The sequence below is a fragment of the Aureisphaera sp. genome, assembly GCF_059726885.1.
In genome coordinates this window covers 1,017,917-1,075,587 of the sequence record NZ_AP041051.1, presented here as the reverse complement: position 1 = coordinate 1,075,587, position 57,671 = coordinate 1,017,917, and the positions used below count along the sequence as shown (strand labels likewise).

Annotated in this window: 48 protein-coding genes (2 of these 48 running past the window's edge); 18 read left to right on the top strand and 30 right to left on the bottom strand. The window is 40.7% G+C overall.

From position 1 onward, the window contains the following. Both AC6JAD_RS04930 and AC6JAD_RS04925 read right to left on the bottom strand, forming a co-directional pair. Positions 1–1,930, bottom strand: partial view of an NIDO-like domain-containing protein gene (locus AC6JAD_RS04930; RefSeq protein ID WP_461302250.1) — the 5' portion only. Its footprint begins 1,835 nt before the window's first position; the window shows 1,930 of its 3,765 coding nt (coding positions 1–1,930); the start codon lies at positions 1,928–1,930; its stop codon lies beyond the left edge, outside the window. Between the two features lie 123 nt (positions 1,931–2,053). Next, the gene (locus AC6JAD_RS04925) at positions 2,054–3,013 is read right to left on the bottom strand and encodes an endonuclease/exonuclease/phosphatase family protein (protein WP_461302251.1); all 960 of its coding nucleotides are present in this window, start codon (positions 3,011–3,013) and stop codon (positions 2,054–2,056) included. Between the two features lie 73 nt (positions 3,014–3,086). On the opposite strand from AC6JAD_RS04925, the gene hflX reads away from it, so the two are divergent. Beyond that, entirely contained in the window at positions 3,087–4,295 is a 1,209-nt protein-coding gene (gene hflX / locus AC6JAD_RS04920) for a GTPase HflX (RefSeq protein WP_461302252.1), read from the top strand. A gap of 90 nt (positions 4,296–4,385) precedes the next feature. On the opposite strand, the gene AC6JAD_RS04915 is transcribed toward hflX, so the two are convergent. From AC6JAD_RS04915 to AC6JAD_RS04830, 18 genes are all read right to left on the bottom strand, one after another. Continuing rightward, positions 4,386–5,309: a DUF3078 domain-containing protein gene (locus tag AC6JAD_RS04915; RefSeq protein WP_461302253.1), complete on the bottom strand. Its 924-nt coding sequence runs from the start codon at positions 5,307–5,309 to the stop codon at positions 4,386–4,388. 109 nt (positions 5,310–5,418) lie between these two features. Beyond that, the gene (locus AC6JAD_RS04910) at positions 5,419–5,928 is read right to left on the bottom strand and encodes a DUF2480 family protein (RefSeq protein WP_461302254.1); all 510 of its coding nucleotides are present in this window, start codon (positions 5,926–5,928) and stop codon (positions 5,419–5,421) included. Positions 5,929–6,349: 421 nt separating this feature from the next. Beyond that, the gene (locus AC6JAD_RS04905; protein WP_461302255.1) at positions 6,350–6,673 is read right to left on the bottom strand and encodes an SUF system Fe-S cluster assembly protein; all 324 of its coding nucleotides are present in this window, start codon (positions 6,671–6,673) and stop codon (positions 6,350–6,352) included. Positions 6,674–6,679: 6 nt separating this feature from the next. After that, positions 6,680–7,114, bottom strand: a complete 435-nt coding sequence (locus AC6JAD_RS04900) for a SufE family protein (protein WP_461302256.1) — start codon at positions 7,112–7,114, stop codon at positions 6,680–6,682. After that, a complete protein-coding gene (locus AC6JAD_RS04895; protein WP_461302257.1) occupies positions 7,101–7,535 on the bottom strand; it encodes an META domain-containing protein in 435 nt (144 codons plus the stop codon). Before AC6JAD_RS04895 ends, AC6JAD_RS04900 begins: the two co-directional genes overlap by 14 nt. Before the next feature lie 52 nt (positions 7,536–7,587). Next, on the bottom strand, positions 7,588–8,805 hold the full coding sequence (locus tag AC6JAD_RS04890; protein WP_461302258.1) for an aminotransferase class V-fold PLP-dependent enzyme: 1,218 nt from the start codon (positions 8,803–8,805) through the stop codon (positions 7,588–7,590). A gap of 13 nt (positions 8,806–8,818) precedes the next feature. Further along, complete coding sequence (gene sufD, locus AC6JAD_RS04885; RefSeq protein ID WP_461302259.1) at positions 8,819–10,132, bottom strand: Fe-S cluster assembly protein SufD; 1,314 nt, start codon at positions 10,130–10,132, stop codon at positions 8,819–8,821. An 18-nt stretch (positions 10,133–10,150) separates the two neighbouring features. Then, positions 10,151–10,900 carry a Fe-S cluster assembly ATPase SufC gene (gene sufC / locus AC6JAD_RS04880; protein WP_461302260.1) on the bottom strand — a complete coding sequence of 250 codons (750 nt, stop codon included), beginning with the start codon at positions 10,898–10,900 and terminating at the stop codon, positions 10,151–10,153. Position 10,901: 1 nt separating this feature from the next. Beyond that, complete coding sequence (locus AC6JAD_RS04875; RefSeq protein ID WP_461302261.1) at positions 10,902–11,309, bottom strand: hypothetical protein; 408 nt, start codon at positions 11,307–11,309, stop codon at positions 10,902–10,904. Positions 11,310–11,330: 21 nt separating this feature from the next. After that, the gene (sufB, locus tag AC6JAD_RS04870; protein WP_461302262.1) at positions 11,331–12,779 is read right to left on the bottom strand and encodes a Fe-S cluster assembly protein SufB; all 1,449 of its coding nucleotides are present in this window, start codon (positions 12,777–12,779) and stop codon (positions 11,331–11,333) included. Between the two features lie 15 nt (positions 12,780–12,794). Continuing rightward, positions 12,795–13,124: a HesB/IscA family protein gene (locus AC6JAD_RS04865; RefSeq protein WP_461302263.1), complete on the bottom strand. Its 330-nt coding sequence runs from the start codon at positions 13,122–13,124 to the stop codon at positions 12,795–12,797. Positions 13,125–13,274: 150 nt separating this feature from the next. Beyond that, positions 13,275–14,348, bottom strand: a complete 1,074-nt coding sequence (locus AC6JAD_RS04860; RefSeq protein WP_461302264.1) for a cytochrome-c peroxidase — start codon at positions 14,346–14,348, stop codon at positions 13,275–13,277. A 3-nt stretch (positions 14,349–14,351) separates the two neighbouring features. Then, positions 14,352–15,164, bottom strand: a complete 813-nt coding sequence (locus tag AC6JAD_RS04855; protein ID WP_461302265.1) for an MbnP family protein — start codon at positions 15,162–15,164, stop codon at positions 14,352–14,354. 56 nt (positions 15,165–15,220) lie between these two features. Continuing rightward, complete coding sequence (locus tag AC6JAD_RS04850) at positions 15,221–16,636, bottom strand: hypothetical protein (RefSeq protein ID WP_461302266.1); 1,416 nt, start codon at positions 16,634–16,636, stop codon at positions 15,221–15,223. A gap of 12 nt (positions 16,637–16,648) precedes the next feature. Beyond that, complete coding sequence (locus tag AC6JAD_RS04845; RefSeq protein ID WP_461302267.1) at positions 16,649–18,055, bottom strand: choice-of-anchor B family protein; 1,407 nt, start codon at positions 18,053–18,055, stop codon at positions 16,649–16,651. 118 nt (positions 18,056–18,173) lie between these two features. Continuing rightward, complete coding sequence (locus AC6JAD_RS04840; protein WP_461302268.1) at positions 18,174–20,093, bottom strand: choice-of-anchor B family protein; 1,920 nt, start codon at positions 20,091–20,093, stop codon at positions 18,174–18,176. 35 nt (positions 20,094–20,128) lie between these two features. After that, positions 20,129–21,565: a choice-of-anchor B family protein gene (locus AC6JAD_RS04835; RefSeq protein WP_461302269.1), complete on the bottom strand. Its 1,437-nt coding sequence runs from the start codon at positions 21,563–21,565 to the stop codon at positions 20,129–20,131. Positions 21,566–21,801: 236 nt separating this feature from the next. Then, positions 21,802–23,052, bottom strand: coding sequence for a choice-of-anchor B family protein (locus AC6JAD_RS04830; protein ID WP_461302270.1), 1,251 nt, complete (start codon positions 23,050–23,052; stop codon positions 21,802–21,804). Positions 23,053–23,222: 170 nt separating this feature from the next. Here AC6JAD_RS04830 and thiL point away from each other — a divergent pair, with 170 nt between their 5' ends. Beyond that, positions 23,223–24,278: a thiamine-phosphate kinase gene (thiL, locus tag AC6JAD_RS04825; RefSeq protein WP_461302271.1), complete on the top strand. Its 1,056-nt coding sequence runs from the start codon at positions 23,223–23,225 to the stop codon at positions 24,276–24,278. Here thiL and AC6JAD_RS04820 read toward each other — a convergent pair. The 3 genes from AC6JAD_RS04820 to AC6JAD_RS04810 form a co-directional block, all read right to left on the bottom strand. Then, positions 24,275–24,478: a DUF1660 family phage protein gene (locus AC6JAD_RS04820; RefSeq protein ID WP_461302272.1), complete on the bottom strand. Its 204-nt coding sequence runs from the start codon at positions 24,476–24,478 to the stop codon at positions 24,275–24,277. The two genes, thiL and AC6JAD_RS04820, sit on opposite strands and share 4 nt — an antisense overlap. Then, positions 24,459–24,728, bottom strand: coding sequence for a DUF1660 family phage protein (locus AC6JAD_RS04815; RefSeq protein ID WP_461302273.1), 270 nt, complete (start codon positions 24,726–24,728; stop codon positions 24,459–24,461). Before AC6JAD_RS04815 ends, AC6JAD_RS04820 begins: the two co-directional genes overlap by 20 nt. Positions 24,729–24,793: 65 nt before the next feature. Next, positions 24,794–25,564 carry an alpha/beta fold hydrolase gene (locus AC6JAD_RS04810; RefSeq protein ID WP_461302274.1) on the bottom strand — a complete coding sequence of 257 codons (771 nt, stop codon included), beginning with the start codon at positions 25,562–25,564 and terminating at the stop codon, positions 24,794–24,796. A 31-nt stretch (positions 25,565–25,595) separates the two neighbouring features. Between AC6JAD_RS04810 and AC6JAD_RS04805 the strand changes: the two genes are divergently transcribed. The 3 genes from AC6JAD_RS04805 to AC6JAD_RS04795 all read left to right on the top strand — a co-directional run bounded on the left by AC6JAD_RS04805 (position 25,596) and on the right by AC6JAD_RS04795 (position 28,647). After that, on the top strand, positions 25,596–26,873 hold the full coding sequence (locus AC6JAD_RS04805) for a branched-chain amino acid transport system II carrier protein (RefSeq protein ID WP_461302275.1): 1,278 nt from the start codon (positions 25,596–25,598) through the stop codon (positions 26,871–26,873). Then, positions 26,866–28,077: an AbiH family protein gene (locus AC6JAD_RS04800; protein ID WP_461302276.1), complete on the top strand. Its 1,212-nt coding sequence runs from the start codon at positions 26,866–26,868 to the stop codon at positions 28,075–28,077. The genes AC6JAD_RS04805 and AC6JAD_RS04800 overlap by 8 nt, the downstream gene beginning before the upstream one ends. Before the next feature lie 273 nt (positions 28,078–28,350). Next, a complete protein-coding gene (locus tag AC6JAD_RS04795; RefSeq protein WP_461302277.1) occupies positions 28,351–28,647 on the top strand; it encodes an isoamylase early set domain-containing protein in 297 nt (98 codons plus the stop codon). A gap of 40 nt (positions 28,648–28,687) precedes the next feature. Here the strand turns inward: AC6JAD_RS04795 and AC6JAD_RS04790 are convergent, their stop codons facing one another. Together AC6JAD_RS04790 and AC6JAD_RS04785 are read right to left on the bottom strand one after the other, a co-directional pair. After that, positions 28,688–29,980 (bottom strand): aminopeptidase P N-terminal domain-containing protein, encoded by a 1,293-nt coding sequence (locus AC6JAD_RS04790; protein WP_461302278.1) that lies wholly within the window; start codon positions 29,978–29,980, stop codon positions 28,688–28,690. A gap of 71 nt (positions 29,981–30,051) precedes the next feature. Next, on the bottom strand, positions 30,052–30,636 hold the full coding sequence (locus AC6JAD_RS04785; RefSeq protein ID WP_461302279.1) for a Crp/Fnr family transcriptional regulator: 585 nt from the start codon (positions 30,634–30,636) through the stop codon (positions 30,052–30,054). A 126-nt stretch (positions 30,637–30,762) separates the two neighbouring features. Here AC6JAD_RS04785 and AC6JAD_RS04780 point away from each other — a divergent pair, with 126 nt between their 5' ends. The 5 genes from AC6JAD_RS04780 (at position 30,763) to AC6JAD_RS04760 (ending at position 37,800) form a co-directional block, all read left to right on the top strand. Further along, positions 30,763–33,612, top strand: a complete 2,850-nt coding sequence (locus AC6JAD_RS04780) for a WD40/YVTN/BNR-like repeat-containing protein (RefSeq protein WP_461302280.1) — start codon at positions 30,763–30,765, stop codon at positions 33,610–33,612. Positions 33,613–33,773: 161 nt separating this feature from the next. Next, entirely contained in the window at positions 33,774–34,469 is a 696-nt protein-coding gene (locus AC6JAD_RS04775; protein ID WP_461302846.1) for a succinate dehydrogenase cytochrome b subunit, read from the top strand. 12 nt (positions 34,470–34,481) lie between these two features. After that, positions 34,482–36,482, top strand: a complete 2,001-nt coding sequence (locus AC6JAD_RS04770) for a fumarate reductase/succinate dehydrogenase flavoprotein subunit (RefSeq protein WP_461302281.1) — start codon at positions 34,482–34,484, stop codon at positions 36,480–36,482. Positions 36,483–36,492: 10 nt separating this feature from the next. After that, positions 36,493–37,239: a succinate dehydrogenase/fumarate reductase iron-sulfur subunit gene (locus tag AC6JAD_RS04765; protein WP_461302282.1), complete on the top strand. Its 747-nt coding sequence runs from the start codon at positions 36,493–36,495 to the stop codon at positions 37,237–37,239. Positions 37,240–37,323: 84 nt separating this feature from the next. Then, positions 37,324–37,800, top strand: a complete 477-nt coding sequence (locus AC6JAD_RS04760) for a very short patch repair endonuclease (protein WP_461302283.1) — start codon at positions 37,324–37,326, stop codon at positions 37,798–37,800. Here the strand turns inward: AC6JAD_RS04760 and AC6JAD_RS04755 are convergent. After that, positions 37,793–40,030: a response regulator gene (locus AC6JAD_RS04755; RefSeq protein ID WP_461302284.1), complete on the bottom strand. Its 2,238-nt coding sequence runs from the start codon at positions 40,028–40,030 to the stop codon at positions 37,793–37,795. The two genes, AC6JAD_RS04760 and AC6JAD_RS04755, sit on opposite strands and share 8 nt — an antisense overlap. Before the next feature lie 114 nt (positions 40,031–40,144). On the opposite strand from AC6JAD_RS04755, the gene AC6JAD_RS04750 reads away from it, so the two are divergent. The 3 genes from AC6JAD_RS04750 to AC6JAD_RS04740 all read left to right on the top strand — a co-directional run bounded on the left by AC6JAD_RS04750 (position 40,145) and on the right by AC6JAD_RS04740 (position 42,610). Further along, on the top strand, positions 40,145–41,284 hold the full coding sequence (locus AC6JAD_RS04750; protein WP_461302285.1) for a methionine aminotransferase: 1,140 nt from the start codon (positions 40,145–40,147) through the stop codon (positions 41,282–41,284). A gap of 76 nt (positions 41,285–41,360) precedes the next feature. Further along, on the top strand, positions 41,361–41,825 hold the full coding sequence (locus tag AC6JAD_RS04745; protein WP_461302286.1) for an ankyrin repeat domain-containing protein: 465 nt from the start codon (positions 41,361–41,363) through the stop codon (positions 41,823–41,825). 5 nt (positions 41,826–41,830) lie between these two features. Next, a complete protein-coding gene (locus AC6JAD_RS04740; RefSeq protein ID WP_461302287.1) occupies positions 41,831–42,610 on the top strand; it encodes an amidohydrolase in 780 nt (259 codons plus the stop codon). Here AC6JAD_RS04740 and AC6JAD_RS04735 read toward each other — a convergent pair. Next, positions 42,597–44,219 (bottom strand): Ig-like domain-containing domain, encoded by a 1,623-nt coding sequence (locus tag AC6JAD_RS04735; RefSeq protein ID WP_461302288.1) that lies wholly within the window; start codon positions 44,217–44,219, stop codon positions 42,597–42,599. The two genes, AC6JAD_RS04740 and AC6JAD_RS04735, sit on opposite strands and share 14 nt — an antisense overlap. 24 nt (positions 44,220–44,243) lie before the next feature. After that, positions 44,244–44,774 (bottom strand): ComF family protein, encoded by a 531-nt coding sequence (locus AC6JAD_RS04730; protein WP_461302289.1) that lies wholly within the window; start codon positions 44,772–44,774, stop codon positions 44,244–44,246. A gap of 217 nt (positions 44,775–44,991) precedes the next feature. Here AC6JAD_RS04730 and AC6JAD_RS04725 point away from each other — a divergent pair, with 217 nt between their 5' ends. Both AC6JAD_RS04725 and AC6JAD_RS04720 read left to right on the top strand, forming a co-directional pair. Further along, complete coding sequence (locus AC6JAD_RS04725; protein WP_461302290.1) at positions 44,992–45,873, top strand: DUF8428 domain-containing protein; 882 nt, start codon at positions 44,992–44,994, stop codon at positions 45,871–45,873. A gap of 63 nt (positions 45,874–45,936) precedes the next feature. Next, positions 45,937–47,472 carry a glycine--tRNA ligase gene (locus tag AC6JAD_RS04720; protein WP_461302291.1) on the top strand — a complete coding sequence of 512 codons (1,536 nt, stop codon included), beginning with the start codon at positions 45,937–45,939 and terminating at the stop codon, positions 47,470–47,472. A gap of 18 nt (positions 47,473–47,490) precedes the next feature. Here the strand turns inward: AC6JAD_RS04720 and AC6JAD_RS04715 are convergent, their stop codons facing one another. Further along, the gene (locus tag AC6JAD_RS04715; RefSeq protein ID WP_461302292.1) at positions 47,491–47,874 is read right to left on the bottom strand and encodes a hypothetical protein; all 384 of its coding nucleotides are present in this window, start codon (positions 47,872–47,874) and stop codon (positions 47,491–47,493) included. A gap of 277 nt (positions 47,875–48,151) precedes the next feature. Between AC6JAD_RS04715 and AC6JAD_RS04710 the strand changes: the two genes are divergently transcribed. Together AC6JAD_RS04710 and AC6JAD_RS04705 are read left to right on the top strand one after the other, a co-directional pair. After that, positions 48,152–50,848 carry a GEVED domain-containing protein gene (locus AC6JAD_RS04710; RefSeq protein ID WP_461302293.1) on the top strand — a complete coding sequence of 899 codons (2,697 nt, stop codon included), beginning with the start codon at positions 48,152–48,154 and terminating at the stop codon, positions 50,846–50,848. Positions 50,849–51,101: 253 nt separating this feature from the next. After that, positions 51,102–54,059: a CARDB domain-containing protein gene (locus tag AC6JAD_RS04705; RefSeq protein WP_461302294.1), complete on the top strand. Its 2,958-nt coding sequence runs from the start codon at positions 51,102–51,104 to the stop codon at positions 54,057–54,059. 58 nt (positions 54,060–54,117) lie between these two features. Here AC6JAD_RS04705 and AC6JAD_RS04700 read toward each other — a convergent pair whose 3' ends face one another. Further along, entirely contained in the window at positions 54,118–57,534 is a 3,417-nt protein-coding gene (locus AC6JAD_RS04700) for a DUF8818 domain-containing protein (protein ID WP_461302295.1), read from the bottom strand. A gap of 124 nt (positions 57,535–57,658) precedes the next feature. Between AC6JAD_RS04700 and AC6JAD_RS04695 the strand changes: the two genes are divergently transcribed. Then, a protein-coding gene (locus AC6JAD_RS04695; protein ID WP_461302296.1) for an exodeoxyribonuclease III crosses the window boundary here: on the top strand, positions 57,659–57,671 show its 5' end (the start). Its footprint extends 752 nt past the window's final position; only the first 13 of its 765 coding nucleotides appear in the window; it begins with the start codon at positions 57,659–57,661; its stop codon lies off the right edge, out of view.

Below are 57,671 nucleotides of genomic sequence, written 5' to 3'. Positions count from 1 at the left end.
AGTCCCTATTAAGGCCAGTACCAAAGTTTTCCTCGAAATCGATAACAGAACACACGGGATCTATAGTACAATCCGGACTCACTAAGAAGGTAATCGAAAGATTGTCGGATTGGGTACAATTACCCACAGTCACTTCTAATCCGTAGGTGTCAGTTGTACTTACGGTAATTGTTGGAGTGGTTTCACCTGTACTCCACAAGAAAGTGGCTCCTGTGGTATCGCCATCAAGTTCTGGAACAATTTCGAAAGATGCCGTATCACAAAAAGCGCGATCTTCCCCTAATTCCATAGTGAAGTTGGCGTCCGATGGTGTTATGGTTATGTCGTCTGTCGCTACTTGGGTCCCTGTTGGGGACTCATACGTTAATATAGCTGTATAGGTAGTTACCTCGGTCGGGCATACTTCCACTTCCAAAGTATTGGCAATGGTGGTACCCGTTTCATCTTGCCACTCAAAAGTGGCTGTTGTAGATGGATTGCCATTGGGCACAAAGCGCCAGCTTTCATTCTGAGCTTCCCACACACCCGTGTTTCTTGTTGGGGGAACACTAAACTGTGAAACATCTGTTCCCATTAGTCCAACCACTGCTAAGCCGTCATTCCAATCTGGACAGGAGGGTTTATCAATAAGGTTAACGTCAATAACATTTAGGGATTCGTAGAGAAGGATTTGCTGGGAGGTAAAAAAAGTATCCTGGCAAGCACCTCCAAAATGGGGTACAGCATTGTAATTAAGTACAAAGATTCTATACGGTGCTTCTCCTGTTACAAAATAGTTTATCCTTGTCGGATCTGGGTTTACAGCAGGATTCAAATCATGGAATGCCCCATAAATAGTATTCAGCGGAAAACTATCATCTATTACTGGAATAAGATCTTCCGGGTCTATACTCCAAGCATTGAAATCGTCTGCAAGACTGAGATCAAAAGATATTTGACCGTTCGCCCCAACCACTATTTGTGTATAGTCATTAGTGAAAAAGTTAAAATTGAATCCGATATCGATAGCTTGGCTCCAAGTATCATCGATTACGAGGTTTGTAGGGGTTCCGCCATCTATAGGAGGGAGATCACATAGAGGGCCATTTATATTGTATGATGAGGTGTCGACCTCCGGAATGGCTATGACCGAAGCTTCTAATGTAATGCATTCACCTCCGCATTCAACGGCGGTATCATCGCCGGCGTCCAGTATACTACAACCTCCTTCTGTTAAGCAGAAAGCTGAAATACTTTCACTACTAATAGAGCAGTCCGGATCGTCATCATTATCTATGGTAATAATTACATCGGTAAGTTGGGCATAGGGGCCCATAGTTACCAGCCCAGTAGTTGAGACTGACTGTGACGGGCTTCCCTGATCATCAGAAACTGTTACTGATGAAGCCGTACCTAGATCGGAGATATTAACATCAATGTTAAAGTCCGTACTGGTGTCACAATCCTGTACGGCAGTAAAAGAAGCCACTGGATTGGTACAATTAAGGCAGGCGACATCAAAATCGATGGTTGTTTCCGAACCACTTACACAACTTACGGATCCATCTGAAGTTATCGTAAATGAAATCGTATCTCCAGAAGACACAAAAGTGAGTCCTGCAAGATTTCCGTTGTTCCCGTATGGGGTATCTTCATTAAGATTGGTCACGCCATCTGAATCTAAGACAACAAGTTCGTCGAAAGAGTTTTCCACAGTTCCTGCATTAAAAGTAAGTTCTAGCGGGAAGCCAGTGTCACTCTGAAACTCTAACACAATGGTGTTGTTGCTATCGTAGCAAAAAGTATCATTCAAAGGCCCACTGGCGCAAACCACAGTTGTTTGGGCCTGAAGGGTAAATGAAGATATAAATAATAAGGGGATGATGGTTAGAATAGAAAGCCAATGCCTCCTATAGTTGCCGTGTCGGCAACTGGGTAGAAGTGTATTCATTTTTTGGTTTGGTTTTAGGTCTTGCTAAAATATGGAAATTTGAAGAGTCCTACCGCGATCAGGGCATTTTTAGACTAAAAGCAATAATTTTAAGACAAATAGCGGCAATAGTCAGCTTAAATGTTAATTTATCTTGAAAATGGTATACACAGGAAAATGATCACTATACCCTCCAAGATATTTCTTTCCTGCATACGTCCGGAACGGGAGTCCCTTATACTTGCCTTTATATTCCTTAATGTCCTCAGGATTGTAAATGGAAGCCTTGCGAAAGCGAAAAGGGTTTTCATGACCTTTCAGAAAGTTGTGCGATATGATGATCTGGTCGAACAGGTGCCAATTCTCCCGGTGCTTTAGGGTCCCTTCGTATTTGGTTAACAATACTTCCATCGGGTTGTATAAATCGCCAGTTACCAAGGTCTTCATGCTTTCACTATGGGGATCGTCGTTAAAGTCTCCCATAATAATGATACGCGCATCGGGGTTTTCCGTATAGATTTCTTCCACAATCTCTCGATTTCTTTTGGCGGCCTCAATTCGTTTATGTTGGGTTTCTTCAGTGCCCTTTCTCCTTGAGGGCCAATGGTTCACCAAAATATGGACTGTCTCACCTTCTAGCTCTCCTTTTACATATAGAATATCCCGGGTATAATCCCGCTGGCCGAATTCATTGGTAAGATACAGTGTGTATGTCCTGGAATCTATAACTTCGAACAATTCCTTTCGGTACAGCAAAGCGGTATCGATGCCACGTTCGTCCGAAGAATCGAAATGAACAAAATCATACCCCTTTTTCTTTAAAAATTTGGAATTGATAAGGTCCTCTAAAACCCTTGCATTTTCCATTTCAGCCAAACCCATCAGAGCAGGAGGGTATCCAATATCTTCGAAACCGATATCGGAGATAACACGCCCCATTTTTTTCAATTTTTTCTGATACCTTTTTTCATTCCACTCCTTTTCCGATTCCGGGGTGAAATCATCATCAAGGGTTTCTGGGTCATCAACAGTGTCGAAAAGATTTTCCAGATTGTAAAAGCCAATAGTGTAGTGGTTCTTTTTTTTGGCTGTGCTTTCTTTCATGCAAGAATTTTGAACCGAAAATACAAAATTCGGGAACAAACACTTTCGTACCTTTGTCCTATTGTAAGGAGTTATGTTAGAAAAACAGGAAATAGAATACGAAAGAACCGTTCTTATAGGTCTTATTACTAGACAACAGGACGAAGATAAGGCAACTGAGTACCTAGATGAATTGGAGTTCTTGGCGTACACGGCTGGTGGGGAGGTGCTCAAGCGTTTTACCCAAAAGATGGACATGCCCAACCCCAAAACTTTTATAGGTACTGGTAAGATGGAGGAAGTCCGCATTTTTGTGGAAGAGAACGATGTAGGGACAGCTATTTTTGATGATGAACTTTCTCCCGCCCAACAAAAGAATATTGAGAAAATCCTTCAATGTAAAATTATTGATAGGACGAACCTTATTCTGGACATTTTTGCACAACGGGCCAAAACGAGTTACGCGCGCACCCAAGTGGAATTGGCACAATATGAGTATTTATTACCACGATTGGCGGGAATGTGGACTCACTTAGAACGGCAACGAGGAGGTATTGGAATGCGCGGACCTGGGGAAACTGAAATTGAAACAGACCGTCGTATAGTGAGGGATCGTATTTCATTGTTGAAGAAAAAACTGGCGACCATCGATAAACAGATGGCCGTGCAAAGGGGAAATCGAGGAGCATTGGTTCGTGTAGCCCTGGTGGGATATACCAATGTAGGTAAATCGACCTTGATGAATGTAATTAGCAAGAGTGATGTTTTTGCAGAGAATAAGCTGTTTGCCACCTTGGATACTACAGTACGAAAAGTAGTCATTGGAAACCTACCGTTTTTATTGAGTGATACCGTAGGTTTTATTAGAAAGTTACCGACCCAGTTGGTGGAATCCTTTAAAAGCACGCTCGATGAGGTGCGGGAGGCCGATTTATTGCTACATGTGGTAGACATTTCCCACCCGTCCTTCGAGGATCATATTGCTTCGGTGAATGCTATCTTGGATGAAATTGATGGAGTGGACAAGCCCACTTTAATGGTTTTCAATAAAATTGATGCGTATGAGCCTGAAATAATTGAGGAGGACGATTTGGTAACGGAGCGTACCAAAGCGCATAATACCATCGAGGATTGGAGAAATACGTATATGAACAAGGAAAATGGCGACGCCATTTTTATCTCTGCTTTAAATAAGGAGAACTTGGATACGTTTAGGAAGATCGTATATGAAAAAGTAAGAAAGATCCATGTAACGAGGTTTCCGTACAATAACTTTCTCTATCCCGAATACATTCAAGAATAAAGAAACCCGATCTGAAGAGATCGGGTTTTTTACTGCAAGGTTGATTGAGTGATTTTCTGAAGAAAATCGTATCGAAATCACCTGTATTTCTTAAATCCCAAAAGTAACACCAATTCCTAGGGCTTCACGAATCTGGAAACCTTTAACCGCATTATCATCGTAAATGGCTTGGAAGGTAGCATTGGCTGTGATCCATTTGTTCACCTTCATCACCAAATTCATGGTATAATCCAAATCTACGTTTTGAGGGTCTTCCAGGTAATTACTGTATAGATTTAATGTGTTTTCCATGGAAATGTCTTCCATTAAATCAAATTTGGCATATGCTCCCAGAGCAGCACCAAATTCAAACCTAGTAGATTCGTTGGCTTCTACACCAAAGTATCCTCCAGCTGCGTTGAAGGCGTCAATTGCAGCCTGATCGTTACCTAAATCAGTAAAGTCGCTACTTACAAAAATTAAACGGGCAGTAGCCGGTGCAATATTTACCTTTAAATTATCATTCTTTTTCCATAGAAAACCAGGTCCTGCTTGCAAATACCCGGGAGAAAGGAATTTGGTAAACTCGGTACGGGTCTCATTCCCATTTTCATCGGTTCCAAAGTTGTATCCTGAGCTAAATTGCGTTCTGAAGTTTAAGAAGAAAGAATAGTACCAATTACTTTCTTTAATCTGACGACCCAAAATCGAGTTCAATTCCAAACGATCATTCGTCTTACGAGTAAATTCTTGGTCCCTTGTTTTGGTAATACCATAATCTGCCATGATACGGTTATCCCAATTCAATTTACCTTTTTTGTAATTGAAATCGTATGCTAAAGTTGCATTCACTGCATAGTTGGAAGTTCCACCTCCGGTCCATTCCGCATTAAATGCTGCTTGGCTAAAAAGCAGGGAAATATTTCCGGCTTTTGTCCATCCATCCTTCGGTCCTTCATCTTCTGGTGCGGCATCCTGTGCACTTATTGCGAAAGGAAGGATACCCATTATAAATACTAATAAAATCTTTTTCATGATATTAAGTTTAGTTCTAGCTGCAAAATTAGCATTTCTTTAATTGAAGGATAAAAAAGAAAGCTCGAAAAGCAGTACTTTCGATTAAAGACAGGGAAAAAACGACAATTTACTTTTTCTTCTTGTAGAGTGGAACAGAAGAACAAGCCTCACCGTACATGATACTTTTAACAATGGGCTGTAGTCGTTGTGCCAATTGTACATAGGCATTGTCAGGAATGTTCTTGTCCGAACACCCTTTAATAATGACAGGCTTCTCTTTGTATTCCTCAATGTTCAAATGGACAATTGCATCCATAAACAGGGCGCTTTCCAATTCTTCTGGAGTGCCGATATGAACTTTGCTGGCGATACCACCCAGTTGTAAAGAGGCTAATAGATATGCCCAACCCGGGATAATGGCATCGGTACCGCAATACAGGGCAACGAAGGTATTTTGGTATTGCTCCCAATCATGATTCTGAATATGCTCCCGATACTCTTTTTCGCGTAAAATAAGACCTTCATAAAGCCAAGCGCTAATGTCAAGACCCATACGCTTGCCGGCAGGGGATAACTCCTCCAGGTCTATAGTGACCAGAGGACTTTTGGCAACTCTATTTACAATTTCCTTTTCCATTGTCTTATTTGTCAAAAAATATTTTGGTCTCCGATATCCCGTCTGAATAGTTTGTAGAAATTACTGCTTTATAGAACCTTGAGGTAACGTTTGTAATTTCGACAGTTAACGTATCAGTTTTTCTTATTTCGTTAGGGTTTTCACCAGATAAAGTAACTTCATCAAATAATAAATAGGTACAATCATCTAACCATTTAATACTGTACCTAACTACACTATTATCCATTGATAGAATTTCTGATTGATATCTACCGGTGCGTTCAATGCGATAGAACTCTCCCTCCATCCCCTCAAAGTTGTCTAATGGAATTATATATGTACCATCCTTTACTTTAGAACAATCAACAGAAGTCATGCATGAGCTCAAGAGCGAGCATATAATTATAACTAAACAAGAAACTAACGGTTTCATTCAATAGCATTACAACATTCCAAGCTCTAATTTGGCTTCTTCGCTCATGAGATCCTGACTCCAGGGTGGGTCGAAGGTGATTTCTACCTCGGCATCCTTTACCAACTTTATGCTCTTTACCTTATCCTCCACTTCTACCGGGAGTGTTTCGGCCACGGGACAATTGGGAGTGGTTAATGTCATCAAGATTTTCACTTCTTGATCCTCGTTTACGAAAACATCATATATCAACCCTAATTCGTAGATGTCTACTGGTATTTCTGGATCGAATATGGTCTTAAGGACCTTTACTATTTTTTCACCTAATTCGGTGGTGTCAACTTCAGTACTCATAACTTTTTATTTTAGTTGCGCTTGGTAGGCAACTGCATATAATTTCATTTGTTTAATCATAGATACCAATCCATTTGCACGAGTAGGGGAAAGGTGCTCTTTTAAACCAATTTCATCAATAAAAGAGGTGTCCGCATGTACTATGCTATCTGGTGTTTGATTGGAAAACGCCCGAATAAGCACCGCAATAATGCCCTTAGTAATTATGGCATCGCTATCGGCGGTGAAAATAATTTTATCACCTTCCAATTCAGAGTGTAGCCATACCTTGCTTTGGCATCCTTTAATTAGTTTGTCTTCAGTTTTAAGATCGGGTTCAATCAAAGGAAGACTTTTTCCCAATTCGATGAGATGTTCGTATTTGTCCATCCAGTCATCGAATAAAGAAAACTCGTCAATCAGTTCTTCCTGTAAGGCTTCTATAGGCCTAGTTTCCTTCATTTCTTTCTTTTCTAGCAATTAACAATTCACTTCGGTCAGATTTCGAATAGAGTGTGAGCATACTATTCTCCAAATCATAGGAACCCGTATTTCTCAAAGCGCTAAGAAATGCATTTTCGACATCCATAATAGGTTGGTCGCATGCCATTTCCGTACTTCCAATATCACTGAATGACAGCGCATATAAATCCAATGTGTAGCTCCCAAAGAAACTGTTGCAGCCGGTATTGCCACGTATGGTCTTATCGAGTGCCACAAACGTAATGGTAGGGGCCTTTTCTGAAACTTCAGTACCACCTATACTGGTAATGGTATAATTCCCGGTGAGATGTACGTTTCCTGCCACGTCAATTACTTTTTTCGTTTCGTCGCAGCTACTTATTAATGCTGCACAGAATAGGATTGCTATTATTTTTTTCATTGCGTTGAAGTTTAGTGTTATGAAAGTCTAAGATACGTAAATATCGTACGCCTTAACTCAACATCATTTTTGCCTTTTTCACTGCATTTACCAGTCGATCAACTTCTTCTATGGTATTGTAAAAGGCAAAAGAAGCCCTAACCGTTCCGGGAATGTTGTAAAAATCCATAATGGGTTGAGCACAATGATGCCCCGTACGTACCGCAATTCCTAACTTATCAACGATAGTGCCAATATCGTAGGGGTGTATCCCGTCTATATTGAAGGAAATCACCGATGTCTTGTCTGGTCCCGTTCCATATATTTTTAAACCTTCAATATGTAGCAGCTCATTGGTGGCATAATCCAGCAGTTCGGCTTCATAGTTGGCAATGGCATCGAAGCCAATTGCATTCAAATAATCCAGGGCAGTTCCAAATCCAATCCCTCCAGCAATATTCGGTGTTCCCGCTTCAAACTTGTGTGGAAGATCGGCATAGGTGGTCTTTTCGAACGTTACCTCTTTAATCATTTCGCCACCGCCTTGGTAGGGGGGAAGCTTACGAAGCCAATCTGTTTTACCATAGAGCATTCCTACTCCGGTCGGGCCACACATTTTATGAGCGGAGGTAACGTAAAAGTCACAATCCAACTTCTGTAAATCGGGCTTTATGTGTGAGCAAGATTGGGCGCCATCTATTAAAACGGCCGCTCCAATTGCATGTGCTTTTTCAATAATTTCCCGAATTGGGTTAATGGTTCCCAAGGCATTCGAGATATGGTTTACGAATACCAATTTTGTATTAGATGAAAGCAATTCCTCGTATCGCGATAGGATGAGTGTTCCGTTTTCATCGATAGGAATTACTTTCAAAATGGCTCCGGTCCGCTCGCACAGCATTTGCCAAGGCACAATATTAGAATGATGCTCTAATGCCGAGACAATGATCTCATCTCCTTTTTTTAGTATTGCGGAGAATCCATTGGCAACCAAATTAATACTATGTGTGGTTCCGGAGGTGAAAATAACCTCATGGGCATGTGCTATATTGAAATGATCCTGGATTGTTTTCCGGGCCTTTTCATAAGCATCTGTAGCTTCTTGTGAAAGGGTATGCACACCACGATGAATATTCGCATTGTAGTGACTGTAATAATGCACTAGGGCGTCTATGACCTGCTGTGGTTTTTGGGATGTGGCTGCATTGTCCAAATACACCAAGGGGTGGCCATTTACCTCACGTTGAAGGATGGGAAAATCCTTTCGTATTTCCTGAACATCGAAGGCCATAAGAAACGTTCTTTTATAGGTTGAACCCTAAATTAACCCCAATTTTATTGGCAATCAATTTGTTGATACGCTGCTTTAGCTCTGGAATTTTAACGCCTTCCAATACATTGTTGGCAAATGCGTACATAAGCAGAGCCCTTGCTTCTTTTTCAGCGATTCCGCGTGAACGCAGATAGAACATAGCATCTTCATCCAATTGTCCGATCGTGCAGCCATGAGAACATTTTACATCGTCGGCAAAAATCTCCAATTGGGGTTTAGAATTACAGGTAGCATTATCGCTAATAAGAATATTGTTATTCTGCTGAAAGGCATCTAATTTTTGCGCTTCTTTCTCTACATATACCTTTCCATTGAAAACTCCAGTGGCCTTATCGTCAAAAATACCTTTGTAGTCTTGATGACTTTCACAGTTAGGCGCAATATGATGTACTAATGTATTATGGTCTACATGTTGCTTGCCTTCTAAAATGGTAATACCATTTAATACAGAATCGCAGTGTTCTCCATGTTGGTAGAAGTTCAGGTTATTCCTGGTTAATTTTCCACCAAAAGAGAAGGTATGCACTTTACAAATGCTATCGCGTTCTTGCTTAATATGGGTGTGGTCTATAAGGGAGGCGGTGATACGGTCATTCTGGATTTTATAATAATCTAAAAAGGCTCGTTTCTCAGCAAAAATTTCGGTTACCGAATTAGTTAGTACGGCATTGTCAGAAAGACTCTGATGACGCTCAATAATCTGGACATGTGCATTCTCTTCAACCACAATTAGGTTTCGCGGTTGCAAGAACATGGCTGCCTCATTTCCCGTAGCAAAATTGATTACCTCGATGGGTTTTTCAACTTCGGTATGTTTGGGGATGTAGATATAGGCTCCTTCCTTGGCAAAAGCCGTGTTCAATGAAATAAGACTGCTATCCTTGGCTACCTTATTGTAATAGGCCTCAATAACTGGCTTATATTTATCCTTGCTCAATGCAGCGGACAACAGACATACATCTATGCCATCATGTGTGGTTTCGGATAAAAAAGAACTGTATACACCATCTACAAAGACTACTTTATAGGTATCTACGTCGTGAAGAAAATATTTCTTCACATCTTTTATTTCCAGTGTGTTTTCCTTTTTAGGAAAAATACTGTAATCCTGTTTCAACAAACTGTTTAATGAGGTATACTTCCATTCTTCTTCCTTTTTTGAAGGAAAACCCTGGTCCTCAAAATTTTTGATTGCCTGCGACCTAAGATCATGAATGGGAGAGTCTACTTCCAGATGATCTTCGAAAGCCAAATAGGACGATAATAATTTTTCTTTTAAGCTCATGTGAGTCTTCGATTAGCGTTACACCAATTCTTCCTTAATCCAATCGTATCCTTTTTCCTCTAATTCGTAGGCAAGCTCTTTCGAACCTGATTTCACGATTTTGCCATCCATCAATACGTGAACATAATCTGGAACGATATAATCCAACAAACGCTGGTAATGCGTAATCACAATTACCGCATTATCGTCGCTTTTCAGTTTGTTTACTCCATTGGCCACGATTTTCAGGGCATCGATATCCAGACCGGAATCGGTTTCATCCAAAATAGCCAGTTTGGGTTCCATCATAGCCATTTGAAAAATCTCATTTCGTTTCTTTTCACCTCCTGAGAAGCCTTCATTCAAGGATCGGGATAGGAACTTTCGGTCAATTTCCAAAAGATCTGCTTTTTCCTTTATTTTTTTCAGCATTTCTCCAGCTGGCATATCCTCTAAGCCCTTGGCCTTGCGAGTCTCATTAATGGCTGTTTTAATAAAGTTGGTTACAGAAACACCAGGAATTTCTACAGGATATTGAAACGAAAGAAAAACACCTTTGTGGGCGCGCTCTTCCGGATCCATTTCAGAAATGTCGTCTCCGTTCAACAATACATCCCCTTCAGTGATTTCAAATTCTTCCTTTCCGGCAACCACAGCGGCAAATGTACTTTTACCTGATCCATTAGGACCCATAATTGCATGTACCTCGCCTGCTTTTACCTCTAGGTCGATTCCTTTCAGGATGTTTTTTTCCTCTACGCTTGCGTGCAAGTTTTTTATGTGTAGCATATTAACTTTTCTTTTCTTCAATTTTTATGTCAGCTTTCGCTGGGGTATCACTTACCGTGACAATTTCTTTTATGGTTAAGATGTCTTCCCAACCTTCTTCACCTTCGGGTTTTTTGCTTAAAATTCCTTTTACCACAACAGGAACCATGTCGAACTCTTCTTTTTTAGCAGGTGCGACACGTTTTGACAATTCCTCGGCCATTTCATCCAAGGTAACGCCATAAATAAAATTATTTCCCTTAAGCACTGCACCATCTGCCAAGTAAATGAATTCACCGCTATACATGCTGTATTCATTTTCAAGTAGTTTAGGGGTGTCTTCTTGTGCAGCAGATTTTTCTTCAGAATTTTTACATGAAAAAAGAACTGTGGCCAAAGCGAAAGTGAGAAGTAAAAGTGTTTTTTTCATTATATGGTTGTTTTTTGATGATTATCCTACAGAACCTTCAAGGCTTATTTCCAGTAATTTTTGTGCTTCCACTGCAAATTCCATCGGTAACTTATTCAACACTTCCTTGCTGAATCCATTTACGATAAGTGCAATGGCTTTTTCGGTATCGATTCCACGCTGGTTACAGTAAAAAATTTGATCTTCTCCAATTTTACTTGTAGTGGCTTCGTGCTCTATCTGGGCTGTTTTGTTATTGGCCTCGATATATGGAAAGGTATGCGCACCACATTTATTCCCCATAAGCAACGAGTCACATTGGGAGAAGTTTCTTGCATTGTCTGCCCTTGAACTGATTTTTACCAATCCACGGTAACTGTTTTGGGACTTTCCAGCCGATATTCCCTTAGAAATGATCGTACTCTTGGTGTTTTTGCCAAGGTGAATCATTTTGGTGCCTGTGTCGGCCTGCTGAAAATTATTGGTAACCGCGATAGAATAGAATTCCCCAATGGAGTTATCTCCTTTAAGCACGCAACTTGGATATTTCCAGGTCACCGCACTTCCGGTTTCTACTTGCGTCCATGATATTTTTGCGTTCTTCTCGCAAATACCTCTTTTTGTCACGAAGTTGAACACCCCACCTTTTCCTTCTTTATCACCAGGAAACCAGTTTTGTACCGTAGAGTACTTAATTTCGGCATCGTCTAGGGCGATAAGTTCTACCACTGCGGCATGCAATTGGTTTTCATCCCTTGAGGGAGCTGTACATCCTTCTAGATAACTTACATAACTTCCTTCATCTGCAATGACCAAGGTGCGCTCAAATTGTCCTGTACCGGCCTGATTAATCCTGAAATAGGTGGATAACTCCATAGGGCAACGCACCCCTTTCGGGATGTAGCAAAAAGAACCGTCACTAAAGACGGCACTGTTAAGGGCCGCATAGAAATTGTCTTTCTGTGGTACTACCGATCCAATATATTTTTGAACTAATTCTGGATGTTCTCTTATGGCTTCGGAAATAGAACAGAAAATTATTCCTTTCTCGGCCAAGGTGTCTTTGAAGGTAGTTGCAACAGAAACGGAATCCATTACGATATCAACTGCCACCCCTGCCAGTTTCTTTTGCTCTTCTAGGGAGATTCCTAGCTTGTTGAAAGTTTCCAACAATTCTGGATCTACTTCGTCAATACTGTCGTATTTGGGTTTGGTAGAAGGTGCCGAATAATAGGAAATGTTTTGAAAGTTTGGTTTTTCGTAGGTAACGTTGGCCCATTCTGGCTCTTCCATTTCCTGCCAAATTCGGAACGCTTCCAATCTCCAATCGGTCATCCATTCGGGCTCATTTTTCTTTTTGGAAATGGCACGAACGATGTCTTCGTCAAGACCCACCGGAAAAGTTTCCGATTCAATGTCGGTATAGAAACCGTACTCGTATTCTTTGGTCTCGAGTTCTTTTTTTAAGTCGTCTTCTGTAAATTTTCCCATTTCTTGAGCCGCTATTTATAATGAAAAACTTTCTCCACAGCCGCAGGTTCTATTGGCATTGGGGTTGTTAAAAACAAACCCTTTTCCATTAAGTCCGCCGCTGTATTCCAAGGTGGTGCCCACTAGGTATAGAAAGCTTTTTTTGTCCACAATTATTTTGACAAGGTTGTCTTCGAAAAGTTTGTCGGAATCCATTTGTTTATTGTCGAAATTCAATTCGTACGACAAACCGGAACAACCACCACTCTTAACGCCCACGCGAACAAAATCCTGCGCAACATCAAAACCTTCTTCGGCCATCAATTGGGAAATCTTGCTTTTTGCACTTTCGCTAACCTTTATCATTTATATAGAGTTATTCTAAATTAGGACTGCAAATATACTGCAAATAGCATTTGAAACCATGTGCATAATACATTAAAAGCTTATGCCGTGATAGATTTAAGTAATAATTAACAAGTGGGTAAAAAGTGCGAAATTAGGCTGTGAATAGGCCTATTCCTGAAAATCCGGATTGTCGATGAAACTCTCATCGGATAGGGTTAGCAGAAAAGCCTTTAGATCGGCCTTGTCACTTTCGGTCATCTGTGCACCACCGGTAGAGACATTTTTCATTAGGGGATCAATGGTTTCAGAAAAAACCAAACCTTCGCTATAATGGTTGATAACCTCTTCTATCGTTCCGAAACGTCCATCGTGCATGTATGGGGCCGTAAAGGCAAGGTTTCTTAAACTGGGCGACTTAAAATGGCCAAATTCACGGGGATCACCAGAGAATCCACCAAGGCCTAAGTCTGTAATTATTTCGTCCATTCCATTATTGTGGAAGATGTTATCCGTCCATAGTGGATTTGCTGGAAGGCCATGACAATGGAAACAATCACCTCTTCCTTCGTCTAAAAATACATTAAGACCATTTGCCTCTTCTTCAGTTAACTCGACAAGCCCCAATTGAAAACGATCAAATTTGGAATTCGCAGAGACCAAAGTTCTCAAGAACTGTGCAATAGCTTTGCTTACATTTACCGAATCTACGGTGCTTGTACCAAATGCTTGCTCAAAGAGTTCTGGGTACTCTGCATCATCCTGCAAGGTATTCTCCACATTGGGCCAGGTATTGGCCATTTCATTGGGATCTACAACAGGATTAAAAATTTGTGCTTCAAGGGAAAGGGCGCGTCCATCCCAAAAGAATTTGTTTTCGAAATTCCAAGCGATATTAAATAGAGGCATGGAATGTCTACTTCCCGGATTTCCATTAATTCCTAAACTGAATCTTCTTGGATCGGAGAACGCATTTTCGGGCCTATGACAATCGGCACAGGCTTGTGTTCCATTTCCTGACAAAGCGGGATCGAAAAACAGTTTCTTTCCGAGTGCGATTCCTTCTTCGGTAAGCGGATTGTCCTCAGGAATTACTGGAGGCAATAATTTACCCTGAAATACTTCAGGGATTTCTAAAGTTACTGGAGTAGGAGTGTATGTAGGTCCATTATCATCGCTATCCTCACATGAGGACAAAATGACCATTAGCATACATACACCCAAAAATCTCCAGTAGTTTTTCATGTTTTAGTCTTCAGTAACAACAGTTCCCAAACTGAATACACCAGCAGAACCGTTTTCGTTCATATCTAATTGTGCCTCATAATTAGGCATTAATACGGTGAACCACATGTTAAGATCCCAAGTGTTTGGGTTTACAAACCACTCGGCCACGTCCATTTGTACCTCAACAGAGGTTGTGCTTCCTACACTTACCGTTCCTAGGCTTACCACAAAAGAAGTGTCTGTTAATTCATCTAAAGTCCCGGGCCCTGGAGGCAATGTAGTATGACTGTTTGCTCTAATTGTGTGGTACTGGAAGTTTTCCGTAGCACCAATACTATTCACATAAGTACCTTCCATACGCATGTAGTGGTATCCGCCTCCTAAAGGATCTGGAACACCCCATCCGCCGTCGGCAGTATTCAAATCTTCATAGCCGCCAGCAGCGTCGTTGTCTTCATCATTGAAGCCAAATGTAAGAGAGACTGTATAATCCCCTTTTGGAAGTTCAATGTTAGGTGTAAAGTCGATACCGCTTCCGGTACGTGCATTTACCAAATTGTAATCTCCACCAGTGTACACGGTTCCGTCGGCAGCAGTAAATGTAACGTCCGAAATTAAATATACCAGTTTAGACAACATAAGGCTTTCTCCATTCGCATTGGTATACGAAGTAGTTTCATAATCGGCATTTTCAATGGATGTTCCATCGAAATTATGGGTAAATTTAAAGTCAACAGTTACATTACTCGGCGTAGATGAATCGTCATCATTATTACAACCTATGAATAATGCTGTTGCCACAAATAGCATAGCAATCTTTTTCAAATTTTTCATTTCTTCTTTTTCAATTTATGGGTTAAGGTTTATTTTATGTAGTAAGCTTAGGGTGTCTATTTGATTTTCGCAATCATTAAGTCTTTTATTCCCTTGTTTAGGGTAATATCACCGTCATTACTGTCGGTTTCACCCACAAGAATGAGTTTGTTGTCAGTAGTTTCCATGGCGCCATTTCCGAAGTCTAAATCAGATCCACCAAGGTTCATTTCGAACTGTGGCACTCCACTTTCGTTAATGACCAGAAGCCAAGCGTCATTCTGACCGTTATTTTCTGCAACGTCTCCATCGGTACTTCTTGAAGAACCAGCTAGGACATATTTGCCCCCTGCCATGGCATCGATACTTTGTGCAGAGTCGAATTGTGTTCCGCCATAAGTTCGTTCCCATATCATAGCTCCATTGGAACTGGAAAGCTTTACGGCCCACAGATCGGCATTTCCTTTAAGATTGGAAATATCCTGATCATTACTTCGGGTGTCTCCTACAAAAATGTAATTGCCATCTGCAGTTTCCGTCATGTTGAAACCATTATCGATCTCTGATCCACCAAAGGACTTGTCCCATAGTATTTCACCGGCAGCATTTATTTTAATAACCCAGTAGTCGTAAGAGCCTCGCGGGTTAGAAATGTCGAAATCTCCACTCTCTGCAGCTCCAGCGAGTAAAAATCCTCCGTCCGATGTTTGTAGGGCATCATAGGCACGGTCATTATTGGTGCCGCCAAAATAACGCCTCCATTCTTTGTTACCGTTAGCGTCCAATTTAATTCCCCAGTATTCGCCAAGGCCATGCAAATTGTTGCGATTGCCCTCTTTGTCACCGGGAATAAGATCATCACCAGCACCACCACTACCAGCCAGATCAAGAAATCCAACAGCGAAATAACCGCCGTCACTGGTTTGGGTTACACTAAGGCCTTGTTCGCCCCCTAGGAATCCGTGGTGTGTTTCCCATTGCAGGTTACCAGCACCATCAATTTTTACAATCCAGATGTCCTGAAAGCCTTCATTTCCTCCTACGTCACCATCACTACTACGGCTATATCCAATTAAGATATAACCTCCATCATCGGTTTTGTTAAGCGAGTAACCTTCATCATCATTGCTGCCTCCGTACGTTTTACTCCAAACTTTTTCCCCTTGTGGAGTTAACTTTAATACCCAGAAATCATAACTAGGGTCGGACTTATCGGTAATATCACCGTCGGTACTTTTGGTAGAGCCAATAATGACATAGCTGCCATCATCTGCCTGAACCACGTCGTTTGCTTCGTCGATATTGCTACCTCCGAAGGTCTTGACATAATCAATTTCTCCAAGAAATCCAGAAGGGTCCGGATCTGGGTCTGGATCTGGGTCTGGATCTACGACAGTATCGTCGGAGGGAGCGTCATCCCCACCACAAGAGGTGGAGATGATACCGGCCCAGACCGTAAGGGTTAGTAATAGGATTAATTTTTTCTTTTTCAATAGCATATTATATTATTTTACGACCAATCGCTTGGTGGTAGAATTATTTATCTTAACAAGATACATTCCTGTGTTTAAACTAGAAATATTGATTGTTTCGGACAAACTTGAAGTATAGGTGTTTTCCATCACTCTTTGTCCTAGAACATTGAAGATTTCCACCTTGGCAATTCCTTCACTATCTGAAGAAACAGTCAATCTATTGGTTGCTGGATTCGGGTATATTGAGAATAGGTTTTGATCTAAATCGGTAATACCTAAAGTAGACTCTTTTACAATTGTAAATCCGGCGTCTCCACTAATCACGATGTTTCCACTAGCAAAGAATGGGTAAACATTCCAAGCTCCTGAAAAATTGGTATTGGTATTGGCAGGGAAGGTGTCGAAATAACCAAGTAGCGTAATATTGTCGTTAGCAAGGTCGCTAATATCTAATACGCGCATTCCTGCAGAGTAATTGGATAAATAGAATTTATCCCCTACAACATATCCATTATGATCGATAGCAGCGGTATCACCTAAATATGCAAAATCATATAATGGGTTATCTAAGTCTGTCATGTCAAAAACAATCGTACGGGTATTAAATCCAAAATCACTTTCATCTCCTTCATCTCCTAAAATGAAATACGTCTGATCTTCTGTAAACCATCCTTGGTGTGTGTATCCTACATTTGGATAGTTCGTTGACGCTAATGGAATTGGATTGGTTTTATCTGTAATATCAACTACTACTACTTCATTGGCATTACTTCCAATCATGATTTCTTTACCAACATGTTCCGTATCAGGACCATTGTATACAACCATCTGTGCATCGTGGCTATAGGCATCTAAACTGTAACCTCCTTCGAAAATAGGATTGGTTGGGTCTTGAATATTCAAAAAGATAGGTCCTCCATTAAATAGACTGGTTCCTACCGGATAAGCATATCCTGTTTCCTCATTTATTACAATGTTGTGGGCACTACCAAAACTATCCTCGTGTGCATCTTCTGTAAAAGTTTCTGGTGGGCTAGCCACACTTCTTAAACGGGTTAAATCGAATACCTGCATTCCATGACCACCTGCTTCACTTACAATAAAAGCATGGTTTTGGTATACTTTTACATCTCTCCAAGTACTGCTGGAAGTATGAGTGGGAAGTTTCCCTAAATATATTGGGTTGGTTGGGTCTGACATGTCTATGAACGCAGTTCCATTGGTCAGTCCAATGATTCCGTATTCTTTACCGTCCTGTGGGTCTGTCCATCCCCAGGAGTCATTGGCTCCGCCAGCTCCCATTGTTGTATTGGTAATTCTTCCCTGTAGATCATAACCGTCGCACGGGAAAGCTCCTGCTATACCACCCTCGCAAGGAGTTTGGGCAAGCATAATGGAAGTTGCTAAAAGCATGAAGGCTGAAGTAATTTTTTTCATCTAAAATATATTTAAGGTTTTTACTAAGTGTATTAAAAGGTAATAACTAAACCATAACGAAAAATGCTATGGTTTAGTTTATTTTCCTTGAATTTTTATCAAATTTACAACTAAAGTCTTATTTCTTTAAGATTCTTTTAGTTATAAGGTTGTTAATGTTCACAAAATAGATTCCCTCAGCAAAGGAAGAAATCGTGATATTTTGTCTCTCAACATCAATATTGCTTACAGATAACAGTTGCTTTCCTGTGATATCATAGATAACGATATTGTTTATGTTTTCATTTTCTGAAACTACAGTGATCTCATCACTTGAAGGATTCGGGAAAATCGAAATTCCTTCTTCCAAGAAAGCTTCCGAAACGCCAAGTGGGGCATCGACATCTATTACGAACGAACAGTTTTGTGTGTTCCCCTCGTCGTCAGTAGTTTCGAAAGAGATCGTGTGTGTTCCTATTGCCAATTCGGTCCCGGCAACGGGATCTTGAGTAATGGTTAAGCTTGATGTGCAATTGTCTACTGCAACCACATCACCACTGGCTAGGTAATCGGGAAGGGTATAGGTGTTCGTGGTCGAATCTGCCACTACAGTCTCATCCTGATGGCAATCTGTAAAGTTTGGAGCCATAGAATCCTCTACCGTAATGGTAGCGGTACATGTATCCGTATTTCCAGAAGGATCTGTAACCGTAACCGTAACCACATGATCCCCTAGGTCATTACAATCGAAGGTGTTCTGGCTAAGGGTTACCGTAAAGGAACCGCTGTCATCACTAGATCCTCCGTCTACGTCACTTCCAGAAACGATAATTTGTCCGTTATTGTCCAGTGCTGCTGTAAAGTCTTGGCACACTGCGACAGGATCGGTACCATCTGGAGCCGAAGCTTTTACTAGGAAAAACCCTCTGTTAATGTCACTAATCACAATATTTCCACTTCCAAAGTAAGGATATACACTCCATGCCCCATCAAAACTGGCGCTATTACTTGGAGGATATGAATCGAATGAACCTTCTTCCGTAATAGTGCCACTTGCAATATTGGTAAGGTCTATTACGCGAAGTCCAGCTCGGTAATTTGCCATATAATACTTGTTCCCTTTTACGTATCCATTATGATCAATAGCGGCAGTGGGTCCAGTATAGCTGAAATGAAATTGCGGGTTGTCAAGATCATTGAAATCGAACACAACGGTTCTTGTGTTAAATCCAAAATTCAGTTCGTCTGTCTCATCACCCAAAAGGAAATACCTTTGGTCTTCAGTAAACCATCCTTGGTGTGTATACCCTACATTTCCATAGGAGATAGATGAAATGTTTTGTGGGCTCGATTTATCAGTGATATCTACGATTACCACCTCATTTTCATTGCTTCCAATCATGATTTCCCTTCCGGTATAATCTGAGTCTGGACCGTTATAGGTAACTACTTGTGCGTCGTGGCTGTAAGCATCCATTGAATAACCTCCCTCACTTGTTGGGTTTAGTGGGTTTTGAATGTTTATAAAAACAGGACCACCGTTGAAAAGGCTGGTTCCTACAGGGTAAGCATATCCAGTGTCTTCATTGATGACGATGTTATGAGCACTTCCAAATCCATTGTAATGTGCGTCTTCAGTAAAAGTCTCTGGCGGGCTGCTTACGCTTCTTAAGCGAGTAAGGTCGAACACTTGCATTCCGTGTCCACCTGCTTCACTTACTACAAATGCGTGGTCGTTGTACACTTTAATGTCTCTCCAAGAACTGCTACTGGTATGAGTAGGTAGTTTTCCCAAATATACTGGGTTTACGGGGTCTGAAACATCGATAAATGCAGTTCCATTATTCAATCCAATAATGGCATATTCTTTACCATCAAGGGCATCTGTCCATCCCCAAGAGTCATTTCCTGAGCCGGCACTAAGACCACCTAAATCAATATGCGATTGTAAATCATAACCATTACAAGGATAAGATCCAGCAGATCCTCCCGAGCATGGTGTTTGGGCAACGGCACACTGAATGGTAGCGGCCGCAAATAGAAAAAGTAGGTTTTTCATGAGTAATTTAATATTAGGGTTCTAATTGGTGAATTTTATTGTTTAACTATTTTCTTGGTTGTCTGGTTGTTGATATTCACATAGTAAATACCTGTTGAAAGCGATGAAATGTTCAATGTTTCTGTAGTATTTCCTGAAGTGGTTTTCTGAATCAATTGCTGTCCAAGGACATCGTATACTGCGATAGAATTTATGCCAGCATTTTGAGTTTGGACCGTAATGCTATTTTGGGCTGGATTAGGGTACAACGCCAATTGGCTTTCTAACACTTGTTCTTCTGTTCCTAAGGACGATTCGCGAATGATGTGCATTCCTCCCAGGTAACTTGCATCTGCATATTGAAGTGAGGTTAAAAGAATGTTCCCACTTCCAAAATAAGGATATACATTCCATGCGCCGTCATATCCAGCTGTATCGTTGTTTGGGTAAATATCGAAATAACCGATCTCGGACATATTTCCATTTTCGATATCCGAAATATCTACCACGCGAAGCCCAGCTTTGTAATTGGCCAAATAAAAACGATCTCCTTTTACATATCCGTTATGATCGGTTGCAGAAGTTGGCCCACTATAATCAAAATGATGCTGTGGATTGTCCAAGTCTGTAAAGTCGAAAATTACAGTTCTTGTGTTAAAACCGAAATCCAATTCATCTATTTCGTCACCAAGAATGAAATACGTGTGATCATCTGTCATCCACCCCTGATGGGTATATGAAATATTTGAATAACCAATAGTAGCTATGGTCACAGGATTGGATTTGTCGGTAATATCGGCAATTACTACTTCGTTGGTATTGCTACCAATATAAATTTCCTTGCCTGTGTAATCCGCATCTGGGCCATTGTAAGTAATGACTTGGCCATCATGACTGTAGCCGCTAACACTGTAGCCACCAGCACCCACCGGATTTAATGGGTCCGAAAGATCAATAAAATGGGGTCCTCCACCATATGTGCTGGTTCCGACGCCATAAGCATACGCCTCACTTTCATTTACTACCAAATTATGTGCATCGCCAAAGCCTCCGTAATGAGCATCTTCCGTAAAAGTTTCTGGTGCACTGGTTACATTTCTCAGTCTGGTTAGATCGAAAACCTGCATTCCATGACCTGGCGCTTCACTTACGACAAGGGCATAATGGTCATATACCTTCACATCCCTCCAAAGACTGGAATCTGTATGAGTTGGAAGTTTTCCCAAATACACAGGACTCACAGGATCTGAAATGTCTACAAATGCCACTCCGTTGTTCACACCAACAATAGCATATTCCTTACCGTCTTGTGGATCTGTCCACCCCCAAGAATCGTTAGCATTGGATGCCCCAAAAGTAGTCCATGGAATGAACGACATGAGATCATACCCGTTACATGGATAAGTTCCGGCCATTCCTCCTACACACGGGGTTTGTGCTACTGCAGTAAAAGAAAGGGCTAGGATAGCTAGCGGAAGTAAAGCTTTTTTCATTGTGCGATTTTTAAAATGCGACCAAATCTAACAAAATAAACCGAGCAAAAGCGTTAAATACCTATATATATAGCCTCTTTATGAGATTTTTAGGAGTCTCTAGACCCGCAAAAAAGGGTAAACTTTTGTCAGGAAATGCCACTTTAGGGCAATATTTATGTGTTCTTGGGTAATCGAAGCGCATAGATATGAGAAAAAAAGAAGAAAAACTATGAGAAGTATCATAGTAGGAAACACTAATTTTTTCTAACAATAAAGAGGCCTTTATCCAAATCGCTAAGTGCTATATTACCGCTATCGAAAAAAGGATATACATTCCAAACACCATCGAAACTTGCACCATTATTGATTGGAAAAGTATCGAAGTGACCTGTTTCAATCATTTCTTGATTCGCAATATTGGAAATGTCCATAACCCGCATTCCTCCCGTGTAATTTGCTTGGTAGAATAAATTGCCTTTGGTGTACCCATTATGGTCTATGGAAGAGGTTACCCCAAAATAGTTGAAATGTAATTGGGGATTGTCCAAATCCAACAAATCAAGTACAACGGTCCGTGTATTGAAACCGAAGTCAATTTCATCGAATTCGTCCCCCAATAAGAAATATCGCTGGTCCTCGGTAAACCAACCCTGATGCGTAAATCCTGTTTGCAAATAGGTTTGAGTCGCAATGGTCTGCGGATTGGATTTGTCCGAAACATCCACGATCACAAATTTATTCTCGTTGCTCCCAAAGAGAATCTCTTTACCGATATGATCCGTATCCGGTCCGTTATAAGTAATTACTTGGGCGTCGTGACAGTACCCCTCGAATGAAAAACCACCTTCATCGACTGGGTTCAATGGGTTTTGAATGTTTACAAAATGTGGGCCTCCGTCAAATGTATTTCCTCCAACCGCGTAGGCGTAACCAGTATCTTCGTTGATGATAATATTATGCATACCTCCAAAATTTGTGAAATGAGCATCCGTGTCAAATGTCACAGGAGGATTTTCTACATCCCTGAGACGAGCCAGATTAAAAACTTGCATTCCATGATCGGTTCCCTGGCTTACAATAAAAGCATGGTCGTTGTACACTTTTATATCCCTCCATGGATTATTGAAAGAAGAGGATGGGAGCTTGCCCAAATACAGTGGGTTTTCGGGATTCGATATATCGATAAAGGCCGTACCATTTGTTAACCCTAGTATTACATACTCCTTAGAGGTCATTGGGTCTGTCCAGCCCCACGAATCGTTTGCGTTTTGGGCATCAAAAAATGAAATAGGAATATGGCTTACAAGATCATAACCAAAACAATCGAAATGGCCAGCTTTTCCATTCATGCAGGGAGTGAATGAAAGCATGGCACTCGGATCATAGGCAATTGGGTCCTCATCATTGTTGCCACTTCCATCATTTGCAGATGAGGTCCCGGTATCGTCACTAGAACAGGATATTAGCAACACTGCAATGAGTGCTAAATAAAGATTCTTTTTCATATTCCCTAAGATAGCTTTTTTGTTCAATTGATTTTCTTACCAAGTAGTTAAACTTGCATGTAATGTTGTCTTGGTTTTAAAATGGAACTTGGGCGAAAATGGAAATTATTTAATAATGCACAGTACTGCTTACGCGATATGGTGTATTTTTGCAGCGCTAAATGTAGAATATGTTAGAAGATAAAAATCAAGCACGTACGCCAATCTCTGAATTGGGTGAATTCGGACTCATAGAACACCTAACAAAGAACATTGAGATTAAACACACATCTACCGTTCTTGGAATAGGTGATGATGCTGCGGTAATTTCATCGGAGGAAGGAATGGAGCAGGTTGTTACGACAGATTTGTTGGTAGAAGGTGTTCATTTCGATTTGGGATATATGCCGTTGAAACATTTAGGATATAAGGCGGTAATGGTAAACTTGAGCGATGTGTATGCCATGAATGCCACCGCAAAGCAAATCACGGTTTCGTTGGCTATTTCGAACCGTTTTCCAGTAGAAGCTTTGGAAGAACTATACGACGGAATCACGACTGCAGCCCGCATATACAATGTAGATATTATTGGTGGCGATACCACCTCTTCTACTTCTGGGTTGGTCATTAGTATAACTGCCATTGGCGAGGCCCCTCTGGATAAGATCACCTACAGGAGCGGAGCAAAAGAAAACGACCTTTTGGTCGTCACTGGCGATTTAGGAGCTGCCTATTTAGGGCTTCAGGTACTTGAACGTGAAAAGCAGGTATTTCAAGCAAACCCCAATGCGCAACCGGAGTTGGATAACTATACGTATCTGGTAGAACGTCAGCTGAAGCCGGAGGCCAGAAAAGATATTCCTGCATTATTGGAAGATTTGGAAGTGGTTCCTACTTCAATGATCGACATTAGCGATGGATTGTCCAGCGAGATTATCCATATATGCAAGAGCTCGAATGTAGGGTGTAATTTGTTTGAAGATAAAATTCCATTAGATCCTCAAGTAATTTCTACCTGCGAGGAGTTTCAATTAGACAGTACGACCATTGCTTTGAGTGGTGGAGAGGATTATGAATTGCTTTTTACAGTAAGCATGGAGGATTTCCCCAAGATAAAAGCCAATCCTAATTTAACTGTCATTGGTCATATAGCGCCCGAAAAAGAGGGGATGCATTTAATTACCCGAGCGAACACCAAGATTCCATTGGTGGCACGTGGCTGGAATTCATTAAGCAACACAGATTAAACAGCTTTTCTTTTTCTGAAGTGTTGCTCGAAGAGGGTGTTGTTTTCCTCCCAATATTTGGTAAGCCTAACAATCTGTCCATAACCGTCTTCAGTATACTTCTGTTTACAACAACGGCATTGGTATTCACGGATTTGGGAATCTTTTTCCCTTAAAGAAATAAAGTGGTGGCCTACGATTTTACAGATTAGCTTTTTCATACGACATGGAAAATTTACGCTTCATTTTCTTCTGAAAGAAATTTGCGAGCGAAGTGTTTAATTCTTTGGTTTTAAACGTTAAACTTTCCAAACGCCCCGAAAAATTATCGGTAACCTCCTTACCGCAATTGGTACATCGGTATTCGTTAATGTGGTTTGTTATCTTTCTTGATACGACATAATCATGTCCTAAAGTGCCACAGAGGAGTCCTGAGAAAGTAAACGTGTGTTTTGGGGATTCGGTTCTCATGGTTGGATGATTTGGTGGACTAAACATACACAAAAAATCCAAAAAAAACCGATAAAAAGTAATTTTTATTCGATGAAATGCAACATTTTAACAATTTCGGCCCTATTTTCTAGCCAACTCATATGACTTCCCTCGAGTATTTTGAAATCAGCTCCAGTTTCTCGAGCCATCTTTTCGGAAATGGATAGGGGAACAATTGGGTCTGTGCTTCCACAAACAATCGTTTTGTTATTTGAGAATGATTTTAGTACCTGGGTACGGTCTTTACGGTCTTTCATTCCACGGATAGCAGCAGTAATGCCTTGGGTCGGAAATTGAAGAGCTTCTTTTTTCATGCCTTCAATCTCCTTGGAATACTTACTGCGCGCCTCTGTACTAAATAGGTTGGTAATGGCTAGGCTAATAATTGTATCTTTTTCTTTACCCATAAATTGGAGTGCTCGTTCGCGTTGTATTTTGCGTTCTTGGCTATCCGCATAGGTAGTAGAATTGAGCAGCACCAAATGCTCTATCATTTCAGGATACTTTTCAACCAAGGCTAGGCACACATAACCTCCCATGGAGTGTCCGACAAATGTTGCTTCATGTACCCCTAGTGACTTTAATAATGAATACACCACAGCAGCCATCATCTCCATAGTATGAACTTCGTTCAATACACCACTCTTTCCGTGTCCGGGAAGGTCCATGTATATTATAGTATTCGTATTGATGAGCTCGGGCACTATACTTTCCCACATCGTACTGCTTTCCAAAAATCCATGAAGCAACACCATAATAGGGCCATCTCCTTGTACTTCATAAAATATAGGTACCTCGTTGTAGTGATAAATCATTTTTCTATATTCGGCAGACAAATATCTGCCAATGAGCCCTACCAAACAAACCTTCGTTACCGCATTTGCCTTATTTTCCCTTTTTTTTGGTGCGGGAAATTTAATTCTTCCCCCGTTTTTAGGATACAATGCGGGCGATGCATGGTTTTGGGTTATTCTTGGTTTTGCCATCTCAGCAGTAATTATTCCCATACTGGCCATTTATGGTCATGCAAGACTACAGGGAACGATGCTGGACTTTGCCAATAGGGTGTCTCCGGCCTTCGCCATGGTCTATTCTATTGCCGTATATATTATTTCCATTTCACTGCCTTCGCCGAGAACGGCTTCTGTTACTTATGAAATGGCCATACAGCCCTATTTTTCGATGTCCTCGCTCACATTGAGCTTTATATATTTTGCCTTGGTATTGGTTTTTGTACTGAATAGAACTAAAATCCTCAGTATTATAGGAAAGTTCTTAACTCCTTTAATAATCCTTATTCTATTGTTGATTATAGGCATTGGCCTGTTTGGTGATGTTGAGCCTATTCGGGCATCTATATTTGGTTCCCCGCTTACCGAGGGAATTCTGGAAGGCTACCAAACATTCGACGCGATAGGAGGTGTTGTTGTGGGAGGTGTCATCGTAATTTCTTTTGCATTGCAAGGAGCCTATGGTTACGAGGAAAAAAGAAGAATGATAGGCAAGGCTGGGCTTTATGCCGGTTTGGGACTTTTCCTTATTTATGGTGGGCTCATTGCATTGGGATCCTATTACAGCGGAACACTAAACATAGAAAACAGAACCGAATTGCTTACCCTGTTAAGTACTAATACTCTAGGTGATATAGGAACCGCTTTTCTAGCTGTGTTGGTAGCCTTGGCATGTTTTACTACTGCCGTAGGGATTGTTACTGGGACTGCAGACTTTGTAAAAGGGGTTTTTGGTAATTCTCAACAGGCCTACGTAATTACCGGGGTAGCGGGTTGTGTCTTGGGTGTAGTAATAGGTCAGTTCGATGTACATTATATTATCGATGTGGCCCTACCTGCACTCATGTTTATCTACCCTATTACCATAGTACTCATATTGTTGAATGTACTACCGGAAAGATTCCGTTCCAAAATGGTATTTCGCGGCGTTGTTTTGGTAACATTTCTATTTAGTATTCCAGATTTTCTAGGATTTTTATTACCCGAGGGCTCTTTGGATTCTATAAAAAATAGTGTTCCATTTGGAAATGAACATATGGGCTGGATACTCCCTGCTTTGTTGGTTTTTGTATTTCTGAATCTCCTAAGATTTAAAAGAGAGGCAAATGAATAGACTTTTTATTATTGGCAATGGTTTCGATTTGGCTCATAGCTTGCCTACATCTTACAAGGACTTCTTAAATAGTTTTTGGAAGAATCTTAAAGAAGAATCTCGAGATCCAATGGTTTCCGAAATTATTTATATAGACGATTCCTACTTTAGATTCTTTAATATGGTAGAGATTAATAATTTCGAATCCTTTACTTCAGCACTTATTTTATATGCAAGGGAATATGGTTATCATTTTACGGAGAACCGTTTTGTATTGGAGGGTCCTAATGGGAATATTCTTTATATCAAAAATGGTTTTTTCCAAAGAATTAATCAGATCAATTTACTGAATAATTGGGTTGATGTGGAGAATGAATATTATGATTCATTGAAGGCTATTGCCTTAGCTGAGGGATTGAATAAGGAACAAAAGAAGCAAAGGGCAGCACGTTTAAATGTCGAATTCAATCAAGTAAGAGATTTATTGGTAAGATATCTAAGAAATGAAGTTCTTAATAAACATGATTTTGATTGGAAAATAAGTAAACAGTGGGAAGGAACTTTTGATTTGTTGAAACCTATATCCATATATGGAAATGACAAACCACAATTAATGGAAGAGTTTCAATTTCAGGCAGATAAAACTGAGCTAATTCAGCAGTTAAAAGGGAGGGACTTGGCAATGGGTACTTTTGGTAAGATTCATTTTTTAATTTTCAACTATACGCCAACAATCGATTTTTATGTTGGCAAGCTACATTCTGAAGGCTATCAATCTACCACGAATTACATTCATGGAAGGGTTAAAAACCATAGTGAATATCCAGTTGTGTTTGGTTTTGGAGATGAAATTGATGAAGACTACAGGAAGATTGAAAATATTAATGATAACGAATTCTTGGGGAATTTTAAGTCTTTTTCCTATTCTCAAAATGGCAATTATAAAGCACTCTTCGACTTCATCGATGGTGGCAAGTTCCAAACAGTTGTTATAGGTCATTCTTGTGGTTTATCGGATCGAGTATTGCTTAATTCAATATTTGAACATGAAAATTGTAGATCAATTAAACCAATATTCTTTTCTAAGGAAGGCAAGGATAATTATACTGATATTGTTCAGAATATATCTAGGCACTTTAATGATAAATCAATTATGAGAAGGAAAATCGTGAATAAGACACTGATTCAACCAATTCCTCAAAACCAAATTCCATTGAAAAATTAGGACTGGAATTTCCAAAATTGACGTTTTCAGGCGTATTTGCTCGAAACTCCCTCAAATCGAAAACGTTATAGTTTTTTGCGGGCGTATTTTTGAGCTATAAAACAAGATCATTTTATTGAATGATTCGGAATTTTACCCCCTTGATTTTTGGGTATTATCAAAAACACCCCGTTCTTTTTGCATCTTCCTCAAAACACTCAATTTTTATAAGGCAAATGTTGTTTTGAAGGGTTTCCTTCGATAGATTTGAAACCATCACAAACACTTAACATTATGTCTATTACCAAACAGTATTTAAAAAGTAAACCCGTGTGCAAGGTGACTTTCACCGTGCCAGCAGAAGAAGCTCATGAAGTAAAAGTAGTGGGATCTTTTAATGAATGGAACACAGAGGCAACTCCTTTAAAAAAATTGAAGAATGGAAACTTTAAGGGAACCATTAATTTGGATAAAGATTCGTCTTACGAATTCAGATATGTCGTAGATGGAAATTACACCAATGACGAGCAGGCCGATGCCTATGCCTGGAATGATTACGCAGCTGCCGAAAATGGCGTGTTGCACCTGTAACTAAAAAAGAAACCCCGGATGCAATGTCCGGGGTTTTTGTTTATGAATTCATGAGGTCTTCAATTTCATCGGCCTCAATTGGGATAGTACCCATAAGATTTTTGGGTGCACCATTTTCCTGAATAACTACATCATCCTCTAGTCTAATTCCGAATCCTTCCTCCGGAATATAAATTCCGGGTTCTACGGTAAAAATCATATTGGCTTCCATAGGTTCCCAAAGTATACCATAGTCATGCGTATCTAACCCTATATGATGAGAAGTTCCATGCATAAAGTACTTTTTGTAAGCAGGCCAATCTGGATTTTCATTTTGCACATCCGCTTTGTCTATAAGACCTAAGCCCAAAAGTTCGGAAGTCATTAGTTTACCTACTTCAACATGGTACTCTTTCCAAAGTGCACCAGGAACTAGCATCTTAGTGGCATCCTCTTTTACACGATTCACCGCATTGTATACCTTTTTTTGTCGCTCGGTAAACCGTCCGTTTACCGGAATGGTACGTGTCATGTCACTACTGTAGTTGGCATATTCGGCTCCTACATCCATAAGGATTAAATCCCCATCCTTACATTGTTGGTTGTTTTCAATATAGTGGAGTACATTGGCGTTGTTACCACTGGCTATGATAGGAGTGTAGGCAAAACCCTTAGATCTGTTCCTAAGGAATTCGTGCATATATTCAGCCTCAATTTCGTATTCCCAAACCCCTGGTTTTACAAAGTTCAGTACCCTTCGGAATCCTTTTTCGGTGATATTACAGGCCGTTTGCATTAGGTCTATTTCTATCGGGTCCTTTACAGATCGCAGGCGCTGTAGAATTGGATTGCTTTTTGCCCAACTGTGCGCCGGAAATTTTTCCTTGGTGGTTTTTATAAAACGATCCTCCCGGGTTTCAGTTTGCACTGCCTGGCGGTAATGCTCGTTCGTGTTAAAATAGATGTTTTCGGCTTGGGTCATTAGTTCAAAAAAGACCTTGTCGAAATCACTCAACCAATACACAGTTTTGACACCGCTTACTTCAAATGCACGTTCTTTGGTCAACTTTTCCCCTTCCCAAACAGCTATGTGTTCATTGGTTTCCCTTAGGAAAAGAATTTCCTTGTGCTTTTCATCAGCCGCATCGGGAAATAGCACTAGTATACTCTCTTCTTGGTCCACACCGCTTAAGAACAGGATATCCCTATGTTGGTTAAAGGGCATCGTACTATCGGCGCTGACGGGATAAATATCGTTACTATTAAAAACCGCTACACTTTTCGGCTTCATATGTGCCATGAAGTTTTTCCGGTTTTTTATATAAAGGTTGTGATCAATTGGATGGTATTTCATGTGAGCTGCTATTAAGAATTTGTCCTTTCAAAAATACACATTGAATACGGCTTCCCCTCAGCCAAATGTCCTTATTTTATGTTTTTCCGAATTCTGCTCATATGACGGGTAGAAATACCTAGGAAGGAAGCGAGATACTGTAGCGGCACTTGTTGGAGTAAATTGGGTTCGTTGTCCAACATCTTGGTGTAGCGTTCTTCGGGAGTTAATGTCAACAGATCTATGCGATAGTCGTCTATTTTGTAAATCTGATTTTCGATGAGGTTGTGATAAAATGTGTGGAAGGCCTCACTATCTGACAGAAGTTGCTCAAAAGGCTCCAAGTCCAGTACCCAAAGGTCGCAATCGCTCAATGCCTTTATGTTTTTTCTTGATGCAATTTGAAATCGGAAGCTTTTTAGGGCGGTTGTACACGAATTGCGAAGGGCAAGGTAGGTGGTTTTATCCTCTCCAAGCACATCGATGGAGTGCTGAAGGATACCATTTTCAACATAACAGAAATAGCGACAAATGTTCCCTTCCGCCACGAAGAAATCGTTTTTGGATAGATGCAATGGCGAAAACGCCGCGATGAGTTTGGGAATCTCGGTTTCTAATGAGGCGTTGTCGATGACCTTTTTGAAATAGGCTTCTAACTGTTTTGTAGACTTTTCCATTGGAACGTATTCTCGATTTCGAAGTTAAAAAGATTCACGGAATTGAAATTACGGATGTTAAACTTCCCCAAATTATTTTGAAGTATTTTTATCAAACTGTAATTTTCAGGAAGAAAAACCACCAAAATGAAAAAAATACTCTCCATCGCCTTCGGGTTACTTTCTTGTATTGCCTTTTCGCAACAACCAGCAACATCTTCTTCGGAAGTTGAAAATGGGTTGAAACAAAAAGCCGAAATGGCAAAAACTTCCATCGTTAAAAATTTACCCTTCAAGAATATTGGACCTACCGTAATGAGCGGTCGGGTCGTAGATTTTGCCGTAAACCCAAACAACCCAGTCGAATTCTATGTGGGCTATGCCAGTGGAGGCGTTTGGCACACCATTAACAATGGGACATCCTTTGAACCTATATTAGATAGCAGTCCGACTCAAAATGTAGGAAGTTTAGCAGTAGACTGGAAAAGCAGAACGATTTGGGTAGGTACGGGCGAGGTAAATTCGTCGCGCTCCTCTTATGCTGGGATTGGTATATTGCAATCTACCGATAATGGAAAAACATGGAAAAATATGGGGCTTAAGGATTCGCATCATATCAGTAAAATCATAATCAATCCTAATAATTCGGATGAACTATTGGTAAGTACCGTGGGGCATCTGTATTCCAAGAATACCGAGCGTGGTGTGTTCAAAACCATAGATGGGGGTACATCTTGGAACAAAACCTTGTACGTAGACGATCAGAGTGGAATTATTGAAATGGACGTACACCCTTCAAATTTCAATATTGTTTATGCTTCTTCATGGGACAAGGACCGCAAGGCATGGAATTTCAGGGGAAGTGGAACTGGAAGTGGTATTTACAAAAGTACCGATGCAGGAAATACGTGGACAAAAATTTCAGTAGATGGTAGCGGATTCCCTACGGGTGAAGGAGTAGGTAGAATAGGGTTGGCTGTCGTGAACGAAAATGTGGTGTACGCTATCCATGATAATCAAGCAAGGAGGGATAAGGAAGATGAAGATGACTCGCAAGCATCGGATGAACTTACCAAAGATGATTTCAAGACGATGACCAAGGACCAATTTTTGGCCTTGGACAATAAAAAGCTTCAAAAATTCCTGCGAAGTAATAGATTTCAGGAAAAGTACCAAGCCGAAAATGTGAAGCAAATGATTCGTAGTGGCAGCGCAGTACCTATGGACCTTGCTAAGTATTTGGAAGACGCCAATACCATGTTATTCGACACACCGGTTATTGGGGCCGAAGTATATAAAAGTGAAAATGGGGGAAGAACATGGAAGAAGACACATGATGGTTATTTAGACGGTATATACTTTAGCTACGGCTATTATTTCGGAAAAATCCATGTTGACCCTAGTAATTCGGATGGAATTTATATTTACGGGGTGCCCATTCTTAAATCGAAGGATGGGGGAAAAACCTTTACGTCGATTAGTGCTCCTAACGTACATGCCGACCATCACGCCTTGTGGATTAACCCCAAAAGGCCAGGTCATCTAATAGACGGAAATGATGGGGGGGTAAATATTTCATATGACGATGGAGCAAACTGGATAAAGTGCAACACACCTTCTGTAGGCCAGTTTTATGCCATTAATGTGGACTACGAAAAACCCTATAATGTGTATGGAGGGTTACAGGATAATGGTGTCTGGGTAGGCCCCCACAACACTACTGAAAGTGTGCGCTGGCATCAAAGCGGACAATATCCTTACGAAAGCATAATGGGAGGTGATGGAATGCAAATAGAGATTGACAATAGGAACAGTGATATTGTATATACTGGATTTCAGTTTGGGAATTACTTCAGGATAAATCGTGAAACTGGAGATCAGAAATACCTCAATATAAAACATGAGCTGGGAGAAAATCCCTATCGTTTCAATTGGCAAACCCCTATCGAACTTAGTGATCACAATCAGGACATTTTGTATCTAGGAGGTAATAAATTAATGCGTTCTATGAATCAAGGAGATGATTGGACCGCGATTTCTTTCGATCTCACCAATGGAGGAAAACAGGGTAATGTAGCGTATGGAACCATTACCTCGATAAGCGAGTCTCCTTTCGAATTTGGCCTAATTTATACGGGTAGTGATGATGGGCTGGTATATGTTACTCAAAATGCCGGAGGCGACTGGAAGAAAATTTCCAATTCCTTTCCGAAGGATTTATGGGTAAGTCGTGTCATTGCATCCAGTCACAAAAAATCGAGGGTATATGTTACCTTGAATGGATATCGCTGGGACGATTTTACACCTTACGTTTATGTGTCCGAAGATTTTGGTGCCACCTGGAAAGATATTAGTGGCAATCTACCAGCTTCGCCTGTGAATGTAATTAAAGAAGATCACGAAAACATGAATGTGCTGTATTTGGGTACAGACAATGGGGCATATGTTTCCTTAGATGGTGGAAATTTATGGACTCCTTTTGTAGAAGGATTACCGAATGTAGCCTATCATGATATGGTGATTCAGAAAGATGAAAATCACCTGGTATTGGGAACACACGGTCGATCTATTTATGTAGGGGATATATCATTGCTTCAACAATTGTCCCAAGAGAATATGGGCTCTGTTGTTATGGCAGGAATAACATCTATGAGAGCTTCCCAACGCTGGGGTAACTTAGGGTTCAATAAATATGGTGACCCATTCGAGCCGGAAATGGATATGCCATTCTATAGTCCCTCGGATGGCAAGGCGACCATTAAGATAACCTCCGAAGACGGCACCGAATTGCAAGAGTTCTCGCACGATGCTTCCAAGGGTATTAATATGGCCAAATACGATCTAACCCTTTCTAAAAAAGGAAGAAAGGCCCTAGAAAATGGAGGTGCCGAATTTAAGAAAGCCGATAATGGATCTTACTATTTACCCAAAGGGAAATACAAAGCGATACTCTCATTCAATGGAAGCATTTCCGAAGAATCGTTTGAGTTAAAATAATATTTACACCCCTTAATATAGAACTCCGGCATTGTCCGGAGTTTTTTTTATGTCGCATCCTTTTTTCTGGATTCAGTCTAAATAAGACAAATAGTACCATTTTTTTGGCAATCGCTCTTTTGAGCCGTAAATTTGTAATTCAAAATTTTGAAAAGAAAATCATAATGGGAATTATCTCTTCTTCCATCGCCCGTAAAGTTACCATGGCACTTTCGGGACTGTTTCTAGTATTTTTCTTAGCACAACATTTCACTATCAATTTTACCTCCGTCATTGCGCCGGATACGTTTAATGAGTGGTCTCATTTTATGGGGACCAACCCATTAGTGCAAGGTGTTTTGCAGCCCATACTTATTTTTGGGGTTATTTACCATTTTGTGATGGGATTCATACTGGAAATTAAAAACCGAAACGCGCGTGCCGTTAAATACGCAAGCTTTAAGGGAAATGCCAATTCAAGCTGGGCCTCTCGTAACATGATCATTTCTGGGCTTGTAATCCTTGCTTTTTTGGGATTGCATTTTTACGACTTCTGGGTTCCGGAAATGGTTATAAAGTATGTAGAAGGGGATACTTCCGGGTTATTGGATCCGAATAATGTGGATTCAGGCTATAGATATTTTGAGGAAACTGTACATAAGTTTGAAAGCCCAGTTCGAACCGGACTGTATGTGCTTGCTTTTGTACTTCTTATTTTTCATTTATGGCATGGCTTTTCATCAGCCTTCCAAAGTGTAGGTTTCAACAATAAGTATTCGAAAGGGCTAAAAGTATTTACTCAGGTATTTGCGATTGCAATTCCTATCGGATTTATTTTTATAGCGCTATACCATCATTTCAATCAATTATCCCACTAAACTGCTAGCGATATGTCATTAAAAACTAGTTTACCCGAAGGACCCTTAGCCGATAAGTGGACAAAACACAAAAACGACATTAATCTTGTTAACCCGGCCAACAAACGTAATATTGACGTGATCGTAGTTGGAACAGGCTTGGCAGGAGGAAGTGCTGCTGCCACCCTGGCCGAGTTAGGGTATAATGTAAAAACCTTTTGCTATCAAGATTCTCCTCGTAGGGCGCATTCCATTGCTGCTCAAGGAGGCATAAATGCTGCAAAAAACTATCAGGGGGATGGGGATTCCACCTATCGTCTGTTTTATGATACTATTAAAGGAGGTGATTACCGTTCTCGTGAAGAAAACGTATACCGTTTGGCCGAAGTTTCTGCCAATATTATAGACCAATGTGTGGCCCAAGGGGTTCCTTTCGCCCGCGAATATGGTGGGTTATTGGACAACCGTTCATTTGGAGGGGTGTTGGTATCCCGAACCTTTTATGCTAAGGGACAAACAGGACAACAATTATTGCTAGGGGCCTATTCCGCAATGAACCGCCAGATTAACCGTGGAAAGATAGAATCCTATAACCGACATGAAATGTTGGATATTGTGGTGGTAGACGGAAAGGCTCGTGGAATTATTGCAAGAGATTTAATTACGGGTGAGATAGAAAGACATTCTGCTCATGCTGTAGTAGTTGCCACAGGAGGTTATGGAAACGTATTCTTCCTATCTACAAATGCCATGGGAAGTAATGTAACGGCCGCATGGAAAATCCATAAAAGGGGAGCGTATTTTGCGAACCCATGCTACACTCAAATTCACCCTACCTGTATTCCTGTGTCGGGCGATCACCAGTCAAAACTTACCTTGATGTCCGAATCATTGCGTAATGATGGACGTATCTGGGTGCCAAAGAAGAAGGAAGATGCTGTAGCCATTCGTGAAGGCAAAAAGAAGCCCACCGAGTTAAGTGAAGAAGAGCGCGATTATTATTTGGAGCGACGTTATCCGTCCTTCGGAAATTTGGTGCCTCGAGACGTTGCCTCAAGGGCCGCAAAAGAGCGATGCGATGCTGGATTCGGTGTAAATAAAACAGGAGAAGCCGTGTATCTGGATTTCGCAAGTGCGATCATGCGCTACGGAGAAGAACAGGCAGCCATTCAAAAAATTGACAATCCATCTAAAGATACCGTTCGGGAATTGGGGGAAAAGGTTATCGAGAACAAATACGGAAACCTATTCCAGATGTACGAAAAGATCGTAGATGAGAACCCATATAAAACACCAATGATGATTTATCCTGCGGTGCACTATACCATGGGAGGAGTTTGGGTAGATTACGACCTACAGACGACAATTCCGGGTTGTTATGCAGCAGGGGAAGCCAACTTTAGCGATCATGGGGCGAACCGATTGGGAGCTTCGGCATTGATGCAAGGATTGGCAGATGGTTATTTCGTATTGCCTTACACCATTGGGGATTACCTTTCTAATGATATCAGAACAGGGGCAATTTCTACGGATTTACCAGAATTTGAGGAAGCCGAAAGTAATGTAAGGAATCAATTGGAAAAATTGATCAATAACAATGGGACCAAAAGCGTAGATCATTTTCACAAGCGCCTCGGAAAAATCATGTGGAACAAATGTGGAATGTCCCGTAACGAAAAGGACCTAAAGGAAGCAATTGCTGAAATTAAAGCCTTGCGCGAAGAATTTTATAAAGAGGTTCGCGTACCGGGCGATATGAATGAAATGAATCCAGAATTGGAAAAAGCTATGCGCGTAGCCGATTTCCTTGAATTAGGAGAGCTTTTTGCCAAGGATGCCCTTCATAGAAATGAATCCTGTGGAGGTCATTTTAGGGAGGAATACCAAACTGAAGAGGGAGAAGCCCTTCGGGATGATGAAAATTTCATGTACGTGGCTGCTTGGGAGTATAAAGGAGAGCCTAGTGATGCAGTACTGCACAAAGAGGAATTAACGTACGAGAATATTGAAGTAAAAACTAGAAGTTACAAATAAACATACAGCTATGAAATTAACGCTTAAAATTTGGAGACAGAAGAATGCAACGTCCAAGGGAAGTATGCAAACGTATCCTATTGATGGTATTGATGGGGATATGTCTTTCTTGGAGATGCTGGATGTTTTGAATACCCAATTAATAGATAATGGTGATGAACCTGTGGTTTTTGACCATGACTGCCGTGAAGGAATTTGCGGTTCCTGTTCCTTGCAGATTAATGGGGAACCCCATGGTCCAGATCGATTGATCACCACCTGTCAATTGCACATGCGGAAGTTTAATGATGGGGATACCATCGTTATAGAACCATTCCGCGCCAAAGCCTTTCCTGTGATCAAGGATTTGATGGTAGATCGAAGTTCTTTTGATCGTATTCAGCAAGCAGGAGGGTTCATTTCGGTGAACACCTCAGGAAATACCATTGACGCCAATGCTATTCCAATTGAAAAGGAGGATGCAGATGAAGCTTTTAATGCAGCAACCTGTATTGGTTGTGGGGCTTGTGTGGCAGCATGTAAGAATGCAAGTGCTATGTTATTTACCTCAGCGAAAGTGAGTCAATATGCACTGCTTCCACAAGGTAAAGTTGAGGCTACACGACGTGTATTGAATATGGTAGAACAAATGGATAAGGAAGGATTTGGTAATTGTACCAATACGGGAGCCTGCGAAATAGAATGCCCAAAAGGAATTTCCTTAGAAAATATTGCTCGAATGAATAGGGAATACCTTTCAGCAAGTTTGAAGGGATAACAAACGTTCCAGATAATAGTAAAATGATTCCCAAGTTCAACGACTTGGGAATTTTTTTGTCCTATTTTGTACATTTAACCTATTGTGGAATACAGAAAAGACAAGATAAAAGTTCCGAGGTTCGAGGAGAAGGCAGGGTTTTATACCACCAAAAAACGCTCCCGGATCATGAGCAGTATCCGAGCCAAGAATACCAAACCAGAAATGACTATTAGAAAAGCCCTCTGGGCTAAAGGTATCAGGTATCGGGTCAACTCTGGGCAACTACCGGGAAAACCGGACATTTCAATTAAGAAATACAAGCTTGCAATATTTGTGGATGGAGAGTTTTGGCACGGCTATGACTGGGATAGCAAGAAAGGTAGTATAAAGAGCAATCGCGGCTTTTGGATTCCAAAAATTGAGCGCAATATGCAGAAAGACCATGAAGTAAACCAACACTTACGGGAAATGGGATTTACGGTTTTTCGTTTCTGGTCAAGGGAGATTAGCGGTGATTTAGACAGATGTGTAAACGATATCATAGGATATATTAAATCCTATCCCTACTTGGCTAGATAGCCTTTAAGTGGTTTTTGTTTTCTAAATGCCTTAGGTTTTTGAGGATGGTTAGGGTAAATTGATTCACATCATACGGTTTCACGATGATGTCATTCATCCCCGCCTGATAAATCCTGTGACGCATCTCTTCAATTTCCACTGCGGTAAGGGCAATAATCGGTAGATATTGGTTGAATTCCCTAATGACTGTGGAAGCTTCAATCCCATCCATAACGGGCATATTAATGTCCATGAGGACTAAATCAAATTTTTTGGATTGCACCAATGAAACAGCAGATTGTCCATTTTCTGCCACGGTACAAATCACTCCATCTTTTTCGAGTATTTTTTGTGTTACTATTTGGTTAATGCGGTTATCCTCTACAATAAGCACTTGTTTTCCTTCCAGTGCTTTAACGTCTATAAGTAAAGACGCATCTTCTTCTTCCTGTTTTGCACTTTGCGCCACATCATATACAAGAGCAAAAGTAAAGGACGTTCCCTTACCTAATTCACTTTCTACCTCAAGGTCCGAATCGGACAAGGACAACAGTTTTTTAACGATTGGGAGTCCTAAACCTGTACCTTGATAATTGTATTCTTGTGAAGCCGCCTGGGCAAATTCATCGAATATTGAACCTATTTTGTCTTGGGCAATTCCAATTCCATTGTCCGCGACCTCAAACTCAATTTCTACATGGTTTTTAGAAATTTGCTTTGGTCTGGCAGATACTTTAATCAATCCATTTTCCGTGAACTTAACGGCATTCCCTATCAAATTCATGAGAATTTGGGATAAACGCAACGGATCTCCAGAAACCCTATTGGGAATTTCGGAATCTACATAAATCTTTATGAGATTGTTGTTCTGTATCTTCATGTATTCGAACGAAGAAACAATGGTTTCCAGTAATTCTTTCAAATTGAATACAGAATGGGAATCCTCTAAATTGTTAGAATCTATCTTATTTATTTGAAGCACATCGTTTATAAGTGCCAATAAGTAGTCTGCCGAAAATTTTAGAGATTTCAAATCCTTTTCATGTGCCTTGAGATCGTCATTTTCCATCAAAAGGGTGCTTAAGCCTATAACCCCATACAGCGGTGTGCGCAATTCATGGCTTACCGTAGAAAAGAAGTTGCTTTTTGCAGCAGCGAATTTTTCAGATTGTTCTTTAGCTTGAAGATATGCCTGATTCTTTTCCTGTAGCAATAAAACCAATTGTTTCCTTCTACGGAAAGCAAACCATAGAATGATAAGGAGTGATATGACACCTACGGAGGTTGCAATGAGAATTTTATTGAATAGTGCGTTACTCCTTACCTTCTCTGCTTGCAGTTTATTCTGTAGTTCCGCTTCCATGATACCCCGTCGGTATTCATTAACTTGGAATTTGGCCGACATGGCTTCCACTTCTTCCGAAGTCATTTTCAAAATGTTATTCTCGAATTGCTCTTCGTATTTTTTGCGCATTTCGAATGCCTCATCATATCGTCCCTGCTTAGCCAAGCTTTCACTGAAGTCGTAATAAATATTCTCTAATTCGACAGTGAAGTTTTCCTTTTCTGCCCATTCCATGGCACGACTTAAATAGATATCGGCCATTTGGTAATTTTCTTTTTCCAAATAGTACTGGCCAAATAGAGCCTCTACGGTAATGGGAAATGCGGGATGCGGATCATGCTTTACCAGTTTCTTTATTTTTACCAAGCTAAGGAAGGCTTGATTGTATTTTTTTGCCTCTAATGCGGTTATGATTTTGTTATAATGTGCTTTGGCCAAGTACACTGAATCCTTAAGTTTTTCGAACCCCTTAATGGATTTGTTATGGTATACTAGGGCAAGGTCCGTTTTGTTGTAGAGATTGCTGTTTATATTGGCCAAATCCATATAAGTAATGGCCATAGCCGTATCGTTTTGGACGACTTTCGCAAACTTTCCAGCTTTATTGAAACTTTCCAGTGCTAGAATGCTATCGTTAAGCGCCATATAATCATATCCTAAGTGTCTGTATCCCTTGTAGATATAATCACTTTTGTTGCTGATTAAAGCATTTTTAAGGAGTTCAATGTTTACACCTAAAGAAGCTTTGTAGTCGCCATTTAGATAATAGGCATTAGATGAGTCTACTAACTTTTTAAAATACTCATTACTAAGCAAATAGGAGTCATTGTCCTGTGCAGAATTTCCTTGGGAAAAGGCAATTGCAGGGCATAAGCAAAGTAGTATGAAACAGATGTTCCGTACCATTTTTGGGTTAAGTTTATAAATTTTGGGCGTTGCAATGTACGGATTTTCTTGCAATTGGGTAAATATCAGGACAATTCTTGGTCATAAAACAGGGTTGGATTAATTTTATTGAATATGATAACATCCAAACTTCCCAACGTTGAAACGACCATTTTTACGGTTATGAGTAAAATGGCAAAAGATCATAAGGCCATTAATTTGTCCCAAGGTTTTCCCGACTTTCCAAGCGATCCCTTGCTTATGGATTATGTAAGTGAAGCCATGCAAAAAGGGTTCAATCAATACGCGCCCATGCAGGGTGATTTGGGATTACGACAAATAATTTCAGCAAAGTGCCGGTCACTATACGGCAGAACATACGATCCAAATACCGAGATTACTATTACAGCAGGGGCTACCCAGGCAATTTTCACTGCAATTGCAGCAACGATACAGAAGGGCGATGAGGTCATCATTTTTACTCCTGCCTATGATTGTTACGAACCAGCAATCGAATTATTTGGCGGAATCACTGTTCCTTTTCAATTAAGGCCACCAAATTATGCGCCCAATTGGGAGGAAGTAGCCAAACAGATCACAGGTAAAACTAAAATGATCATGGTAAATACACCACATAACCCAAGTGGTGCTATATTAACCGAGGACGACATGTTGCAACTTCAAAAACTGGCAGAGGAACATGATCTCTTGGTGGTAAGCGATGAGGTTTACGAACATATCATTTTTGATGGACACCAGCATCAAAGTGCAGCCCGTTTCGATGCCCTATCCCAGCGGAGTTTTATTACAGCCTCATTTGGAAAAACCTTTCATAATACGGGTTGGAAGATGGGCTACTGTCTGGCTCCTGCATACCTAACCAAGGAATTCCAAAAGGTACACCAGTATAATGTCTTTTCTGTAAATCACCCTGCCCAGAATGCCCTAGCACGTTATTTGGAAACAGAGGCGCACTACATGGAACTTCCCGATTTTTATCAGAAAAAAAGGGATTTATTCTTAGATCTAATCAAGGATTCAAAGTTCAAGATAGTCCCTGCAAAGGGCACGTATTTCCAATTATTGGACTATTCGGATATTTCATCTGAAGGAGATGTTGCTTTTGCGGAACGATTGACCAAGGAACATGGCCTTGCAACGATACCTACTTCTGTTTTTAATAAATGTCAGGAGGATTTTCAACAAATACGGGTGTGCTTTGCCAAAAAGGAAGAAACCCTTCGGGCAGCAGCTCAAATTTTAAATCAATTATGATAAGAAAAAGATAAATCGTTTGTTGAAGCCAAGACTGAATGGTACTTTTACCTTACTTCTTTTAAATTAACCCTTTATGAGTGAATCCTTGTTTAATGCCATTCGAAATGAAGATATGGGGACGGTTTCCGAGCTGTTGAAATCGCAACCCGAATTGGTCAATTCCAAAGATTCAAGAGGATCTACTCCCTTACTATTGGCGACCTATTACGGGCATCAAAATATTACTGAAGAAATATTGAAGCACCCCCAGGATGTGAATGGGCAGGATGCTTCGGGTAATACACCGTTAATGGGGGTTTGTTTTAAAGGATACGATGGGATAGCCCAACTACTAATTGATCATGGAGCCGATGTAAACCAGACCAATTTTAATGGAGCCACAGCCCTTATTTTCGCGGCCACCTTTTCTCGAGCAGACATGGTACGATTGCTATTGGAAAATGGAGCGGACGTCAACACCAAAGACGATAGGGGAAATACAGCATTAGATCATGCGAAAATGCAAAATGCCGATGAAATTGTAGACTTATTATCGTAACAGCCGTGACTAAAGATTTAAACATTACCATTGTACAGTCCCATCTTAATTGGGAGAATCCGGAGGCAAATAGGGCCATGTTTTCAGAAAAGTTAAGTCAGGTAATAGGTAAAACGGATCTCATACTCTTACCCGAAATGTTCACTACCGGTTTTACCATGAATGCAGAACCTTTGGCGGAACCCATGGATGGGGAGACTGTCGCTTGGATGAAAAAAGAGGCGAAAAGATGCAAAGCAGCTCTTATGGGAAGTATCATTGTCCAGGAAGGCGGCAACTTCTACAATAGACTACTGTTTGTAGAAGAGGATGGGTCATTTCAGTATTACGACAAGAGACACACGTTTACTTTGGCCGGTGAGCATAAAACATATGCTAGTGGGACGGATCATTTATTGATCGATTACAAAGGCTGGAAAATATGCCCTCTTATTTGTTATGACTTGCGCTTTCCCGTTTGGGCACGAAACACGCAAGATTACGACCTTTTACTATATGTCGCCAATTGGCCTAAAAGACGAATCGCTGCATGGGATGCCTTATTAAAGGCTCGGGCTATCGAGAATATGGCGTATTGTATTGGCGTGAATCGAGTGGGGCTAGATGGCAATGGTCATGAATATATAGGTCATAGTGCCGCATTCGATGTGTTGGGTGAACAACTATCAACCCATGATTTTGAAAAGGAATTTATAGAACATCTAACGCTTTCGCAGGAGCACATTCAAAAAAATAGAAGACACCTCCAATTTTTGAATGATAGGGACGATTTCAGTCTAAAATAAAAGTTTCGGGAAGACTCCAATTGGCACGAACCTCAATTGGCTTGGGATAGTAGATTACTTCTTCGGGTTGCAGTTTTTGCAAATAATTCCCAGTATCCCATTTTCCGTTACTGTTCATATCATAAATAATCCTGATATAGTAATTATCTGGTTCCAAATAATCGAAAAATGATGGCGGATCCTCAGCAGAGGTTACGTAATTTTTCCGAATCACCTTAAATTTGGTATCTACTAATTCAACCAGAATAGGAAAGCTATTGGCATTCTGTAACGTAAAAGTAATGGTCCCGTAGTCCGCTTCGGTTTGTGTTCTGAAATTATAGCCTAATGTGTCTAAGCTTTTGTTGCCGTAGAAATCGGTAAAGGCCTCTGGCAGTATCTGGATATTGTATAATTGATCTTCCTGTTTGTCGAAAATCATGGAAGCAACATTGTATTGGGTATCAATATAAGTGGTCACTGGAATTTGGGTTGAATCCTTATCAAGTACCGTTACCTTTTCAACATCGAAATCAACTAATGGATTGTTTCCTTTCAATTGCACACTATCCCTCAGAATTAGAGTTCCTGGACTCAATTTGGATATTTTTAAGGAGTCTTGATATAGATCTTTCATCACAACTGTGAGTGTGTCCAGTTGCCCTCTGTTGTTTGCCATGAAAAGCAAGGTGTCCGTAACTTCTAGGTCGAAAGAAGGTTTAAAAAAGTAATTCAGTGTATCCGTGCGCGATTCCCAATAGGTGGTATACTCATAACCTTCGGGTGCTGTGAAAAGAGGATTAATTGCCAAGGAATCCACATTGCCTTCATACCCAAACATAATCCGTTGTTTGCTAGGGTATTTGGGCCGGGCCATTCGGTACTCGGGAAGCTCCTTAAACATCTTTATCAAGTAAGAGCTGTCGGTTGGTGTGCTTACTACTTCCTCCAAGTAACCAATTTTGTCGGTTTTGGGCTGAAAGATATAGTCATTCAGGCTCTCCTGTAATGCCACCATTAGAAAGTCTGCCTCCTTTATATTGGTAATTTCAAATGCATAGGTTGTATCCCTAGTGGTGGTAATGTAGGTTGGCTTTTCCTTGTATACAATAGAGTCGCCAAAGTTTTCATTGCGTTCGTAAAGCATTACGGTTACAGGGTCTTCAGATTTTAGCAGTAGCGCATCTTTCACAGTTCCCTTAACGGTAAGGCTATCGATAAAGTCCCCTGTGGAGAACACATATTTGAAATAATCGAAACTGTTTTCTTCATTGTTGTCCACGATACTTTTTCCGAAATTGAAAGAATATGTAGTGTTTTCCCTAAGGGTGTCCAATATTTTTATTTTCAACACCTTGGATGTGCTCAAAGGGGTAATTTCGGGTTGATACTTTAATGGAGGCGAGATAATAAGGTTTTGCTGAAGATCTTTTAGTTTAATGTATTCATCAAAATAGATCCTTATCTCATTCCCATCGAACAAAGTGGTGTAATTTTCTGGGTTGCTCTTAATGATCATGGGAGGAATCGAATCCTTGGGCCCTCCTGAAGGGGTTCCTCTTTTGGCACAATTGGAAAAGAGAAAAATGGAAATAAAAACCAAGAAGAAATATAGCAGTTGCTTATTCATCGTCGCAAAATTAAAGAAATTGTATCACGCAAGCGCAATGGTTGCGATACTAATCTTAGCATTGGTGTCATCCAGCAGTATATTGGCACAATGTTCTAAGGTAGCACCGGTTGTAACAATATCATCTACCAAAAGGATATGTTTGTTTTTCAAAGGAGTAGGGTCCGTGATAGCGAAAATTTCGTCTGTATCAAAGCGCCCCATTCTTTTCTTGAATACTTGAGAACGTGTTTTCGAGGTTTTTATTAGAATATCCTCCCGACAAGGAATTTGTAAGGCCTTTGCGATCTCTGTGGCAAATCCCGTGACCTGATTGTATCCGCGCTTTCTTCTCTTTTGTTTGTGAATAGGAACAGGTATAACAAGATCTACCTTATTGTAGGCCTCATGTGCGGCCAATTCGTGCCCAAGCCATGCTCCAAAAAAATGAGAAATTTGCTCTTGCCCCCTGTATTTAAGGTTGTGCAATATCTCTTGGGTAATTCCATGTTTTTGGAACCGGAATAGTGCAGTTGCGGTTTCAACTTGAAACCTACCATAGAATATATTCTTCATGCTAGGATCATTTGTTCGGTGATGGCATATCATTGGCAAACGATGTCGGCATTCTGCACAAATAATCCGCTCGGCCTTTAACAGCTTGGTTTTACAGCCGTTGCAAACTTTTGGGAATAGGACATTTAACATAATTTAATATTTTTTACCATTTCCTAAACTTTCCCTATTTTGAGCTTTTATTACATTTGACCCACAAACCTAAATCTTACATGTTATGAGTAACGAGAATAATAGTACAAAGTTTAAAGTACTAATTGGATTACTTTCCGCGATGTTAATTGCTTTGGCCGTGTACACGGTATCCCTTTACAATGATAGTAAAAGTAATATTACAACGCTTGAAACACAAAAAACAGAAATTGAAGACGAACTTCAAGAACTTATCACCAATTATGATGAGGTAATTCAGGAGAATGAACTGAAAGACAAAGACCTTATCGCGGCCCGAGAACGAATTGGAATGCTTTTGGATTCGGTAAAAACCGCTGAAGCCAATGTATCCTTAATTAGACGCTACCGAGCCGAAATTGGAAGATTAAAAGATGAGCGCAAGGTGCTGTTTAAAAGAGCCGACAGTTTAATGAAGGCTAATCAGATGTTAGCCGTACAAATGGATAGCACTAAGACCATTTTAACCGAAACCATTCGCGTGGTAGACTCAGTAGGGCAAGAAAACATTGCCATGGCAGAAACCATTAAACGAGGTTCTGTCGTAAAGGCAACCGATCTTCGTGGTGAAGCGGTAATAGTAAGGAAAAGCGGCAAGATTGTCGATACGAAGAGATCGAGCAGAGCCGATAAGGTAAGAGCATGTTTCACTTTGGCACCAAATATCATTGCCGAAAAAGGAGACCGTCTGTTATTCGTTCAGGTTATTAACCCACAGAACAACTTGTTGGGTGAAAAATCTATGATAGAGTTTGAAGAAGGTACCCTTAATTACAGTTCCTCTACAAAAGTGTTCTATGAGCAAGAAGAACTAGACGTATGTGTGCTTGTAGATGCAACAGAAGAAGACCTTGTGGAAGGACGATATACCATCAACGTATTCGATGGTCCTACCCAAGTGGCTACCGCCTCCATGACGTTAAAGTAATTACATCTTAAAAAAGATAGAGCCGCTACGATGTTATCGTAGCGGTTTTTTTATTTTTGCGCCATGGCAAATAACGAAGATCATTTCAAGAAGGTAATATCGCACGCAAAGGAGTATGGTTATATTTTTGGATCCAGCGAAATATATGATGGATTGAGTGCGGTATATGACTACGCCCAGAACGGTGTAGAACTTAAAAAGAACATTCGCGAATATTGGTGGAGAAGCATGGTATACATGCACCAGAACATCGTTGGGATAGATGCAGCAATTCTTATGCATCCGACTACGTGGAAGGCTTCTGGGCACGTAGATGCTTTCAATGATCCACTCATAGATAACAAAGACTCCAAGAAAAGGTATCGCGCCGATGTACTTGTCGAGGATTATGCCGAAAAATTGAATGTGAAGGCTCAGAAAGAAATTGCAAAAGCGAAGAAGCGATTTGGAGATGCATTCGATGAGGCTCAATTTGTTACTACCAATCCAAGGGTTGTAAAATACCTTTCTGAAAAGGATGCTGCACTAAAGCGTTTGGCAAGATCGTTGGAGAACGAAGATTTGGCAGACGTAAAAGCTTTGATTGAAGAGCTTGAAATCGCTTGCCCTGTAAGTGGTTCAAAGAACTGGACCGATGTAAAACAGTTTAACCTTATGTTCGGAACCAAACTGGGTGCCTCTGCCGAGAGTGCAACCGATTTATATTTGCGTCCAGAAACAGCTCAGGGGATATTTGTGAACTTCCTAAATGTTCAAAAAACGGGAAGGATGAAGATTCCTTTTGGGATTGCCCAAACAGGGAAAGCATTCCGAAATGAAATCGTAGCTCGACAATTTATTTTCAGAATGCGCGAGTTCGAACAAATGGAGATGCAGTTTTTTGTCCGTCCTGGAGAAGAAATGAAATGGTATGAGTATTGGAAAGAAACCCGTTTAAATTGGCACCTATCTTTAGGGCTGGGCGCAGAGAATTATAGATTCCATGATCATGAGAAATTAGCACACTATGCAAATGCTGCGGCCGATATAGAATTTAACTTCCCCTTCGGATTTAAGGAATTAGAAGGGATTCATTCTAGAACGGACTTCGACCTTAAAGCCCATGAAGAATATAGTGGTAAGAAATTGCAGTTCTTCGACCCAGAAATGAACGAAAGCTATGTGCCATATGTGGTAGAGACTTCTATTGGATTGGATCGTATGTTCTTGGCCGTATTTAGTAATTCATTAAAAGATGAAACCCTAGAAGATGGGAGCTCACGGGTGGTGTTAAAAATTCCATCCATCTTGGCACCTGTGAAGGCTGCTGTACTGCCTTTGGTGAAAAAGGATGGCCTTCCCGATGTTGCAAAAGAAATTGTAGATAATCTTCGCTGGGACTTCAATGTTATTTATGATGAAAAAGATGCCGTAGGAAGACGCTACAGAAGACAGGATGCCGCGGGAACACCTTTTTGCATTACTGTAGATCATCAAACATTGGAAGATAACACGGTAACCCTGAGAGATAGGGATACTATGGAGCAGATTCGAATTCCTATTGCCGAGATTTCTGGGAAATTGAAGGATACCATTTCCTATCAGAAATGGTTAGGATAGTACACTAAGGGCGGAAACCTATTCCGTTCTTACAAATATTTCTGTAACCTCTACAGGTCTGGCTTCGGGGCAGCGATTCATCATACGTAGTCCCCTAAATTTAATCCAAACCTTTTGTGAGTCACTTTTAAACGATTCACTCAGGTTAGTTGGATCTACTTTTTGTTCGGCAAAACCTCCTTTTATATCAATCACATATTCGCAGGCACCTTCACCCTTACCAGCCATTACGATACCTTTTAGATAACCTTCGGCCTCCATTTCACTTGTGCTTTTTGTAGTCGTTGTCATATCTGTTTTATCAGTCATTTCTTCCGAAGTTTCCTTTGCGTCGTTCACTGTAGGTTTTGTGGAATTACAGGAAGCAACGGCAAAGCATAATAATATCAGTAGGGTTTTCATAAGGTTCATGGTTTTCGTTTTAGTATCTGAAATTAAAATTACAATAAATATGCCATTTGTGATGAGCTTGGTGCTGCAAGCTAAGAATTCGGGGCCTCATTTTTTTCTCATAGTTGAGGCCTCGAAAACTCCTTTAAATCTCCTAGAAGTTTTGTTAAATATTAGTTAAGTTGCTTAAAATCAAATACTTAAACAAAATTGAGAATATCCTAACAAGTTGATTTCTAGTTATTTGATAAGTACATTTACTTTATCAAAACCTAAAAAATTCCCTAAAATGAAAAAGATTTATGTACTCGCGATGCTACTACTGCTTTCCGGAGTAGGAGTATTTGCCCAACAAGTCCCCAATGTGGAGTCGCCGGCGACTTACCATTCAGAATCGGTATCTATGTATTATGTGGCGCCCCTAGCCTCAAGAACTTCCGATCTAATTCTTGCCGATACGAGTCCACGGCCTATTAAAGACAAACGTCATTTCGGAAACAAAGTAATTATCGGAAAGGACCCACAGCGCCAAAATGATTATTTGGCAAGCAACCCTGATCCAAAGACAGGAACTGTTCGCGTATCTCCCCCAAGTGTCGTGTTCGATGCCTATAACACAGGTGGGTCTCCTTCCGATCCAGCTATTGCAATTGGTCCTAACCATGTATTTGTGGTTTTTAACACGGGATTCATTATTTACGATAAAAATGGAAATCCCCTAACCGCTCAATTAGATGATAGCAATATATTTACCAATAATGATACCTGCTGTGATCTTACGGTATCCTACGATGCAGCTGCAGACAGATGGGTGTTAAGTGTACTATCGGCTACGGCAGCAGGAAATTCTTTTAGTGGTATTCAGGTAGCGGTATCCGATGGTGCAGACCCAGTAACCTCGGGCTGGAATAGCTATCAATTTAACATGAGTACCGACTACCAAAAACTTTCGGTTTGGAGCGATGCTTATTATATAGCAGCCAACAAGGGCGGAGCTGAAAAAATTCATGCGATAGAAAGGGATGCGATGTTAGCTGGAGCAGCTAGTGCTGGAATTCAAGGGTTCGATTTGCCAGGGATCCAGACAGGTCCTGGAGGATTCTTTGCACCGCAGGCATTTAATGTAGCCGATGACAATTATCCTGCCACTGGAGCGGCCCCATTTGTATTTATGCAAGATGACGCCTTCGGAGGAATCAGTGATGACCATATTAAACTTTGGACCGTAGATATAGACTGGACTACTCCTGGGAACTCTACTGTTTCGGCAGCTACTGAGTTTCCCGTCACACCTTTTATTGGTGTGTTCGATGGTGGAGGGTTTAGTAACCTCGATCAGCCAGGAGGCGGTGTGGCCATTGATGCGATTCAGCAAACCATTATGAATCAAGCCCAATTCAGGAAGTTCGCAACTCATAATTCTGCTGTTTTTTGCCATGTGGTCGATACAGATGGAGGCAGTGGTGAACTGGCAGGAATACGTTGGTATGAGTTTCGACAGGATGATGACGGCCAACCTTGGTCATTGTATCAGGAAGGAACTTATACTGCGCCAGACGGTAAACACGCTTGGATGGGTAGTTTAACCTTAGATTCCAACGGAAATATTGCTATGGGATATTCTGCTATGGCTGGTCCATCAACTCCAAATCCAACCGATTTTCGAGTGAGTTCTTATTATACGGGTCGTTTCGAAAGTGATCCTCTAGGAACCATGACGGTGATCGAAGAGAATATAGATATGGGGACTGCCAATATTGGAGGTTTCCGTTATGGAGATTATGGTAAAATTGATATAGATCCCTCGGCAGATGGCATGTTTTGGTATATCACCGAATACAGGAAAAGTGCTACTCATGGTGTTGTTGGAGCCTTTACCATAGAGCCTCCTGGGCCGGATGATATAGGTGTTATTGCAATAACGGAACCCAACGACGGGCTGCTTACTGCGAATGAAAATGTTACGGTAGATATAAGAAATTTCGGGAGCAATGATATTACAGATCCAGAGGTACAGTACACCGTGAACGGAGGAACTGCCGTTGTCGAAAACTATACAGGAACCATTTCTGCCGGGTCCATTGAATCTTATACCTTCACCAATCAGGCGGATTTGTCAGTTCCTGGCGATTATACCATAGTAGCGCAAACCAACCTTGCAGGCGATACCAATACGTCCAATGACGCCACTACCAAAATCGTAACCAATGGGATTTTGTACTGTGAACCAACTGCTATTCAAGGTTGTAATCTGGATGGTATAAAGAAGTTTATTTTAAATACGATCGATGCAGATGATGGAGGTGATGGATGTAACACAGAACCTGCGTCAAGTCCTGCTGGGTACGCAGATAGAACCGATCTGTCTACGGTGTTGAGCAATCAGGCTGGATCTAATGTATACACCTTACAGGCACAGCATAATTGGGATAGTGGTGCAGGGGTAGAAGCATTGTCTGTTTGGATTGACTTTGATGATAATGGAACCTTCGAACCAGTTGAGCAACTGATTGCGGGTGAGTTTTTCCAGAGTAATGACGTATTAGAGGATTTCACACTAACCATTCCAGTAGATGCACCTATAGGACTGCACAGATTAAGGGCAAAGGCTATAGATACTTCGGCAGATGGTGATGTGAATGATCCTTGTACTGATTTTGCTTACGGTGAAGTACAAGATTATACGGTTGATATTCAGTCCATTTTGGGAGTCAATGACCTTTCTATAGAAGCCGCTGAGCTATTGGTGGTTAACAAAGGAAATAGTCAGTTCGAAATCTCCTTGACGACTTCATACGATGCAGTGGGGTCCATTGGGGTGTACAACTTATTGGGTCAGCAATTGGCCTTTAATAATATTGAAAAAGAGGGGGATCGTTACGAATATCAATTAGATATGTCCTACGCCTCAAAAGGTGTTTATCTCATAAAAATGGGGAACCTTGGATTAAGAACGTTCAAGGCAGTAAAGATTGTAGTAGATTAGTAGTTAAATATGATTTTTTTGTGAGTTTGAAAAGAGCGGGTAAAGCCGCTCTTTTTTTTATGATGCATTTTAACGACCCGAATTATTACCTCTTATTTCCATCAAAACCTACTAAAACAATAGGAAAATAAATTGTAAACAACTGAAATTTAACTATTTAAACCTACTAAATAATTGGCTTAATTACTTGATATTTAAAGAAATGGTGGTATTTTTAAAGCCTCAGTAAAAATTTAACCAAAAACTTGTTGAAATGAAATTAACTTACGCATTACTGTCGTTTCTACTCCTTGCCAGTTTTGGAGCAGTAGCGCAGGAAAATCAGCCTGACGGTCCCTTCTATGTAGGGGAGATTACAAGGACTTATGTCCCGCCGATCAATCAGAGATTGTCCGAAATCCCAGATTGGGTGGACAATAATGAAGAAAAACAGGATGGTCGTGCTTCTCGTATAAAGGTAGTTCCTGGAAAGGATCCGCAAACCGAGAACGACTATTTCTCAAGAAATAAGCACCCGCTTACTTCTCGTATTCCAGGTCAACCACCAATCTTGGTGTTCGACGCTGCTGTATCCAGTTCACAACCAACCGATCCTTCTCTGGCAGTAGGACCCGATCATGTTTTGGTGGTGTTCAATACAGGATTTATAGTTTATGACAAAAATGGTGTAGCTCAATCTGGGCAAATGCCACCTAACCCATCAATTTTCCCAAGTGGAGGATGTTGTGACTTAACAGTTTCCTATGATCAAGCTGCGGAGCGTTGGGTTCTTAGTTTCTTAGGTGGTGGTGCACAGGTTGCTATCTCTGATGGAACAAGCACCGACCCGTTAGCTACAGGTTGGAACGTGTATAACATTCCACAAATTAATGACTACCAAAAACTGTCTCAGTGGAGTGATGGATACTACATTACAGATAACACTGGAAGTAGTAACAAGGTATGGGCAATGGATAGAGCAGCTATGATAGCTGGTGATCCAGCGGCTAGTATTCAAGGTTTTGACCTTCCAGGTATCGCCACTAGTGGATTTTATAGCCCACAGGCATTTAATGTTACAGATGATAACTTGCCAGCAGCAGGTGGTCTTCCAGTAGTATATCTTCAAGATGATGCATGGGGTGGTGTTACCACAGATCACGTAAAGCTTTGGACTATTGATGCAGACTTTACAGATCCTACGAATTCTACAGTTTCTGCTGCAACAGAACTTCCAACAACTCCTTTTATCTCTGTTTTTGATGGAGGAAGTTTCTCTAACCTTACTCAGCCAGGTGGTGGTATTGCTATTGATGCATTACAGGCAACCATTATGAACCAAGCGCAGTTTAGAAAATTTGGTTCGCACAACTCTGCAATTTTCAACTTTGTTATCGATGTTGATGCATCCAGTGGTGAGAAAGCAGCTGTACGCTGGTATGAATTGCGTCAATCTGGCGATGGAATGCCATGGAGTGTTTTCCAAGAAGGAACGTATGAAGCTCCTGATACACCAACCGGTGGTGAAAAGCACGCTTGGCATGCAAGTATGATGATGGACGTACAGGGTAATATTGGTATGGGATATAGTTCCATGACAGTAGATCCAGGAGATCCTAACCCGATTCAGGTGAGTTCTTACTATACGGGTCGTTTCTCTGCAGATCCTGCAGGTACGATGACCATCGCAGAAGAGTTAATCCGTAATGGTGATGCCAACATTCCAGGATTACGTTACGGGGACTACAGTAAGATTGATATTGATCCAGCCGATGATAAAACATTCTGGTTCATCAATGAATATATGAGTCCAGAGCCAGGTACTTCCAGAGCAGATGTTGTTGGGGTATTTAAAATTGCTCCAGACTTCAACGTAGATGTTGGAGCTGTTAGTATTGATGCTCCAAACGATGGTGCTTTAACAGCAACTGAGCAAGTAGACGTAACTATCTTTAACTTCGGACAGTTGGATCAGTCAAATATTGATTTGGAACTGTATCTAGATGGAAACTTAATAGCTACTGAAGTTTTTGCTGGACCATTGGTTGCAACTACAAGTGCTCCTTACACATTTACAGCTACTTTAGATCTATCTACAGAAGGACAGACCTATGAGATCGAAGTTCGCACGAACTTAGGTGGAGATGAAGATACTAACAATGACGGTGTGACTAAGATGGTTACTCACGTATTGGCTAATGATATAGGTGCCATAGAAATTACAGCTCCTAGTACAGGGGAAGGATTAGGGAATGAAGATGTTACCATTACTATCGAAAACTTTGGTACTGCAGAGCAGACTAATTTCGATGTTTCTTACTCTGTAGATGGTGGTACACCTGTTGTGGAAACAGTAGCAGGGCCTCTTGCTTCTGGCGCAACGATCTCTTACACCTTTGCACAGCAAGCAGATCTTTCAACTCCAGGGGCTTCTTACATTATTGAAGCTTCTTCGGAATTAGGTTCAGATGGTGATGCATCTAACAATAGTGTTACAAAAGGTGTTACGCACTTGGTTTGTTCTAGTTTAACTAACGATACAGATCAGCCAGTAGGACCAGATGCAGGAACCACTACCATATCTACGATTACAATTACAGACGATTTTACAATCAATGATGTAAATGTGAACCTTAATATAGATCACACTTGGGTAGGAGATTTAGATATTCAACTAATCCACCCAGATAACACGACTTCTGTAACTATTATTGATAGAGTTTGTGGTAACTGTCAGAACTTTACCGATACTACCTTAGATGATGAAGCGACCGACCCAATTGCGGGAGGAACACCTCCATTTACAGGTTCGTTCCAGCCAAGTGAGCCATTATCCGCTTTCGATGGTCTATCTTCTATCGGAGATTGGACATTGGTAATTACCGATAATGCAAACCAAGATGGTGGTACGCTACTAGACTGGAGCCTTAACTTATGTGAAGGTCAAACTGCTGGTGTTGGAGAGGAGTTTGCCAATAATGGTGAGCTTGTAGTATTGGATCAAGGAAATGACCAGTACAAAGTGTTGTTGCCAACAACTACAGTAACTGAAAGATTAGAATTCAGCGTATTGAACATGAGAGGTCAAATTTTGGCATCTTACCGTTTGGACAACGAAGACGGAACAGGTTATGAATATGACCTAGATATGTCTTACGTTCCAGCTGGAGTTTACATCGTTAGAATTGGAGACAAAAACTTTGGTGGTGTGAAGAGAATTATCGTAAGATAAGTTTCAGCATACACCAATTAGAATATAAGAGCGGGCCTAAAGTCCGCTCTTTTTTTGTTTAGAAATAGGCCCGTAATTGAATGGTCCCTGTATGAATGGTACTTGAGGATTCACTCTTTCTTCCAAAGTAGGAGAGATTAGCATCTAAGTACTTCGTAATGCGCTTCTGAAACAGTAAATTCCATGTAAAATTGGTTCCTGGTTGTAACCCTTCTAGCATGGTATAGGCAACAGGCGAAAAAGAACTCCCAGTAAATGCATTATCTATATAATTGAATTCCCCAGAAATCGAAATTTTCTGAACGTTGTTATACGCAAAGGAAACCCCCATTTTTTGTTGTTCCAAAGTCTCCATGTCCCCTAAAGCATTTTCTTTGTTCAGGAATTGGTAGAAGACGTCAAATCGTGTTTGCCTATTCAATAGGTACGATAACTTGGGGTTTAAGGAATAGGTGTCCAAATCGAAATTTCGATTTTCGAAATTCTCGGAGCGACTGTCAGAATTACCAATGGAACTTTTCAGGTTTACCAACCAAAAATCTTTGAATTTATGATTGAAATTAAATTGATGGCTCTCTAATGTGTTCTCTTGAAGGCCCAATGATATGAGATTACTCGCAGAACTGGAGATATAGGTGTAGCTAGTCGTGTAGTTCTGTTTCCCCCTATTAAAGAAAAGGGCGTTTCTAAAATTTAAGGTAAGCCCAAGCTGTCCGTCCCCACCATCCTTAAACGGGTTAATATCGGAGAGATCATTGGTGCGCACCACTTTTCTATCGATTACATAACTCGTTTGATTATAAAAATGAGAGAAGAATTTCTTGAGTCCCGATTCGTTTTGCCATGACCGCGGATTTAAAGTAACGATTTGGCTTAATTTATTATTTCTAATTCGCACGAAAACTTGATTGGGTAAGAGTACGCGAACATATTCTGCTTGATCCTGAAATTGGGCGATTTCAAATTCATTAAGTTCCTGAACACCATTGTCATTATAATCGATCCAAGTAAATGTTCCCTGTCCCGGTTCCACCTGTACATATGTGAATTCCTGTTGGGGGATTACCCCACTATTCGATTCCAAAGCTGTATTTAATCGAACAGCTCCTTTCCATAAATTCTGTGAATAAAGGATTCGGGCATTAAGTGTGTTTTCATCTTCCTGTGTTTCATCTTCGTTCTCAAGAATCCTATAACTCCCAAAGATTGATAATTGGGTGTTCTTGTTCTGAATGAGCCGAGCATTGGCAATATAATCATGGGAGGTGCTTACACGCGTCACGATATTGTCCTTAAGACTATCATTAACCCTATAACGATAACCAATTTGCCCATACACTTTGGTGCTGTCACCCACTCCCGTGTAGACTTCGTAAGAAGAGAAACGCTGGCTAAGAGGTGTAAGGCTATCATTGGCAATGGCCTTTACTTCATTATCTTCAGCATTGTATTTCGCACCCACCCACGCCTTTTCCAAAGAATAGGCCGCATTTACCTGTGCACGACCAAACTTGGATTCTAACACTTCTCCTTTACTGTCCAAATAACTTCCATTCAATAATAATTGAAGTTTGTTCCAGCGCGTTATCGAAGATAGCACATGACGTGTTCCAGTAAAGTTTTCAGAATAATCTAAATTTTGAAATTCATAGTGTCCACCCCCATATTTTGGGTGCGAAAGTTCTACCCCCGAAGTAACGAATCGTTGATTTCCCAAGGGGTTTTCTAAGTTCCAGTCCCTGTTAAATTCAATATTGTACAGGCGTTCAATCGTTCTAAAATCCTCGTGAAGATAGTCCAGGGAAGCAAAGGCATTTACCAAAAGGGTGTCTTGGGTAGTCCATAGCCGTTGCTTGGCTTTAATATGCCCTCCAAAGCCCTCATTGTTATCATTGTCAATAGTTGAAAATAAGTTTAGGTCATTAATACTTCCGGTGAGTTCAAAGTCAACAGATGTTTTTTCGGTAGGACGGTAACTTCCAAACACTCCACCCAATTGTAATTTTTCGGGGGCATTCAGGCGAATGATAGGCTCATAGTTTCCCTGAGGAACACCATTTATGGGTTCCACAAATTCAAAGATTCGCGAGATAGCGCTCTCATCGCTTATGATATAGTTCCCCAGATTGTCTCCAACTAGGCTAAACCGAACATTGAATAGTTCATCTTCAGGATCATTGGAGAACACAAAAATCTCAGTGCCATTAAGATCTTCCTTTTTATAAAGGATTTTATTTTCTGAAAATGTATCCGGAACTGCGCTTGGGGCATTCATCAAGTCCGTATTGTCACCGGCATCAGAAAGGATACCCACCTGTTCTTCGGTGAGGCTCTGTTGCAATGGCTGATTTTTGGCATCACTTTCAGAATACACATAAGCGCCCACTTTAAAGGTGTCCGCTTCGTATTCACCACCGCCATAACCTATAAACCTGGTATAACTCTGATCTGTAAATTGATACTCTACCGTAATCCTCATATTAGCATTAATAGGATAGGTGGGGTTAAACTTGATCTCGCCCGCATTGTAATCGATAAGATAATCTTCGTTTTCACCACGCTTTAATAAAAGACCATTTACATAGACCCGCTCACTTCCCGAAACGATTAAGATGAATAACTCCCCGTTGGGTCCCACTAATTTATAAGGCCCTTGATTGCCTTCCTGGCCTTGAAATTGACTGCGTTGAAACACACCACGAACCAGTGCACCAGAGGCAAAGGCAGAAGTTTTTGTCCCATCTTTATGGTCGAAGGTACCGCCGAGGGAAATACCCTGCACTTTTTTCGTAAAACGCGCAAAGTAAGAGGTGTTGTTCTGAAGATCGACATCTCCTGCACGAATGTTCCATTTGTCACCGTACAATTCGATAAAGATTTGGTCGAATTCGTCCAAGCTCTGCGAATAGCCACCTTCCTGTGTGGGGATATTGGCATCTTGAATAGAGGCCCGTATACTTATTTTATCGTTTAGCTTACCGGTAATCTGAAGGTCCAACTCGCTATTTACCACAGCATTCTGATTATTCCCTATGGTAACCCCTCGCGTAATACTTCCTAGGGTATTTAATCCTGCAAATGGCGAATTGGTAATAGTTCGGTTGCTTTGTCCCAGGGTGTAGAGTTTATTGAGGGCATCACTGTTTTCCGATATAATCTTCGGATCCAAAATAAAGTAATCCCTCGTCAGAAAAGAAGGGTATTCCAAGTAATTGATGGTAATGGAATCGTTCTGAATTATAGCTTCTTTGGGAAATACAACCCAGCCTTTTTCATAATTTACCTGATAGGAAATACTGTCTATGGCTTCTCCCATTTTATTCTGAACAGAGAATTCCGCTGGATTAATTCCGGCTTTGTTTAGGTAGATAGTATCCTTTATGGCAAGTTTTTTCGAACGGTAATTGGAAAGGGTGTCCTGAGCATGACCCACTAGGCCAAAACAAAACAAAAAAACACAGAGATACCATTTCATACGTACTACAACTTACCCGCAGGGTTTTTATTTTGTTGATTGTTTTGTGAAAACCTTTCTTGGGAGCCTATCTGTAAATATACATTGTTATTTATTTTAGCCTTACTAGTAACAGTATCAGATTATGAAAATAATAT

What these genes read in the sequence shown, in the direction of transcription:
- AC6JAD_RS04705 (WP_461302294.1), top strand. Translation starts at nt 51,102, where the DNA reads ATGAAATTAACTTACGCATTACTGTCGTTTCTACTCCTTGCCAGTTTT.
- thiL (WP_461302271.1), top strand. Translation starts at nt 23,223, where the DNA reads ATGTTAGAAGATAAAAATCAAGCACGTACGCCAATCTCTGAATTGGGT.
- AC6JAD_RS04830 (WP_461302270.1), bottom strand. Translation starts at nt 23,052, where the DNA reads ATGAAAAAGAATCTTTATTTAGCACTCATTGCAGTGTTGCTAATATCC.
- AC6JAD_RS04855 (WP_461302265.1), bottom strand. Translation starts at nt 15,164, where the DNA reads ATGAAAAATTTGAAAAAGATTGCTATGCTATTTGTGGCAACAGCATTA.
- AC6JAD_RS04890 (WP_461302258.1), bottom strand. Translation starts at nt 8,805, where the DNA reads ATGGCCTTCGATGTTCAGGAAATACGAAAGGATTTTCCCATCCTTCAA.
- AC6JAD_RS04715 (WP_461302292.1), bottom strand. Translation starts at nt 47,874, where the DNA reads ATGAAAACCCTACTGATATTATTATGCTTTGCCGTTGCTTCCTGTAAT.
- sufC (WP_461302260.1), bottom strand. Translation starts at nt 10,900, where the DNA reads ATGCTACACATAAAAAACTTGCACGCAAGCGTAGAGGAAAAAAACATC.
- AC6JAD_RS04780 (WP_461302280.1), top strand. Translation starts at nt 30,763, where the DNA reads ATGAAAAAAATACTCTCCATCGCCTTCGGGTTACTTTCTTGTATTGCC.
- AC6JAD_RS04720 (WP_461302291.1), top strand. Translation starts at nt 45,937, where the DNA reads ATGGCAAATAACGAAGATCATTTCAAGAAGGTAATATCGCACGCAAAG.
- AC6JAD_RS04815 (WP_461302273.1), bottom strand. Translation starts at nt 24,728, where the DNA reads ATGAGAACCGAATCCCCAAAACACACGTTTACTTTCTCAGGACTCCTC.
- AC6JAD_RS04745 (WP_461302286.1), top strand. Translation starts at nt 41,361, where the DNA reads ATGAGTGAATCCTTGTTTAATGCCATTCGAAATGAAGATATGGGGACG.
- AC6JAD_RS04810 (WP_461302274.1), bottom strand. Translation starts at nt 25,564, where the DNA reads ATGATTTATCACTACAACGAGGTACCTATATTTTATGAAGTACAAGGA.
- AC6JAD_RS04840 (WP_461302268.1), bottom strand. Translation starts at nt 20,093, where the DNA reads ATGAAAAACCTACTTTTTCTATTTGCGGCCGCTACCATTCAGTGTGCC.
- AC6JAD_RS04755 (WP_461302284.1), bottom strand. Translation starts at nt 40,030, where the DNA reads ATGGTACGGAACATCTGTTTCATACTACTTTGCTTATGCCCTGCAATT.
- AC6JAD_RS04805 (WP_461302275.1), top strand. Translation starts at nt 25,596, where the DNA reads ATGAGCCCTACCAAACAAACCTTCGTTACCGCATTTGCCTTATTTTCC.
- AC6JAD_RS04820 (WP_461302272.1), bottom strand. Translation starts at nt 24,478, where the DNA reads ATGAAAAAGCTAATCTGTAAAATCGTAGGCCACCACTTTATTTCTTTA.
- AC6JAD_RS04750 (WP_461302285.1), top strand. Translation starts at nt 40,145, where the DNA reads ATGATAACATCCAAACTTCCCAACGTTGAAACGACCATTTTTACGGTT.
- AC6JAD_RS04770 (WP_461302281.1), top strand. Translation starts at nt 34,482, where the DNA reads ATGTCATTAAAAACTAGTTTACCCGAAGGACCCTTAGCCGATAAGTGG.
- AC6JAD_RS04925 (WP_461302251.1), bottom strand. Translation starts at nt 3,013, where the DNA reads ATGAAAGAAAGCACAGCCAAAAAAAAGAACCACTACACTATTGGCTTT.
- AC6JAD_RS04835 (WP_461302269.1), bottom strand. Translation starts at nt 21,565, where the DNA reads ATGAAAAAAGCTTTACTTCCGCTAGCTATCCTAGCCCTTTCTTTTACT.
- AC6JAD_RS04860 (WP_461302264.1), bottom strand. Translation starts at nt 14,348, where the DNA reads ATGAAAAACTACTGGAGATTTTTGGGTGTATGTATGCTAATGGTCATT.
- AC6JAD_RS04905 (WP_461302255.1), bottom strand. Translation starts at nt 6,673, where the DNA reads ATGAGTACTGAAGTTGACACCACCGAATTAGGTGAAAAAATAGTAAAG.
- AC6JAD_RS04765 (WP_461302282.1), top strand. Translation starts at nt 36,493, where the DNA reads ATGAAATTAACGCTTAAAATTTGGAGACAGAAGAATGCAACGTCCAAG.
- AC6JAD_RS04790 (WP_461302278.1), bottom strand. Translation starts at nt 29,980, where the DNA reads ATGAAATACCATCCAATTGATCACAACCTTTATATAAAAAACCGGAAA.
- AC6JAD_RS04700 (WP_461302295.1), bottom strand. Translation starts at nt 57,534, where the DNA reads ATGAAATGGTATCTCTGTGTTTTTTTGTTTTGTTTTGGCCTAGTGGGT.
- AC6JAD_RS04910 (WP_461302254.1), bottom strand. Translation starts at nt 5,928, where the DNA reads ATGGAAAAGGAAATTGTAAATAGAGTTGCCAAAAGTCCTCTGGTCACT.
- hflX (WP_461302252.1), top strand. Translation starts at nt 3,087, where the DNA reads ATGTTAGAAAAACAGGAAATAGAATACGAAAGAACCGTTCTTATAGGT.
- AC6JAD_RS04845 (WP_461302267.1), bottom strand. Translation starts at nt 18,055, where the DNA reads ATGAAAAAAATTACTTCAGCCTTCATGCTTTTAGCAACTTCCATTATG.
- AC6JAD_RS04710 (WP_461302293.1), top strand. Translation starts at nt 48,152, where the DNA reads ATGAAAAAGATTTATGTACTCGCGATGCTACTACTGCTTTCCGGAGTA.
- AC6JAD_RS04795 (WP_461302277.1), top strand. Translation starts at nt 28,351, where the DNA reads ATGTCTATTACCAAACAGTATTTAAAAAGTAAACCCGTGTGCAAGGTG.
- sufD (WP_461302259.1), bottom strand. Translation starts at nt 10,132, where the DNA reads ATGAGCTTAAAAGAAAAATTATTATCGTCCTATTTGGCTTTCGAAGAT.
- AC6JAD_RS04725 (WP_461302290.1), top strand. Translation starts at nt 44,992, where the DNA reads ATGAGTAACGAGAATAATAGTACAAAGTTTAAAGTACTAATTGGATTA.
- AC6JAD_RS04895 (WP_461302257.1), bottom strand. Translation starts at nt 7,535, where the DNA reads ATGAAAAAAATAATAGCAATCCTATTCTGTGCAGCATTAATAAGTAGC.
- AC6JAD_RS04915 (WP_461302253.1), bottom strand. Translation starts at nt 5,309, where the DNA reads ATGAAAAAGATTTTATTAGTATTTATAATGGGTATCCTTCCTTTCGCA.
- sufB (WP_461302262.1), bottom strand. Translation starts at nt 12,779, where the DNA reads ATGGGAAAATTTACAGAAGACGACTTAAAAAAAGAACTCGAGACCAAA.
- AC6JAD_RS04785 (WP_461302279.1), bottom strand. Translation starts at nt 30,636, where the DNA reads ATGGAAAAGTCTACAAAACAGTTAGAAGCCTATTTCAAAAAGGTCATC.
- AC6JAD_RS04900 (WP_461302256.1), bottom strand. Translation starts at nt 7,114, where the DNA reads ATGAAGGAAACTAGGCCTATAGAAGCCTTACAGGAAGAACTGATTGAC.
- AC6JAD_RS04875 (WP_461302261.1), bottom strand. Translation starts at nt 11,309, where the DNA reads ATGAAAAAAACACTTTTACTTCTCACTTTCGCTTTGGCCACAGTTCTT.
- AC6JAD_RS04730 (WP_461302289.1), bottom strand. Translation starts at nt 44,774, where the DNA reads ATGAAGAATATATTCTATGGTAGGTTTCAAGTTGAAACCGCAACTGCA.
- AC6JAD_RS04865 (WP_461302263.1), bottom strand. Translation starts at nt 13,124, where the DNA reads ATGATAAAGGTTAGCGAAAGTGCAAAAAGCAAGATTTCCCAATTGATG.
- AC6JAD_RS04800 (WP_461302276.1), top strand. Translation starts at nt 26,866, where the DNA reads ATGAATAGACTTTTTATTATTGGCAATGGTTTCGATTTGGCTCATAGC.
- AC6JAD_RS04735 (WP_461302288.1), bottom strand. Translation starts at nt 44,219, where the DNA reads ATGAATAAGCAACTGCTATATTTCTTCTTGGTTTTTATTTCCATTTTT.